Origin of the sequence: Bordetella sp. 15P40C-2 (assembly GCF_009763235.1) — a bacterium.
GTDB lineage: Bacteria > Pseudomonadota > Gammaproteobacteria > Burkholderiales > Burkholderiaceae_B > Bordetella_A.
In genome coordinates, this window is sequence record NZ_WSJA01000014.1 from 1 (window position 1) to 57,285 (window position 57,285).

At 60.7% G+C, this 57,285-nt stretch carries 51 protein-coding genes; 26 read left to right on the top strand and 25 right to left on the bottom strand.

Annotation, left to right across the window (positions count from 1 at the left end):
- Positions 1–161: 161 nt before the first annotated feature.
- The gene (locus GOQ25_RS05600) at positions 162–932 is read right to left on the bottom strand and encodes an SDR family oxidoreductase (RefSeq protein ID WP_160349473.1); all 771 of its coding nucleotides are present in this window, start codon (positions 930–932) and stop codon (positions 162–164) included.
- A 195-nt stretch (positions 933–1,127) separates the two neighbouring features.
- Between GOQ25_RS05600 and gmk the strand changes: the two genes are divergently transcribed.
- The 6 genes from gmk to GOQ25_RS05630 all read left to right on the top strand — a co-directional run bounded on the left by gmk (position 1,128) and on the right by GOQ25_RS05630 (position 5,806).
- Positions 1,128–1,760, top strand: a complete 633-nt coding sequence (gmk, locus tag GOQ25_RS05605) for a guanylate kinase (protein ID WP_160349474.1) — start codon at positions 1,128–1,130, stop codon at positions 1,758–1,760.
- Between the two features lie 36 nt (positions 1,761–1,796).
- Positions 1,797–2,000: a DNA-directed RNA polymerase subunit omega gene (gene rpoZ / locus GOQ25_RS05610; protein WP_160349475.1), complete on the top strand. Its 204-nt coding sequence runs from the start codon at positions 1,797–1,799 to the stop codon at positions 1,998–2,000.
- Positions 2,001–2,021: 21 nt separating this feature from the next.
- Positions 2,022–4,313, top strand: a complete 2,292-nt coding sequence (locus tag GOQ25_RS05615) for a bifunctional (p)ppGpp synthetase/guanosine-3',5'-bis(diphosphate) 3'-pyrophosphohydrolase (RefSeq protein WP_160349476.1) — start codon at positions 2,022–2,024, stop codon at positions 4,311–4,313.
- 284 nt (positions 4,314–4,597) lie between these two features.
- Entirely contained in the window at positions 4,598–4,909 is a 312-nt protein-coding gene (locus tag GOQ25_RS05620) for a hypothetical protein (RefSeq protein WP_160349477.1), read from the top strand.
- Between the two features lie 203 nt (positions 4,910–5,112).
- Positions 5,113–5,460, top strand: a complete 348-nt coding sequence (locus GOQ25_RS05625; RefSeq protein WP_160349478.1) for a hypothetical protein — start codon at positions 5,113–5,115, stop codon at positions 5,458–5,460.
- A gap of 22 nt (positions 5,461–5,482) precedes the next feature.
- Positions 5,483–5,806: a hypothetical protein gene (locus tag GOQ25_RS05630; RefSeq protein WP_160349479.1), complete on the top strand. Its 324-nt coding sequence runs from the start codon at positions 5,483–5,485 to the stop codon at positions 5,804–5,806.
- A 142-nt stretch (positions 5,807–5,948) separates the two neighbouring features.
- Here the strand turns inward: GOQ25_RS05630 and GOQ25_RS05635 are convergent, their stop codons facing one another.
- A complete protein-coding gene (locus tag GOQ25_RS05635; RefSeq protein WP_160349480.1) occupies positions 5,949–8,051 on the bottom strand; it encodes an autotransporter outer membrane beta-barrel domain-containing protein in 2,103 nt (700 codons plus the stop codon).
- A 239-nt stretch (positions 8,052–8,290) separates the two neighbouring features.
- Between GOQ25_RS05635 and GOQ25_RS05640 the strand changes: the two genes are divergently transcribed.
- Both GOQ25_RS05640 and GOQ25_RS05645 read left to right on the top strand, forming a co-directional pair.
- Positions 8,291–8,698, top strand: a complete 408-nt coding sequence (locus GOQ25_RS05640; RefSeq protein ID WP_160349481.1) for a hypothetical protein — start codon at positions 8,291–8,293, stop codon at positions 8,696–8,698.
- A gap of 48 nt (positions 8,699–8,746) precedes the next feature.
- Positions 8,747–9,079 carry a hypothetical protein gene (locus GOQ25_RS05645; protein ID WP_160349482.1) on the top strand — a complete coding sequence of 111 codons (333 nt, stop codon included), beginning with the start codon at positions 8,747–8,749 and terminating at the stop codon, positions 9,077–9,079.
- A 5-nt stretch (positions 9,080–9,084) separates the two neighbouring features.
- Here GOQ25_RS05645 and GOQ25_RS05650 read toward each other — a convergent pair whose 3' ends face one another.
- Entirely contained in the window at positions 9,085–10,485 is a 1,401-nt protein-coding gene (locus GOQ25_RS05650; RefSeq protein ID WP_160349483.1) for a 3-deoxy-D-arabino-heptulosonate 7-phosphate synthase, read from the bottom strand.
- 152 nt (positions 10,486–10,637) lie between these two features.
- Positions 10,638–11,273, bottom strand: coding sequence for an N-acetyltransferase family protein (locus GOQ25_RS05655; protein ID WP_370519893.1), 636 nt, complete (start codon positions 11,271–11,273; stop codon positions 10,638–10,640).
- A 186-nt stretch (positions 11,274–11,459) separates the two neighbouring features.
- Between GOQ25_RS05655 and GOQ25_RS05660 the strand changes: the two genes are divergently transcribed.
- From GOQ25_RS05660 to GOQ25_RS05670, 3 genes are read left to right on the top strand one after another with little or no spacing between them, the layout of a single operon-like run.
- On the top strand, positions 11,460–12,434 hold the full coding sequence (locus GOQ25_RS05660; protein WP_160349485.1) for a TRAP transporter substrate-binding protein: 975 nt from the start codon (positions 11,460–11,462) through the stop codon (positions 12,432–12,434).
- Between the two features lie 5 nt (positions 12,435–12,439).
- Positions 12,440–12,940, top strand: coding sequence for a TRAP transporter small permease (locus GOQ25_RS05665; protein WP_160349486.1), 501 nt, complete (start codon positions 12,440–12,442; stop codon positions 12,938–12,940).
- A complete protein-coding gene (locus GOQ25_RS05670) occupies positions 12,933–14,240 on the top strand; it encodes a TRAP transporter large permease (protein ID WP_160349487.1) in 1,308 nt (435 codons plus the stop codon). The genes GOQ25_RS05665 and GOQ25_RS05670 overlap by 8 nt, the downstream gene beginning before the upstream one ends.
- Before the next feature lie 86 nt (positions 14,241–14,326).
- On the opposite strand, the gene GOQ25_RS05675 is transcribed toward GOQ25_RS05670, so the two are convergent.
- Positions 14,327–16,591, bottom strand: coding sequence for an ATP-dependent DNA helicase (locus GOQ25_RS05675; RefSeq protein ID WP_160349488.1), 2,265 nt, complete (start codon positions 16,589–16,591; stop codon positions 14,327–14,329).
- Positions 16,576–18,225, bottom strand: a complete 1,650-nt coding sequence (locus tag GOQ25_RS05680) for a VRR-NUC domain-containing protein (protein WP_160349489.1) — start codon at positions 18,223–18,225, stop codon at positions 16,576–16,578. Before GOQ25_RS05680 ends, GOQ25_RS05675 begins: the two co-directional genes overlap by 16 nt.
- A 123-nt stretch (positions 18,226–18,348) precedes the next feature.
- Between GOQ25_RS05680 and GOQ25_RS05685 the strand changes: the two genes are divergently transcribed.
- Both GOQ25_RS05685 and GOQ25_RS05690 read left to right on the top strand, forming a co-directional pair.
- Positions 18,349–18,741 carry a phage holin family protein gene (locus tag GOQ25_RS05685; RefSeq protein WP_160349490.1) on the top strand — a complete coding sequence of 131 codons (393 nt, stop codon included), beginning with the start codon at positions 18,349–18,351 and terminating at the stop codon, positions 18,739–18,741.
- The gene (locus tag GOQ25_RS05690) at positions 18,716–19,603 is read left to right on the top strand and encodes a hypothetical protein (protein ID WP_160349491.1); all 888 of its coding nucleotides are present in this window, start codon (positions 18,716–18,718) and stop codon (positions 19,601–19,603) included. The genes GOQ25_RS05685 and GOQ25_RS05690 overlap by 26 nt, the downstream gene beginning before the upstream one ends.
- Here GOQ25_RS05690 and GOQ25_RS05695 read toward each other — a convergent pair.
- From GOQ25_RS05695 to GOQ25_RS05725, 7 genes are all read right to left on the bottom strand, one after another.
- Positions 19,566–20,363: a putative hydro-lyase gene (locus GOQ25_RS05695; protein WP_160349492.1), complete on the bottom strand. Its 798-nt coding sequence runs from the start codon at positions 20,361–20,363 to the stop codon at positions 19,566–19,568. The two genes, GOQ25_RS05690 and GOQ25_RS05695, sit on opposite strands and share 38 nt — an antisense overlap.
- 3 nt (positions 20,364–20,366) lie before the next feature.
- Positions 20,367–21,725 (bottom strand): amidase, encoded by a 1,359-nt coding sequence (locus tag GOQ25_RS05700; RefSeq protein ID WP_160349493.1) that lies wholly within the window; start codon positions 21,723–21,725, stop codon positions 20,367–20,369.
- Positions 21,726–21,818: 93 nt separating this feature from the next.
- On the bottom strand, positions 21,819–22,508 hold the full coding sequence (locus tag GOQ25_RS05705) for a DUF2848 domain-containing protein (protein ID WP_160349494.1): 690 nt from the start codon (positions 22,506–22,508) through the stop codon (positions 21,819–21,821).
- Between the two features lie 44 nt (positions 22,509–22,552).
- Entirely contained in the window at positions 22,553–23,836 is a 1,284-nt protein-coding gene (locus tag GOQ25_RS05710) for a TRAP transporter large permease (RefSeq protein WP_160349495.1), read from the bottom strand.
- The gene (locus GOQ25_RS05715; protein ID WP_160349496.1) at positions 23,833–24,453 is read right to left on the bottom strand and encodes a TRAP transporter small permease subunit; all 621 of its coding nucleotides are present in this window, start codon (positions 24,451–24,453) and stop codon (positions 23,833–23,835) included. The genes GOQ25_RS05710 and GOQ25_RS05715 overlap by 4 nt, the downstream gene beginning before the upstream one ends.
- Positions 24,454–24,617: 164 nt before the next feature.
- Positions 24,618–25,664: a TRAP transporter substrate-binding protein gene (locus tag GOQ25_RS05720; protein ID WP_160349497.1), complete on the bottom strand. Its 1,047-nt coding sequence runs from the start codon at positions 25,662–25,664 to the stop codon at positions 24,618–24,620.
- Positions 25,665–26,020: 356 nt separating this feature from the next.
- The gene (locus tag GOQ25_RS05725; protein WP_160349728.1) at positions 26,021–26,926 is read right to left on the bottom strand and encodes a LysR family transcriptional regulator; all 906 of its coding nucleotides are present in this window, start codon (positions 26,924–26,926) and stop codon (positions 26,021–26,023) included.
- 113 nt (positions 26,927–27,039) lie between these two features.
- Here GOQ25_RS05725 and GOQ25_RS05730 point away from each other — a divergent pair, with 113 nt between their 5' ends.
- Positions 27,040–28,017, top strand: a complete 978-nt coding sequence (locus GOQ25_RS05730) for a DMT family transporter (RefSeq protein ID WP_160349498.1) — start codon at positions 27,040–27,042, stop codon at positions 28,015–28,017.
- Positions 28,018–28,114: 97 nt separating this feature from the next.
- Here GOQ25_RS05730 and GOQ25_RS05735 read toward each other — a convergent pair whose 3' ends face one another.
- On the bottom strand, positions 28,115–28,786 hold the full coding sequence (locus tag GOQ25_RS05735) for an ABC transporter ATP-binding protein (RefSeq protein WP_160349499.1): 672 nt from the start codon (positions 28,784–28,786) through the stop codon (positions 28,115–28,117).
- On the opposite strand from GOQ25_RS05735, the gene GOQ25_RS05740 reads away from it, so the two are divergent.
- Positions 28,785–29,453 (top strand): arylesterase, encoded by a 669-nt coding sequence (locus GOQ25_RS05740; protein ID WP_160349500.1) that lies wholly within the window; start codon positions 28,785–28,787, stop codon positions 29,451–29,453. The two genes, GOQ25_RS05735 and GOQ25_RS05740, sit on opposite strands and share 2 nt — an antisense overlap.
- 15 nt (positions 29,454–29,468) lie before the next feature.
- Here GOQ25_RS05740 and GOQ25_RS05745 read toward each other — a convergent pair whose 3' ends face one another.
- Entirely contained in the window at positions 29,469–31,439 is a 1,971-nt protein-coding gene (locus tag GOQ25_RS05745) for a SurA N-terminal domain-containing protein (RefSeq protein ID WP_160349501.1), read from the bottom strand.
- A 333-nt stretch (positions 31,440–31,772) separates the two neighbouring features.
- Between GOQ25_RS05745 and ugpQ the strand changes: the two genes are divergently transcribed.
- Both ugpQ and GOQ25_RS05755 read left to right on the top strand, forming a co-directional pair.
- Complete coding sequence (gene ugpQ / locus GOQ25_RS05750) at positions 31,773–32,519, top strand: glycerophosphodiester phosphodiesterase (RefSeq protein WP_160349502.1); 747 nt, start codon at positions 31,773–31,775, stop codon at positions 32,517–32,519.
- 15 nt (positions 32,520–32,534) lie between these two features.
- Positions 32,535–33,392 (top strand): 23S rRNA (adenine(2030)-N(6))-methyltransferase RlmJ, encoded by an 858-nt coding sequence (locus tag GOQ25_RS05755; RefSeq protein WP_160349503.1) that lies wholly within the window; start codon positions 32,535–32,537, stop codon positions 33,390–33,392.
- 113 nt (positions 33,393–33,505) lie between these two features.
- Here GOQ25_RS05755 and GOQ25_RS05760 read toward each other — a convergent pair whose 3' ends face one another.
- The 5 genes from GOQ25_RS05760 to folC form a co-directional block, all read right to left on the bottom strand.
- Positions 33,506–33,973, bottom strand: coding sequence for a disulfide bond formation protein B (locus GOQ25_RS05760; RefSeq protein ID WP_160349504.1), 468 nt, complete (start codon positions 33,971–33,973; stop codon positions 33,506–33,508).
- A gap of 127 nt (positions 33,974–34,100) precedes the next feature.
- Complete coding sequence (gene purF / locus GOQ25_RS05765) at positions 34,101–35,624, bottom strand: amidophosphoribosyltransferase (RefSeq protein ID WP_160349505.1); 1,524 nt, start codon at positions 35,622–35,624, stop codon at positions 34,101–34,103.
- A 23-nt stretch (positions 35,625–35,647) separates the two neighbouring features.
- A complete protein-coding gene (locus GOQ25_RS05770; protein WP_160349506.1) occupies positions 35,648–36,136 on the bottom strand; it encodes a CvpA family protein in 489 nt (162 codons plus the stop codon).
- The gene (locus GOQ25_RS05775) at positions 36,133–36,960 is read right to left on the bottom strand and encodes an SPOR domain-containing protein (protein ID WP_160349507.1); all 828 of its coding nucleotides are present in this window, start codon (positions 36,958–36,960) and stop codon (positions 36,133–36,135) included. Before GOQ25_RS05775 ends, GOQ25_RS05770 begins: the two co-directional genes overlap by 4 nt.
- A 54-nt stretch (positions 36,961–37,014) precedes the next feature.
- Positions 37,015–38,322: a bifunctional tetrahydrofolate synthase/dihydrofolate synthase gene (folC, locus tag GOQ25_RS05780; RefSeq protein WP_160349508.1), complete on the bottom strand. Its 1,308-nt coding sequence runs from the start codon at positions 38,320–38,322 to the stop codon at positions 37,015–37,017.
- A 1,007-nt stretch (positions 38,323–39,329) separates the two neighbouring features.
- On the opposite strand from folC, the gene GOQ25_RS05785 reads away from it, so the two are divergent.
- The 4 genes from GOQ25_RS05785 to GOQ25_RS05800 all read left to right on the top strand — a co-directional run bounded on the left by GOQ25_RS05785 (position 39,330) and on the right by GOQ25_RS05800 (position 43,202).
- Positions 39,330–39,740 (top strand): cupin domain-containing protein, encoded by a 411-nt coding sequence (locus tag GOQ25_RS05785; protein WP_160349509.1) that lies wholly within the window; start codon positions 39,330–39,332, stop codon positions 39,738–39,740.
- Between the two features lie 89 nt (positions 39,741–39,829).
- The gene (locus GOQ25_RS05790) at positions 39,830–40,801 is read left to right on the top strand and encodes a tripartite tricarboxylate transporter substrate binding protein (protein ID WP_202109339.1); all 972 of its coding nucleotides are present in this window, start codon (positions 39,830–39,832) and stop codon (positions 40,799–40,801) included.
- Positions 40,798–42,036, top strand: coding sequence for a CaiB/BaiF CoA-transferase family protein (locus GOQ25_RS05795; protein ID WP_160349510.1), 1,239 nt, complete (start codon positions 40,798–40,800; stop codon positions 42,034–42,036). The genes GOQ25_RS05790 and GOQ25_RS05795 overlap by 4 nt, the downstream gene beginning before the upstream one ends.
- The gene (locus GOQ25_RS05800) at positions 42,036–43,202 is read left to right on the top strand and encodes an acyl-CoA dehydrogenase family protein (RefSeq protein ID WP_160349511.1); all 1,167 of its coding nucleotides are present in this window, start codon (positions 42,036–42,038) and stop codon (positions 43,200–43,202) included. Before GOQ25_RS05795 ends, GOQ25_RS05800 begins: the two co-directional genes overlap by 1 nt.
- A 29-nt stretch (positions 43,203–43,231) precedes the next feature.
- Here GOQ25_RS05800 and GOQ25_RS05805 read toward each other — a convergent pair whose 3' ends face one another.
- The 4 genes from GOQ25_RS05805 to aceE are packed head-to-tail and all read right to left on the bottom strand — an operon-like array spanning position 43,232 to position 50,286.
- Positions 43,232–43,966 (bottom strand): IclR family transcriptional regulator, encoded by a 735-nt coding sequence (locus tag GOQ25_RS05805; RefSeq protein ID WP_160349512.1) that lies wholly within the window; start codon positions 43,964–43,966, stop codon positions 43,232–43,234.
- Positions 43,967–43,992: 26 nt separating this feature from the next.
- The gene (lpdA, locus tag GOQ25_RS05810) at positions 43,993–45,834 is read right to left on the bottom strand and encodes a dihydrolipoyl dehydrogenase (RefSeq protein WP_160349513.1); all 1,842 of its coding nucleotides are present in this window, start codon (positions 45,832–45,834) and stop codon (positions 43,993–43,995) included.
- A 9-nt stretch (positions 45,835–45,843) separates the two neighbouring features.
- The gene (gene aceF, locus GOQ25_RS05815) at positions 45,844–47,568 is read right to left on the bottom strand and encodes a dihydrolipoyllysine-residue acetyltransferase (protein ID WP_160349514.1); all 1,725 of its coding nucleotides are present in this window, start codon (positions 47,566–47,568) and stop codon (positions 45,844–45,846) included.
- A gap of 12 nt (positions 47,569–47,580) precedes the next feature.
- Positions 47,581–50,286, bottom strand: a complete 2,706-nt coding sequence (aceE, locus tag GOQ25_RS05820; protein ID WP_160349515.1) for a pyruvate dehydrogenase (acetyl-transferring), homodimeric type — start codon at positions 50,284–50,286, stop codon at positions 47,581–47,583.
- A 309-nt stretch (positions 50,287–50,595) separates the two neighbouring features.
- Between aceE and GOQ25_RS05825 the strand changes: the two genes are divergently transcribed.
- The 5 genes from GOQ25_RS05825 (at position 50,596) to GOQ25_RS05845 (ending at position 56,728) form a co-directional block, all read left to right on the top strand.
- Complete coding sequence (locus GOQ25_RS05825) at positions 50,596–52,350, top strand: PAS domain S-box protein (protein ID WP_160349516.1); 1,755 nt, start codon at positions 50,596–50,598, stop codon at positions 52,348–52,350.
- A complete protein-coding gene (locus tag GOQ25_RS05830) occupies positions 52,347–52,973 on the top strand; it encodes a response regulator transcription factor (protein ID WP_160349517.1) in 627 nt (208 codons plus the stop codon). Before GOQ25_RS05825 ends, GOQ25_RS05830 begins: the two co-directional genes overlap by 4 nt.
- A complete protein-coding gene (gene folD, locus GOQ25_RS05835; protein ID WP_160349518.1) occupies positions 52,970–53,854 on the top strand; it encodes a bifunctional methylenetetrahydrofolate dehydrogenase/methenyltetrahydrofolate cyclohydrolase FolD in 885 nt (294 codons plus the stop codon). Before GOQ25_RS05830 ends, folD begins: the two co-directional genes overlap by 4 nt.
- Before the next feature lie 81 nt (positions 53,855–53,935).
- The gene (locus tag GOQ25_RS05840; protein WP_160349519.1) at positions 53,936–56,002 is read left to right on the top strand and encodes a M3 family metallopeptidase; all 2,067 of its coding nucleotides are present in this window, start codon (positions 53,936–53,938) and stop codon (positions 56,000–56,002) included.
- A gap of 111 nt (positions 56,003–56,113) precedes the next feature.
- Positions 56,114–56,728 carry an SCO family protein gene (locus GOQ25_RS05845; RefSeq protein WP_160349520.1) on the top strand — a complete coding sequence of 205 codons (615 nt, stop codon included), beginning with the start codon at positions 56,114–56,116 and terminating at the stop codon, positions 56,726–56,728.
- Here the strand turns inward: GOQ25_RS05845 and GOQ25_RS05850 are convergent.
- The gene (locus GOQ25_RS05850) at positions 56,725–57,207 is read right to left on the bottom strand and encodes an Lrp/AsnC family transcriptional regulator (RefSeq protein WP_160349521.1); all 483 of its coding nucleotides are present in this window, start codon (positions 57,205–57,207) and stop codon (positions 56,725–56,727) included. The genes GOQ25_RS05845 and GOQ25_RS05850 overlap by 4 nt on opposite strands.
- Positions 57,208–57,285: the final 78 nt, after the last annotated feature.

Here is a 57,285-nt window from a genome sequence, read left to right on the forward strand (position 1 = left end):
TGACCCATCTGGACTCCAATTTCCACACGCGGCGCCGCCGCGCCTGAGCGGTCCTTCAAAAACAAACCCCCGGCAAAAACCAGGGGTTTATCAACAGCCTGAGGGAGCGATCAGCTCCCTTTTTTATTCCGCATCCACGCGGCATCAACGATCCTGACGACTTAGCCTCGTCCGACGAAGGGCATGTTTGTCGCCATGATCGTCATGTTCTGCACATTGGCATCCAACGGCAGTTTCGCCATTGCCACCACGGCCTGCGCCACGTGAGCCACATCCATCCGCGGCTCGACGCGTCGTTCGCCATTGGCCTGCAGCACGCCGTTTTCCATGCGCTGAGTCATTTCCGTGGCGGCATTGCCGATGTCGATCTGGCCGCACGCGATGCGATACGCCCGGCAATCCAGCGAAATCGATTTCGTCAGGCCGGAAACCGCATGCTTGGTCGCCGTATAGGCCACCGACAGCGGACGCGGCGCATGGGCAGAGATGGAGCCGTTATTAATAATGCGACCGCCGCCAGGCTGCTGCGCCTTCATCAGGCGGATCGCAGCTTGCGCGCACAAGAACATACCCGTGAGGTTCACGTCCACGATCTCTCGCCACAAATCCACGGGCACATCCTCGATCGGCAACGCTGGCATATTCCGTCCGGCATTATTGAACAGGACATCCAAGCGCCCGAACGAGCGTTGCAACTCATCGAACAAGGCGCGTACGGACTGCTCGTCGCTGACATCCGTGGGCACGACGAGCGCCCGAATACCGTCCTCACCGGCTGCCGTGCGGGTTTGTTCTAGCGCCTCGCGTCTGCGACCAGCCAAGACTACCCGGTAGCCCTGCGCCAAAAACTCCAACGCCACCGCGCGTCCGATTCCACTGCCCGCCCCGGTAACCAACGCCACCGGCGAAACGATCGCCTCGTTATCGTGCATCTTTTTATATCTCCTTTAAGGGGGTAGCCCGGTAATCTCTTTGAATGGTTGTCGCGGATACCGCTACCGTTGCAACAACCCGCGCCGCACGCCGGGATCCCAACGGCGCTCTAGGATCCAAGAGCTCGCGGATACAACTCCTATAATAGTGTGAATTTGTTATGCTTCGCGTCTCTCGCACGCCACTCCCCTTTTATGTCTAAACGCTCCGGCAACGTGTTCATGGTGGTCGCTCCCAGCGGCGCCGGCAAATCCAGCCTTGTAAAAGCCCTGCTGGATCAAGACCGCTCACTGGTTTTGTCCATTTCCTGCACCACCCGCGAGCCACGCCCGGGCGAAGTGGATGGACGCGAATACCGGTTCATCAGCAAAGCAGAGTTCGAGACCCTGCGCGAAGAACAAGCCTTGTTGGAATGGGCGGAAGTTCATGGCAACTTTTACGGCACGCCGCGCGACCTGATTGACCGCGCCACGGCCGAAGGTCGCGACGTACTGCTCGAAATCGACTGGCAAGGCGCGCGTCAGGTGCGGCAACGCTTTCCCGATGCGATTGGCATATTCATCCTGCCACCCTCTATCGAGGAACTCGAGCATCGCTTAAAGGCGCGCGGCCAAGATGCGCCGCAGGTCATCGCGCGGCGCCTGCTGGCCGCCGGAGGCGAGATCGCCCATGCGCCGGAATGCGAATATGTTATTATTAATCAAGAATTTAGCGTAGCCTTGGCGGAGCTGATCCAAGTCATCAGCGCCGCCCGGCTACGTTTTTCGTCTCAGGCCGTACGCCACGCCGCACTATTTGCGCAGCTGGGCATTTCGGCCGATCATTGAGGCGTTCCCTTTCACAGCCCGTTCCAGGTGTAATTCATGGCTCGCATTACTGTCGAAGACTGTCTGAATCAAATCCCCAATCGCTTCAAGCTGACGCTGACGGCCACCTACCGCGCCCGTGAACTGGCCCAGGGCCATGCCCCGCGCGTTGACAGCAAAGACAAGCCCACGGTCACCGCGCTGCGCGAAATCGCCGCCGGCCATACCGGCCTGGAAATGCTCCGTAAAGTTCCGACCTGATCCGGATCAGGGGGCAGCAACATGGCTTTTCCCCGGCTGAAGTACGCGTCGTCCGGCCTGCTGGCAGCGTTGCGGGCAGGCTCGCGCCTGGGACGCCGGGACAAGAAAAACGCGCCAGTCCAGCTGTCCAAGACCACCAGCGATGTCAGTCTGGCGGATACCCCCGCCTCTCCCGTTGCATCGCTGGCGCCGCTGACAGAAATCATCGGTGGCTATCTCGATCAAAAAGACGTCGAACGCGTCCGGGAAGCCTACCGCTTCGCCGATCAAGCGCACCTGGGCCAATTCCGGGCTAGCGGCGCGCCTTATATCTCGCACCCTATCGCGGTCACGGAAATCTGCGCCGGCTGGAAGCTTGACGCGAATGCCCTGTCGGCCGCCCTGCTTCACGACGTTATCGAAGACCAAGGCGTCGCCAAGCACGAACTGGCCGAGAAATTTGGCACCCAGGTAGCCGAACTGGTCGACGGTTTGTCGAAGTTGGATCGCCTGGACTTCGCCACCAAGGCCGAACAACAAGCCGAGAGTTTCCGCAAAATGCTGCTGGCGATGGCGCGCGATGTGCGCGTCATCTTGATCAAGCTCGCCGATCGCCTGCACAACATGCGCACGCTGGATGCGGTCAGCTCCGAGAAGCGTCGTCGCGTCGCGCGTGAAACCCTGGAGATCTACGCCCCGATCGCGCACCGCCTGGGCCTGAATGTTCTCTTTCGCGAGCTGCAAGATCTGTGCTTTGCGGCGATGTATCCCAATCGCTACCAGGTCTTGTACAAGGCGGTGCTCGCCGCTCGCGGCAATCGTCGTGAAGTCATCGGCAAGATCAGCGATGCCGTGCGCGCCGCCCTACCGGCTGCCGGTATCGAGGCCGAGGTCTCTGGCCGCGAAAAAACCCTGTTCGGCATCTATACCAAGATGGTCGAACAGAAAAAATCCTTTTCCGAGGTGCTGGACATCTACGGATTTCGGGTGATTGTGCATACGCTGCCGGAGTGTTATCTGGCCCTCGGTACCCTGCATCAGCTTTATCGCCCGGTCCCTGGCAAATTCAAGGACTACATCGCGATTCCCAAGGTCAACGGCTATCAGTCGTTGCACACGACGCTGGTCGGCCCCTATGGCACGCCCGTGGAGTTTCAGCTGCGCACGCGCGACATGCATCACATCGCCGAAGAAGGCGTCGCGTCGCATTGGTTGTACAAGGGCACCGACGTCACCCTGAACGATTTGCAGAAGCGTACGCACCAGTGGCTGCAATCGCTATTGGATATTCAGAGCCAGACCGGCGATTCCGGCGAATTCCTGGAACACGTCAAGGTCGATCTGTTTCCCGATGCAGTGTACGTTTTCACGCCGCGCGGCAAGATCATTTCCCTGCCCCGTGGTGCCACGCCGGTGGATTTCGCCTATGCGATACACACGGACATTGGCAATCAGGCGGTCGCCTCCAAGGTCAATAGCGAGTTTGTGCCGCTGCGCACCGAGCTCAGTAGCGGTGACGTGGTCGAAATCATCACCTCGCCCGCCTCGCGCCCGAATGCACAGTGGCTGAATTACGTGCGTACCGGCCGCGCACGGTCAGAAATCCGACATTATTTGCGTACCGTCCGCTACGAAGAATCGGTCGCGTTCGGCGAGCGACTGCTCGCGCAGGCGCTGCAGGAATTACACCTTACTCTGCCCGCCTCGGATGATCCTATGTGGCAGAAACTCGCGCGTAGTACAGGCGCGAGTTCGCGTGACGAAATTCTCGCCGATATCGGCTTGGGCAAGCGCCTGGCGGCCGTGGTCGCACGGCGTTTCGCGCCAGAGCATCAGCTGGTGGCAACGACGGCCGCGGCCGTCGACGAAATCACGTCGGCCCGCAGCGCCCCGATTCTTATCCAGGGCAACGAAGGCGAAGCCGTTCAGCTTGCGTCCTGCTGCGGTCCGTTGCCGGGAGACCCCATCGTCGCCGGCATGCGCCTCGGTCAAGGGCTGGTGGTGCACACCGCTGACTGTCCGACCGCGACGCGGCTTCGTGCGCGCGAGCCCGAGCGTTGGGTCAACGTCGCCTGGGATGCACAAACGGCGAAGCACCTGTCGACGCGACTGGATGTCATCACGCGCAATGAACGCGGTGTATTAGGCCGTATTGCCGCGGAAGTCACCGCCGCGGATGCAAACATCGTACAGATCACCATGCACGACGATGCCATTTCAACGGTCTCGCTGCATTTGACGATCCAGGTAGACAGCCGCAAGCATCTGGCACAGGTCATTCGCGCGATTCGCCACGTGCCGCACATCCAGAAGATCGTGCGGGTCAAGAGCTAAATCCTCTATGCGTCATGGCTCGCGCAGGGCGCTTGTTCCTGTCATGGCGTAGATACGACGGCGCTGACACTACCAAACCGTAGCCCCGACGCCGCGTCCGATTTTCATCGACTGATCGCTCGTATCTCATCCACTGCAATCGGCTGCCCTATGCTGTACGAACACGGGCTAGGTAGCCCGTTTCGGCCCGCATCGTATGTGAGCAATTCGCAAAACGGAGCCTGCACGACTGGCCACCGCGGTGTCCGACATGTCAATGGACTGATTTCGATCGGGGGATAAGGATGCACGACCTAACTAAGTACCAAATTGGCCATATTGCTGGCGGCATTCCGGTCATGGCGACGATGGCGACCACGGATTTGGATACGGACGCACAACCGCCATTTGTTGGCAGCGTGAGCCGACAAACAGGCATTACTGGCAATTTTGTGACTCGCGCGCTCGGTGCGCTGTCAGAGGGTATCCATCTAACGCAACACCCTATGCTGGGAGCGGGTTTCGCTGCGCTCATATGCGCGGTGGAGTTCCTTTCCCACGAAGGGATGCCCAGCCTGCACCACCGACCACAATGGACCGTCGAAGAGGCACAGTAAGCTCGGGCGGGACCATTCAACATTCGGTGTCTTTACCGTTTGTCTGATTCTAAGGCGAAAACGCACCCCGCCTTTCGTCCGATTTTCCTCCTCGGCTACCCTCGTCGCCAGCCGTTCGAGCCCCGCGCAGATGGCGCAACTCGAGAAGACAACACCGTCTTCGGCTACGACATCCTGGCTTGTCGACTTAGATAAATGGAGCAATGATGCGCGAACTTTCTTTATATGGTTTGGACTCCGTTGGCGGTGGTCGAGACGACGCCCTGGCCGTGCAGGTGCTGGCCACCGCCGCGACGGTAGGTGTATGGTCCTCCTGGACCGACCGAACAAACACCGAGGCGCTTTTCACAGCGATCAAACGATCCTGGATCCCGACGGCCATCGTCGATGTTGTCTGCGCCAAGGCATTCCCTGACCCATCGATAGACGGCCCGCTAGGCCCGATCAACGCCAACTACAACCGGTGGGCTTGCGCCATACTCAGCGGCACCGTTCAAAGCTTCTTTCATTTCGGTGTGAACCCGTTGGCCGAGCTGGGCACTGCCAACTAACGTTTTGCATAAGGAGACACAAATGCGCGAACTCGCTCTGTCAACCATGCCAGCTGTTTCCGGCGGCCTGGATTCCACCACCGGCGCCGCCATGATTGCTGGCACCTTATCCCGAGCGCTTGCCTATACAGTAACTTCCAGTGTGACTGGCGGCTCCTGCACGCTCGAAGGGCTCAAGCCATCATGGACCAAAGGCTGGATTGTCCCAGGCATCGCCGACGTATTCTTCGATAGCGACACCTATGAATCACGGCTCCCCGTAGCGTTCTTGTACGGCACACTGGCGGGATTCACGGACGCCCTAGAGCAGCGGGCGCAGGCGGCAACAGTCGCCAAGCGCGATTGATTCAGGGACGCAGAGCAATTGCAGCAGGCTTCAGAAAACCGTAGTAGCTACAAGCAGTGAAGCACCGCTGCCGTTAAAAGACGGTGTATCGCGTACATGTCGAGTGCGGCTACAGGCGCCCTGCCGCACTCGACACGCCACCTTAATAACGGAACGTCGCGGTCAGGTTACCCCCGTTCTCCTTATATCCCGCCCGGCCCTGATTGTGAAACAGTGCCAGGTTCAGCAAAAGATTTTTGTCGATTTCGCCCTCGACACCCAGCTTGACTTGCGCCACATCGCGCGCGTGCGAGAGTGTCGTGGTGACACCATCATCGTGAGCCTTGTAGGCCTTGTTGGTGTGCAACCAGTTGAGTTCAACATGAGGCGTGAAGGTCGAGTTTGATGTGCCTGCAAAGTTGGCCGCGGCCCGGACTCCAAGCACTGTTTGCAATCTCGGGCTATTGCTTACAGACACGCGTCTTGCGTCCCCGCTGTCAAAGCCCCGTGCGCGAACATTCTGATAGATCAGTTGTGCGTGTGGCTGCAACTTGTACTTAACATTGCCGCGCTCCGCGAGCATCGCGTCATAGCCGACTTCCAGCCCAGCGGTCAGCCCTTTGGCTTTGTACTTGTCGGCCGCGAGTTGATCTGTCTTGATCCGGTTGTCGAAAACGTTCCAGAGTAACCAGCTATCGATGTAGGCGCCGCGATCTTGACGACGGCCGTTTTCATAGTAGGTCCCATAAGCACCGAAGCTATAGCCGTTCACCGTGCCTGAACTAGAAGGCTTGTTCCGGTTAGAAGTGGTTTTGCCGTGATAGTGACCATACCCGCCCATAATGCCCAAGACGATTTGATCGCCACGCCGACCCGCTTCGTTGAAAAGATCGACGCCAAGCATGACGGCATTTTTGTCGCCTTTGTGGTGCAGTTGACCGGAAGCGTCGTTAAAGCGACTGTGGGAACCGCTATAGCGGATCCATGCATTGCCATGCGTGTTCCCAGCGCTCATATCGCCAGGTTGATAGTTGGCCAGTCGCTCTTGCAGCGACAACTGGAACATGGTGTTGGCCGCCAACAGATTGCTCGCAAATGCGCCGGCCCTGGGCGAATGTATCGGCATGGTGGCGATTGACGGCGGAGCATGGACCGGCGTGGTCTCCGTCCCCGGCATCACGGCGGACGGGGATTCGGCAGCGGATTCAGGATTTGATTCTTGAGATGCTTCTTCGGGGTTATCCGGCGGAGTTTCTTCGACCGGCGGTTCCTGCGTTAACGGGTGGGTTTCCTTATTTGGGGCAGCCTTGGCATTGGGATTCATTTCTTTCTGAGACGATTGCTCCGCATCCTCCGCACCCTCTTCTGGCTCGCCTTGACCATTTGACTGCTTGGCGGACACTGCCGGCGACGCGTTTGAATCTTGATGCTGCCCAGGCGCGCTCGCTGTTCGCTTCTCAGTGCTTGCCTCTACCGTAGCCCGAGCGGCAGATTCGGCGTAATCGGTTAAATGAACAATCTCTTGTCCAGTTGTCTTCAACGTCGTTAGGGCATCCTTGATCTCGTCCCCAAGCGACGTTTCGCTAATCACGGCTACGACATATGATGCTTCGCTGGCAGCGAGTGGCTTGGCGGCGTCTTCGAGTGCGACTGACGTACGGTCTATAAGCTTGGCGGCTTCTCCTGCCACGCGTACCGCGTCTGCCAACTCTGGCCCTACCGGGGCTATGACCTTTATAAGGTCTTCACTCTCTCGTCCCGCAAAGGCCTTCACTTCCTCCTCGGATTGATCTGCCAGAGCAGTCAAGGCGACCCCGGTTTTCAGGGCGTCGGCCACCTCGGACACCAGACTGGTCGCAAGGAGCACCTCCGCAATATCTGATGTTTGTTGTTGCGCGAAGGCCTTCGCTGCGGTTTCCATCTCATCTGTTTGCCGCACGAGCCATCGCACCGTTCCATCACATACGCCCACTGCGTCTTGGAGCTCGGGCATGAGGGGTTTCAAGATAGTTTTGACAGCGGTCGGCAATTCCTCAACCGGTGACCAAGGAACGGGCGGTGAGCTGGATCGATCCGACTTGGGAGACATCGCATTCAACCCTGGTTTTTGTGGCTGCCGCTGCGATTCGCCCAACGCATGCGATACGCTAGGAACGGCCAGGGACGCCAGTAATACGCATGAAACCCACGACGGATTCCTACGGTGCCGCATGTGCTCGGTAGCCATCTGGTCACCCTGCGCACACCCAATAAACTTGGTCATCATCCTATCCTCACTTAGTACAACGGTGTAGATCAGTCATCGAGCGAAGTATTGGGCCACAGTCCGCAAACCCGCCGCGGAAGATTCCATGTCCTCGCGGAAAACAGGACCTATGCACATGTGAGGACGCTCGACGCCGCAGCCTCCGATAACACGCGATCTGCGTATCGGTGCCTGACTGAAGTCTTATTTTTGGGGAGAAGACTCGCTTTTATTCGTGCTGTTCACCACGGAGATTAGGCTTGGATCCGCTCGCCATCGTGTCTGGTGATGGCAGCGTTTCCGCATCCCTTGGATGCATTCAATCGATAAATGCTTTAAAGCACGGAGATATGATGCGTGAACTGACTTTGCACGATCTGACCGACATTGGCGGTGGGAACGTGGTGAATGGTGCGTTTGTAAATTCGGTGGCCGCTGTGATTCGAGGAGTTTTGGGAAGCGCGAGCACCGATCTGAGTTTAGGTAGCGCCATTGATTCCGCCCAGAGAGGGTGGGTCCTGACGACGGCGATCGATTATGGCTGCATGAATTTGGCTCAGGCGGGTGGAGGGGGAAATGAGCACTACATCCGCTTGACATGTGGCACTTTGTCCGCCCTATTACAGAGCTACGCCCGCTGGCCCATCGCAAATAGCGCTCAAGCGTAGACAAGCGCGCTGGTTGCCGAATTAATCGTAATAAAGCTGGAGAACTAAATGCGTGAAGTTTCAACAAATGAATTGTCGATGGTCGGCGGCGCGTTCACCGCTACGGAAGTGGGCTGCACACTCGCGGCGGGCATCGTGGGTCAAGGGGCAGGCTACCTCGTCGCTGAATTATGGGATAGCGGCTTCAAGAGGTTTCCCTCCAGCGAATCATTGCACTCCGCCCTGACAGGCTGGGTTGCCCCGCTGGCAGTAAGCCTTGCTTACTACCAAGAAGATATTTACCAATCTCGCGGCCCATTGAGTGTAGGCATCGGCTTCCTGGCTGGCATCGCACACCATCGGGCGAAGCATAAGGCTGTCGAGCCTCAGGCGACTGCATAACGCTACTAACTAGTGCCTTGCACCCGCGCGTCCCCCCACCGGCGCGCGGCCGCCAGCAGGTCATCAACATGCACCATCATCTCCCGCGCTCTGTACATAGATTGATATTGCTGCATGACCGGCTGCCAACGAGGCGCATACAATACCTGCTGCCAGACTGGCTGCAAGGCGTCGGCACATGGCTTCTCTCCATCTTGCAAGCGGGCCGCAAAGGTAAGGCTGTCCTCACACGAAAGAAGCTGCATACGGCTACCAGGGCTTAACAATCCAGCAAGGGGCTCGATCTGGGAATCAGAGCAATAAAGCACGCCGCACGACGCCTCGGCCTGACACGTAGGCCATCCGGCGAGCGATGCACCATGGATACTGACTTCGCCTTCGTTTGTCATGCACGCATAGTGGACGTCCCGGCCCGCACTAGCCAAAGCCTGTAACCCACGCATCAAACGCGGCAAGTCCCCCGTGGCTGCGTCCGCCGAGGCTTTCGCTTCGATCAACAGGCAAAGGTCATAAGGCGAAGCCTCACTCGCGGACGCCGAACGCCTGAGTAGCACGACGTCCCACTCGCCCTTGGCATGATCTGTCGCCATCGGCAATATCGCAGGGGAACGTAGCGAGGTGACAACGCGATAGACGTTATGGTGATCGCACAATGCTTCGAGACGCGCCGCCAGATACTTCAGAGCATGTGCAGCGCGCAGCTCTACGGCATCGCCTCGTTGACGCGCTTGAGCCCCTTGCTCTCGCGCGTACGCACTGCCCGCAAGCGGACCCTGACGCGCTCGCAATGCCCGATACTTCATTACGTCGGTATGATTTTGGAGGACCGACAGACGCTGCAACCGTGAAAGTGCGCCTGTACTCAGCAGCCGTTTCAAGGACGCCGTAAAAACAAGATCACCGCGGATCGGTTCCGGTTGCACTATCGCCTGCGCTTCGTCAGCGAGCTTGTCCCAAGCTTCTGCGGCATACTGCTGATACATCCGCTCGGCGACTTCACGGACCGGCCCAACGGGCATCCGTAGCACCTTCTGCGGATGCGCGATGGCGTTGATGTTCGCGGTAACCGCGCGCCGGTCGTCGTTCTGCCCAGCTGAAAGCAAGACATACTCATTTACCGCCGCGCATTGCCGTTGCAAGAGCAACGCCTGAAAGGCCGGATCACCATGAACAGGGTGCGCCGCCTTTTCGATGAGAAGCGCTAATGCCTCGCAGAATTCGACGCTTAAGTCTTCGGACGGGCTCTCCTGGGCTTCGATGGCTTCGCGCGCGCGCTCGATTGCAACAGCGATTCGATTGGCCGGCGTCGCGGGGACCGCGCCATTAGCTGAAACCTGCTCCTGTATGGCCGGGTGCGCCGCTGCAATTAAAGAGGGGCGCGCCGGTATGCGATAGCGCCGTTCCACGGTTCGCAGCACCTGCTCGAGAATCGGGCACTGTCCTGACATACCGAGTAACCCCTCACAACGCGCCCAAACATCTTGCGCACAAACGATTATTCAAACCTAAATGATCGTGCCCGCCTGAGATTGAGCCGATCAACTCAACGCAAAACGCATCATCCGTCCAGCGCCACCCCGAGATCCAAGCTCATCAATTTCTCGGCATACAAAGTGCCGTTAATCAGCAACGCATCCGGTTCCTCACCATACACCTGAAAGCCCAGCCGCTCATATAAGCGCAATGCGCGAGTGTTCGAACCCGTCAATGTCAGCGTAATGCGCTGGATGCCATCAAGCTTGCGCGTCTGCTCGATCGCCATGGTCAGCATAGTTTCCGCCGCGCCGCTGCCGCGCAAGTCCGGATCCATGTAGACGCCCCAGAACGTCACTTTATGCGCGGTTTTACGCGCGTGGTTGCGGAATGCGCCGACTGTCCCCATGAGCTCGCCATCGAGAAACGCGCCCACAATGAACGCGTCTTCGTCCGGCCCGATACGCGATGCCCATTGGGCATCCGACAGCGCCGCCTCGTCTGCCACGCTGGCATGGAAGCACTCGGGTGAGTTGGTCAGCATGACCTCGCGCAACCGGCGCATAGGGGTTATGTCCTCGCGGGTCAAAAGACGGAATTGAGGCTGGCGCTTAGTGATTTGGGGACCTGACGTCATGACAATAAAGTTTAGAAACAAGAAGTTCGGCCAACATACCAGATCTCGCAGCTCGCGGGCGCTCAGGGACGCAGATGTCAGCATCAGGAGCGTCTGAATTCGCACACTCTCGCTACTTAGGAATTACCCCTATGTGGCGCATTCCAGGGACTTGTAGGCGGTCCAGACCCGTAGAATTGCATCGCACAAGGCAAAAGCCTCGAATTTTCATGATGTTTCCGTGTTTCGTACCGGCCGCATCGTTACTCTAAGTCAAGAAGGATCGTTCTCATGAAAAAGACCCTCTCCCTGCTGGCCGCCAGCTTCGCGCTGGCCTTTAGCGCCAGCGCTACGGCACAGACCAAATGGGATCTGCCCACGGCATACCCCTCCAGCAATTTCCACGTGGAAAACCTGAACCAGTTTGCCAAGGACGTCGATACGCTGTCCAACGGCAAGCTCAAAATCGTCGTCCACAACAATGCCTCACTCTACAAGGCCCCGGAAATCAAGCGTGCCGTGCAGGGCAATCAAGCCCAGATCGGTGAAATCCTCCTGACCAACTTCGCCAACGAAGACCCGATCTACGCTTTGGATGGCCTGCCCTTCCTGGCCACGGGTTACGACGCTTCGTTCAAGCTCTACCAAGCCCAGAAATCGTTTTTGGAAAAGAAGCTGGCTTCGCAAGGCATGACGCTGCTGTATGCCGTGGCATGGCCCGCCCAAGGCATTTTCGCCAACCGCGACCTCAAGACCGTGGATGATCTGAAAGGCCTGAAGTGGCGCGCTTACAGCCCGGTGACGGCGAAGATCGCCGAACTGGTGGGCGCGCAACCGGTCACGGTGCAAGCGGCCGAATTGTCGCAGGCGATGGCTACTGGCGTGATCGATTCGTATATGTCCTCGGCCTCCACCGGCTACGACACCAAGACGTACGAGTACATCAAGAAGTGGTATGACAATCAAGCATGGCTGCCCAAGAACGCCGTGATTGTGAACAAGCGCGCCTTTGACGCCTTGGATCCGGCCACGCAGGAAGCCCTGAAAAAGGCGGGCGCTCAGGCCGAGGAACGCGGCTGGAAGCTGTCCCAGGAAAAAGGCGAGTGGTACAAGCAGGAGCTCACGAAGAACGGAATGGCCATCGTCAAGCCGACTGCTGCACTTCAAGAAGGCCTGAGCAAGGTTGGTCAGGTCATGATCGACGAATGGGTCAAGCGTGCCGGAGACGATGGCAAAGCCATCATCGATTCCTATCGCAAGATGTAATCCCAATGCGCCGTTTTCTTGATTCTTTGTACGGCGCAGCCGGCCTTCTGGCCGGCTTGTGCATGATAGGGGTACTGGCTTCAGTACTTATTTCCATTATTGGCCGTCAGATCGATTGGCACGTGGCGGGCGTCGATGCCTACGCGGGTTATTTCATGGCGGCTGCGGGCTTTTTGGCGCTGGCCAGCACGTTCAAGCACGGCGAACATATCCGGGTGACCCTGTTGTTGAATTCCCTCGCGGAACGCAGCAGCCGCCGTCTTGATATTTTCGCGCTGTGCATGGGCACGCTGTTGGCCGCGGCTTTTGCGTTTTTCAGCATCAAATTGACGCTGGATTCGCATATGTACAACGACGTTTCGACGTCCAACGATGCCACGCCACTGTGGATTCCACAGCTCAGCATGGCCATCGGTACCGTGTTGTTCCTGGTTTCGCTGGTCGATGAACTGTTCCGCCGCCTGCGCGGCCTGCCTGCTCCTACGTCTCAGCAAACCCATGAATGAAGTCCTCGTCATCACACTATTGGTCGTCTCGATTTTTGCGCTGCTGGGTTGCGGGGTCTGGGTTGGTTTGACCCTCGCCGGCACGGCGTGGATCGGAATGGAAATTTTCTCCAGTCGCCCGGCAGGCGATGCCATGGCGGTCACCATCTGGGGTGCGGCGTCGAGCTGGACGCTGACGGCGTTGCCCCTGTTTCTATGGATGGGAGAGATCCTTTTCCGCACGCGGCTGTCGCAAGACCTGTTCAAGGGACTCGCTCCCTGGCTGAACCGTTTGCCTGGTCGCCTCTTACATACCAATGTGATTGGTTGCGCGATATTCGCCGCAGTGTCTGGGTCCTCGGCCGCCACCTGCGCGACAGTGGGCAAGATGACCATCCCGGAACTGAAAAAACGCGGCTACCCGGAAAGCAAGGTACTCGGCACGTTGTCGGGCGCGGGCACGCTTGGCCTGTTGATTCCACCCTCGATCATCATGATCGTCTACGGTGTCGCGGCCGACGTGTCGATTGCACGCCTGTTTATTGCCGGAATCTTGCCCGGCATCTTGCTGGCCGTGCTATTCATGGGCTATATCGCGTGGTGGGCGATCCGTCATCCGGACGAAGTCCCCTCCTCCGACGAGAAAATGTCGTTGCGTGAGAAGCTCTATCACTCGCGTCATTTGATACCTGTGTTGATCCTAATCGCCGCCGTGTTGGGATCGATCTATACGGGTATCGCCACCGCGACGGAAGCGGCCGCCATCGGCGTGGTTGGGGCACTGATCCTGTCGGCCTCGCAAGGGTCGCTGAACCGAAAAAGCTTCATGCAGGCGCTCCTGGGCGCCACAAGGCTGTACTGCATGATTGCCTTGATCCTGGCCGGCGCGCAGTTCCTGACGCTGTCCATGGGGTACATCGGCCTGCCGCGCGCATTGGCCGAATGGATCGGTGGGCTTGGCCTGTCGCAGTTTGGGCTGATCATCGCGCTGATGGTGTTCTTTGTCGTGCTGGGATGCTTCTTGGACGGTATCTCGATCGTGGTACTGACGATGGGCGTGCTGCTGCCCACCGTGCAAGCCGCGGGCATCGATCTGATCTGGTTTGGGATCTTCGTCGTCTTCGTCGTGGAGATGGCGCAAATCACCCCGCCCGTGGGATTTAACCTGTTCGTGCTCTCGGGCATGACGGGCCGCGAATTACCCTATGTGGCGCGTGCGTCCATGCCCATGTTCATCCTCATGATCCTGGCGGTGCTGTTGTTGTATGTCGTGCCTGGCATCGCGACTTGGCTACCTCAGCACATGATGAGCCTGCAGTGATCTTGCGGGCACCCATCTAAGGTCAGTCCCGCGTCTTGATGCCACCTTGGTGTCATGATGCGGGGCTGCCTTAGCTGGCGAAAGCCTCATTGAATGCGCCACCAGCTTGGCAATAACGCGCGTACCTTGCCGCGCCGATACCGGTCATCGATTAAATACACCGAGCCGGTATCGTCTTCCCCCCGAATGACCCGACCCGCTGCCTGCACCACCTTTTGCAAACCAGGATAAAGATAGGTGTAGTCGTATCCCACGTTGGCGCCATACAACTTGTCCATCGCCACGCGCATTTGTTCGGTCACGGGATTGAACTGCGGCAAGCCAAGCGTTGCAATAAAGGCCCCGATCAGGCGTTTACCCGGCAGGTCCACCGCCTCGGAAAATGCACCGCCTAGCACCGCAAAGCCGACTCCACTACCCGTTTCCGTAAACCGTCCCAAGAATGCCGTACGGCCGGCTTCATCCATGCCGGGCACCTGTTTCCAAAGTGGGATATCCGGATAGCGCTGCGCTAACAGCGCGCAGACTTGCTCCAGGTAATCGAAACTGCTGAAAAAGCTCAGATAGTTGCCGGGCTGCCGGGCATACTGCGCGGCGATAAGCTCGACAATCGGCGTGAGGGACGCGCCACGATCTCGATAACGCGTCGAAACATTCCCCACCACGCGCACCGCGAGCTGATCCGATTTGAATGGCGCAGCGACCTCGATCCAGCCGGTGTTCGCTGGCAGGCCCAAGGTGTCGCGGTAGTACTGTTGAGGATTCAGTGTGGCTGAGAACAACACGGAGACATGAGCGCCCGCGTAACGCGCGGCCAGATAAGGCGCCGGTACCACGTTACGCACGCAAAGTGTCGAGCTCAGGGTATCGCGCCGCCCGGGCGGATCTTGGGTCACGTCGAACATCGCGTGACTGCCGAACTGTTCGGCCAGACGCATGAACTGCAACGCCTCAAAGTAAAACTGCAGCAAGGGATCGTTCTGCGGCAGCGGCGTCTGGCCCATATGGTCGCCTATCGTCGCGATGGCTTTTTGCAGCGCGGCCTGTACCCCAGCGGGCACGCTTTCATAGACCTGATAGTGCTCTGCTTGCTTGCGATTCAAGGTACTCCACGAACGCGCAAGACCGTCCAAGGAACGACGTAACGCCTTGGGCGCCGCTTGACGCGCCAGCTTCAACGCGCGTTGCGAGAGCTTGCCCGTGTACATCTGCCGCGCACGGTCAACGAGATTGTGCGCCTCGTCCACGAGTACCGCGACGCGCCATTGATTGGCTTGGGTATAAGCATGCAGCATCGCGTTCGCATCGTAGTAGTAGTTATAGTCGCCCACCACCACATCGGCCCAGCGCGCAAGCTCCTGCGACAGGTAATACGGGCAGACCCGATGTTCCAACGCCACCGCACGCAGCGCCTCGCTATCCATCCGTTGTGCGCTTAACGCCGCGGCCCGTGCCGCCGGCAAGCGATCGTAAAAGCCCTGCGCCAAAGGACACGATTCACCATGGCACGCGCGATCGGGATATTCGCAGACCTTTTCGCGGGCCTGTAAATCCAACACGCGCAAGCGCGGCGAGACCGGCGCGTCGTTGATTTGCGCCAGCGCGTGATGGGCCAATGCTTTACCCGCATTCTTGGCCGCTAAGAAGAAAACTTTATCGATACCGGTATCGGGCGCTGCCTTGAGTAAAGGGAACAACGTGCCTAGCGTCTTGCCAATGCCCGTCGATGCCTGAGCCAGCAGACAACGCCCCTCGCGCGCGCTGCGATAGACCGCGACCGCCAGCTCCCGCTGGCCGGCGCGAAACTGGCCCATGGGAAACTGCAGCTGCGCCAATGCGTCGTCACGCGCTTGTCGATGCGCCTGTTCTGACTCCGCCCAGGCCATAAAACACGCGCACTGCGTTTCGTAAAACGCTTGCAAGGTCGCAGCGTCGTAGTCCCGCGTGAGGACGGTCTCTTCCTCGGTCACGATGTTGAAATACACGAGCGCGATGCGTAGGTTGCTCAAGCCGCGAGCCTGACACATCAAATGCCCATATACGCAGGCTTGTGCCCAATGCAGCGCGCGGTGGTTTTCGCGCACGCTGCCGAGCTCGCCGCGATAGGTTTTGATTTCTTCAAGCTGATTCGCGGCGGCGTCATAGCCGTCAGCGCGCCCGCGCACGAGCAGGCTATCGTATTGGCCGAACAGGGCGATTTCGGATTCATAGTCCGGCCCGCGACGCGCGACGACTTTGCCGTGGCCGGCAACCCCTTCCGCGCCCGTCGGCGCGGGCGTAAAGCGTAGGTCCAGATCGCCTGCGCGTGCCGTGAACTCACACAACGTACGGACGGCTACTGAATACTGCATGTCTCACCTTCGTGCCACCGAACATAGCAGACATGCGCCGCGATGCCATGCTCCGCGCAATATTGCAGCCAGCGGGACTGATTGTCCTGCAGCTTATCCCCCGGCCCCTTGATTTCAATGAGCTCATAACGTCGTTCGGCCGGGTAAAACCGAATCAAGTCCGGTAGCCCTGTTCGATTGTTCTGCAGGTCTTGCAAGATCCGCGTGAAGAAGCGCCGCAGGTGATCCGCGGGAATACAGTCCAGCGCCAGGCGTATAAGCTCGTCCGACAAAGCCCCCCAAGCGACAAAAGCCGATAGCAGACCCCACTTCTCTTCGTAGTGCCGCCAAACGGTATCGCGGTAGGTGTCCGAATCAAGTTGTGCGAAGCACTCCTCCAACAACGCCGCTCGCCGGGTAGCGAAGTCCGGGGCGGTCAGGTCCGCCGGTCCGCGCTGAAACGGATGAAAGAACGCTCCGGGCAAGGGCGCGAATATCGCTTTCCAGAACAGCAGACCGAATAAAGCGTTAATCAGCGTGTTCTCGACGTAATAGACCGGGGCATCCTCCGTATGCAGGTGGTCACGCGCGACGATTTCCACACTCAGGGGATCACTCGGTTTGCTCAATACCAGATCCTGGCGGGCGATTGGCGGTCGCTGGAGGCGCTGGGGCCGTGGTTCACCGGCATGACGTTGTAGACGTGGCATCATCCGCGTGACCGCCTGCAGTTCCGCAGCGCTTTCCGGCTGGGTTTGCGCCTCTTGCGCCAATGCCAGGGCGTCTTGATGGCGTTCCAGCCGCTCGAACACACGGATGCGACGATGGCGCGCGCCAGGATAGGCGCATTGTTCATAAACCCGCAGTGCGGTGTGCCAGTCTTGTGCGCGCTCGCACGCCTGCCCTAGACGAAATAATATTTTCGCGCGCCGCTGCTCCAGCCACGCGTTGTCACTGACGCAGGTATGCACGACCGACAGCAAATCGGTTACGGGTGTTCCTGCCTCCAGCGCCTGCCGGCAGCTGTGCAAGGTCAGATATACATCGATGTCCTCGCGCGCACGAAACGCCCGGGCTTCGCCGTCGAACGCCACTGTCTCGTAACGAAACACGCCGAGATCCGCCAGCACGAATTCCGACCAATCTTGATGCAGATTGCCGAAAAACATGAGACGTAGACGGTCGCAATGATCGCCCAGTGAAAACCGCCAAGCCGGTTCCGCGCCGGCACACCACTGCGCATACGGACGAGGTGCGTCATCGACCGCGCGTAACGCCTCTAACCACTCGCCTTTGCGGCGAGCCGCGACAGCCGGAACCCCAAAGATTGCTCGCAATTCCGGCATCGTGCACACGTCGAACAATTCGTCGAGCGTCATGTCGGCGTGATCCTCCAGCCAGCCTAACGCGACCAATGCCTGGGCGGCCGCCGGGATGTCGGGAATTTCTTCATACACTAGCCGGCTCGCGCGGAACCACGGGCCACGGCGCATCGCCATGCGCACGAACAAGGCTTGTGCCGAGTGCGGCAAGCGGTCAAAATCCACAAAGAAAGCCTGCTCGCGCGCGTCCAGCAGATCGCAATAGCACCGCCGCACGACGTCCAGCGCACGCCTGAAATTCTGCAGGTAGTAATAACGGTGCGGGGGTACCATCGAGGATAAAGCTGGATATTTATCCAGCCATCATAACAAATCGCGGGAGTTTTACGCTTTAGACGCCCAAACGGAGACAGGTATGCCACTTGCTGCCCACGAGAATTCAGTCAAGGAGACGTCATGATTTCTGAACGCTTGAGACGGATACGACATATCGCGGAGTTCGTGGTCGAACGCAGCGGTGACTATGTAGAACTGGCCGGCATCGAACTTTCCTTGTTCCGCTCAGCGCTCGTGACCACGATGATTGGCGGCGTGGCCTTGCTGTTTTGCACATTGGGGACGCTCGCCTTCATCTCCGTGGGGGCCATTGTCACGTTTTGGGATACAGAGCACCGCACACTGGCGGCATGGGCCGTCGCCGGCGCTTGGCTGCTCATTACCCTGATCGCCCTCGTTGTTGTGACGCGCAACGCGCCCAAGTCCTCGCCTTTCGCTGAATTGAGCCGCCAGGTACGCCTGGATACCGCCACTGTCCGGAGCCAACATGACCAAGATCGACCATCAAGCTGAGAAGCAGACCCTGTTGGCCAAAATGGAGCTGGATCGGGCCCAACTGGCCGATGCGTTGGTGCACCCTACCCCCGAAACCAAGACCACCAAAGGTTGGGCGTCAACGGCCGCTCTGGCTGCTGGTGCGGCTGTAGGCTGGCCACGATTCCTTCGGAAGCCACTACGCGCGATGGCTTTGGTCGCTGTACGTCAGCGGGTAGCGGAAATTCTCAACCGACGTAATCAGGTTCGAGAAGTGCCTGACGACCCCGAGATGCAACGCGTGGCGCAACTGGCTGCTGATTTGCGGCACGCCATGGCACAGGCCGAGCGCCCGGAAGACGTGGAACGCGTACGCCGGGAGCTCGACGAACAGGTGCAGCGGGTGCGCGAGCTGCGGGCCAGAGAAGCCGAAGCGTTAGCGAAGGAAGCAGAAGCGCAAACTCGCGAAGCGCAAGCAACGAGGATGGCCGCCCAGACAGAGGCACTCCATGCGGAGCACTCGCGTGTACAGGCTAAAAAAGCGCGACTGCAAGCGGAGGCCGAGCGTGCCGAAGCGGTCCAAGAAGAGGCAGCCCGCGTAAAGGCGCAAGCCGCAGCGCAGGCCGAAGAAGCCGCGAAAATGCATAAGGCCGCAAAGGCCGAGGCGGCCGCACAAGCACAAGCCGAGCGCGCCCGCGCGCTGCAGCAAGCCGATGAAGCCGGACGCGTCGAAGCAGAAGTCCTGCGCGCGAGCCCGCCCGCTACGGGTACTGCCGTAACCCCCAACGCGCCGCCGCACGCCGACGTAGCCCCGCTGCGATCAGCTTCCTCGCGCACCGTGGACCCGATTAGCGGCGATCCGGCTAAAGAACCGCCATCCGACTATTCAGCAAATCGGTGATCAGCATGTGGCCCGGAGCATGCGTGATGCAAAACTCGGGCTGCACCGCCGCGACCACGGACTGTGGCGTTACGCCGCATGCCCAAAATACGGGGACCTCGCCAGGACGAATCTCGACGGGGTCACCGTAATCCGGGCGATTGATATCGGCGATGCCGATTTCGGCGGGATCGCCGAAATGCAACGGCGCCCCGTGCACCGAAGGGAATCGCGAGGTCACTTGGATCGCGCGTATCGCGTCGGCGGCTTTTAAGGGGCGCATCGACACCACCACCGGACCATGGAACGGGCCAGCCGGCAACGTGGGGATAGACGTGCGGTACATCGGCACGTTGCAGCCTTGTTCGATGTGGCGGACAGGCAAGCCATTTTCGAGCATGGCTTCTTCGAACGAGAACGAGCAGCCGATCAGGAACGACACCAGATCCTCGCGCCAGATGTCTCGCACGTCGGTCGGCTCTGCGACCAATTCGCCTTTGTGCCATACCCGGTAGCGCGGTATATCGCTGCGGATGTCGATGTCGTGGCCCAAATCCGGCAGCGCCGGATCGCCCGGCTCAGACATCGCCAACAAGGGGCATGGCTTGGGATTGCGCTGGCAAAAATGCAGGAAGTCTCCCGCCAGGCTAGCCGGCAGGATCGCCAAGTTAGCTTGGACGTATCCCGGAGCGATGTTCGCCGTGGGCCCCGTCAACCGACCGTCGCGAGCTTCCAACCGTGCCAGATAAGACGGGCTTTGTTCAACGTCAGACTGTTTCATCGTTTAACCACGCAGCAAATCTTCGACACCCATTCCGATGGACAGAATACGTGCATCCGCGCCGTTCGCTCCCGCGATCATGAGGCCTACGGGCGCGCTGCCCTCGGCATGGCAGGGTACGGAAAGTGCGCAACCATCCAGGAAATTGATGAATGTGGGATTACGCAGGATAAGGCCATTGGCGGCGTAGTAGGCTTCGTCGCTGGCCGTGACCTCGGCGATGGTGGGCGCCACGACGGGCACAGTAGGCATCAGCATGGCGTCGTAGCCGGCGATGCGATGATCGACGGCGGCCACCCAGGCTTCACGCGCTTGGAGCAGATCCAGATAGTCGGCGGCGGACATGGCCTCGCCGCGACGGATGCGCGAGCCCACGCGTGGGTCATAGCGATCGCCGGCGCGGGCGAGCAGGTCACGATGCCATGCCCAGGCTTCGGCCGCGGTAAAGCCGCCTTTGGCGTTGATCTGAGCCAGCTGTGCGAACTCGGGGATTTCGATTTCTTCGATCAGCGCGCCGGCTTGGGCGAGCTTGTCCAAGGTAGCCGAGAACGTGGCGGAAACGGTCTCGTCCATGCCGTCAAGCACCACCGTGGTCGGTACGGCGAACCGCAGTCCGCGCAGCGATGCCGCATGCCACACGGGCTCGGTCGCGCCAATTTCATCACCGGCCAAAATCGCGTCAAGCGTGGCGCAACAACGCACCGTCGCCGCGATGGGGCCGATCGAATCCAGGTTCGTGGACAAGGGCAACACACCCGCCATCGACACACGCCAGGCGCTTGGTTTGAAACCCGTCAGACCGCAAAGCGCGGCGGGAATGCGCACGGACCCCCCCGTGTCTGACCCAATCGCGCCCAGGGCCATGCCGTCGGTCACAGACACGCCAGCGCCGGAGGACGAGCCGCCGGGAATGCGCCCGGTTGTGCGGTCCCAAGGATTGCGCGGGGTGCCATAGTGCGGATTGATACCCAGGCCGGAATACGCGAACTCGACCATATTGGTGCGGCCAATAATGACCGCACCGGCGGCAAGTAAACGCTGCACCACGACCGCGTGTTCGTCGGCCGCGGGTTCGCCTTCGCGCGCGACGGACCCCGCCATGGTCGTCTCGCCTGCGACATCGAACAAGTCCTTGATCGAGATCGGCAGACCATCAATGGGCGAACGCGCCAGCCCGGCGGCGCGCAACGTATCGGAGGCGCGGGCGGCTGCCCGGGCCTGTTCGGCGTAAACGCGGGTGTAAACGCGAGCGCCCTCTCCTGCCGGGTCGGCAGCGCGCGCAAGTGCGGCTTCGGTTAACTCGGCCGAGGTGACGCGCCCTTGTTGCAAGGCGGCGGCGGTGTCATGCAAGGTAGGAAGCATAATGTCCTCATTCCGCCACGGCGGCGGAGACTTCGTGGTTTACACGGCGCGCGACAAACCCACGCGCACATGCAAACCAGCACGAATATTGACTTAAGCGACTTCGGGCAGAATCTCGACTTCGTAGCGGTGACGCAACGAGCGCTGACGACGCGGATCGTAGAGTTCCATGATAAACGTCGTGGACGCACGGATACCGCCAATCGCGCCAACCGTACCGCAAGTCATGCCCGTACCGTCGGGCAAGGCCGTGCCGTTGGTATAGCCCGCGATCAGTTCTTGCGGCGTGCGCAGCGAATCCAGCGTGCCTTCTTGGTACAAGACTTCCGCGCCGTTTTCGACGATGATCGAACGGATCACGAGTTCGTCCCAGTACTCGGCCACGTCCGCCAGACGCCAGGCGGTCGTACCGACGGGCTTGGCGCAAACCTGTTTGGACAAGGCCACGCTGTGCGCTTCGAGTTTGCGATCGGTATGGTCCGACGCGATGCCGACGTAGAGTTCACCATCCACGGCAAACACAAAGGTTTCGATCTCGCCCGACGAAGCATCGCCCACGACTTGGATACGATCGGCCTGCGTGAGCTGATTATCCGCGATACGGTAGTACAGCGGCACACTGCTCGGACGCGGCACGCCGATGGCGGCGAGTTCTTCGATATGGTGTTCGATAGCGGCCATGTCACGACCGGCCCAGCCGGCGACGACCAGATTGCGGATATCGACTTCGAGCTGTTGCAGTTCGCGCCCGTCGACGGGCTGGACTTGGAATACGGCTTTCATAATAGTTCCTGCTTAAATTTTTTACGATTCAACGAGTGGCGTGTTTAGCCAAATACGCGCGGCATCCACAGCGCGAGATCTGGGAAGAACGCCAGCAACGCCAACAATACGAACATCGCGGCGACGAACGGCAGACTGCCAAGGATGACTGCGGTCATGTTGCCGCTCTTGCGCAGGCTCTGTACGACAAACAGATTCAATCCGACGGGCGGCGTGATCAAGGCGGCCTCGACCAGCACAATGATGACGATGCCCAGCCAGATCGGGTCGTAGCCCATGGCAATCATGATGGGAGCCACGATGGGAATCGTCGTGATCATCATGGACAGCGTTTCCATAAAGCAGCCCAGGATCAAATAGAAGATCACGACGATCAGCAACATCCATCCGGGAGACAAGCCCAGACCCGTAATCGATTGGGTGAGCGCGTCGGTCAGCCCCGTTGCCGACATCACGAAGTTCAGAAAGCTCGCGGCGATCACGATTAACATGATCATGGCCGTGGACTTCATCGTGCCCTCGATGGACTCGCGCAACATGGTCCACGTCAAACGGCGGAAACATGCTGCCAGGACCAAGGCTCCCAGCACACCCAATGCGGCGGCTTCGGTGGGCGTGGCCAAGCCGGCGTAGATTGAGCCCACTACCAGGAAAAAGATCCCCATTGGCGGCGCCAGATGTACCAGGCTGACCAAACGCTGGCCCCAGGATGCCTGGATCTTGCGACCACCCCAGCTGGGCTTGATCATGCAGCCGATAATCACCGTCAACATGAACAGCAACGCGAGACCGAAGCCCGGGATGATGCCGGCCAGATACAGTTTCGGCACCGACGAGTTGGTCAATACCCCATAAATCACGAGATTGATGGATGGCGGAATCAAGATTCCCAACGTGCCCCCCGCGGCAAGGCTGCCGAGAAACAATGGCTCGTTATAGCCATACTTCTTGATTTGCGGGATCGCGACCGTGCCCACCGTTGCGGCCGTGGCCACGCTGGAGCCTGAGGTCGCGGAAAACAAGGTGGATGCGCCGATGTTGGCGTGCATCAGTCCGCCCGGCAGCCACGACAGCCACAGGCTCATGGCGCTATACATGCGTTCGGCCAGACCAGAGCGCAACAACACTTCGCCCAACATGATGAAGAGCGGAATGGCGACCATGAGGAATTCGTTGTTCGTGCTCCACGACACTTCCCCCATGGCGCGCGTGAGCGGCAACATGGAATAGAGGGGGTCAAGAATCAACCCCAGCAAACCCAACGCAGCGCCCACCGGGATTGAGATCCCGATGAGCACCAACAGCAGTATCAGAGCGGTGGCGATCATTCTGCACTCCCCTTAACCAAACGCTCGCCAGCGGCGGCTTCCTCTTCGGCTTCTTCTTGCGATGAACGCACGCCGCAGATGGCTTTAACCAATTGAAGATCTCCGGTGACCAGTGCCAGCGACGCGCGCACCAGCATCAGCGCGACGGTGACGCACATCCACACCAGACCGAGCCACCACAGGCCTTGCGGAATCCACAACGGCGTGGCTAAGGGAGTGTTGGCTGCGGAACTACTGTCCCAGGACATTTGGACCATTTCCATGGCGTAATAAGAGAGGTACACCATGAACACGCCAAGTGCGACCAATGCGATCCAGTCGAGCAAGGCCGATACGCGTACGGGGAAATATTGATAGAGCACATCCACGCGGACGTTGGCGCGTTGCAGCGTCGCGAACGCCAACGACCAGGCAGTGCTGATCGCAAACGCATAGCTGGACAATTCATCGGCACCACCCGTGGTGAAGCCAAAGAATTTACGCGCCAGCACATCGAAAGAAATCAGCAGTACGCTGGCGAGGATGAGCGCGCCGCCCGCCCATACGGCGGCACGCGAGAAGGACTCTGCGCAGCGCAATAGCTTGCCCAACGTCCGGAAGTTTTCATATGAGGTCATAGGGTGCCTCCGCGATGATGCGCTGGGTGGAGCGGAGCCGCCGAGCACAGCATCTGGACTGCGATGGAGAAACCAGCGTGGTTGCGGCCACGCTGTAGAAATGGCTTAAATGACGGACGCCGGGCCATTGCGGCCAGCGAGGTGGCGCCCGTCACGTCACACGTTTACTTCTTGGCGACGACGCCCAACTCTTTACCAATGGTGGCGTTGAAGTCTTCCACGCATTGCGCCGAGCAGCGCGCGGCCCATTTCGGCAACACGGCTTCATTCAGCACTTTCTTGAGCAACACGCGGTCCTCTGCGGTGGGCTCAACCAGAACCATCTTGCCCTTCACAGGGTACGGGCAAGCATCGGAACCCGTATTGCAGTCGTAGCCTTCCTGCGTTTGACGCGCGGCAGCGGCCCAGATGTCATCGACCATCTTGTCCACGTTCTCTTGCAGGAACTGCTGCACCTTCGGATCGAGCTTGTCCCATGCCTTTTGGTTCACAGCGTGAATCTGCTGGTTCCAGTTGATGGGCAAGGCGTACAGGTGCGTGGCAACCTCGTACCATTTGGCCGAATATCCCGACAGCGAACCGGTGATCGCGCAATCGACGACTTTGTTTTGCAGTGCCGGTACGACTTCGCCGAACGCCATGGTGACGCTGGAGCCGCCGAGCGCCTGCACGAATTCGGCCGTGGTGCGGCTGCTGGTGCGGATCTTTTTGCTCTTCAGGTCGGCCAGGCTCTTGATGTCAGCGTTGCAGAACAGCACTTGACCGGGATAGGTGGAAATGCCCAGCAGCTTGACGTTGGCGCCATCGCCATACACCTTGGCGTAGACGGGCTCGAACGCGTCGGTGACGGCGCGAGCGGTTTTCGCGTCCGGCGCAAGGCCGGCCAGGTCGATGGCTTCGTTAATGGGATTGTCGCTGGCGAAGTACGACAGCGTAGCGGTACCGAATTCGATCACGCCTTGCGACATCAGGCGCAGCAGTTCCGGACCCTTGAGCCCCATTTCGTTAAAGCCCTTGATGTCGGCCGTCACCTGCCCTTTGGAGAGCTCGGGGACTGTCTTGGTCCAGAACGGCTTTTCGTAGTCGTTGTAGGCGGTCAGGTTGCTCAGGCCACCGACGACTTTCAAATGGGTCTTCGGCAGATCCTGGGCGTGGACGGCGGTGCCCAACAGCGCGACAGCGCTGGTTGCGGTGATTAACAGCTTTTTCATGGAGCTCTCCTTGCAGGCGGGATTCGACGCGCGTCGGGCCCCGTTACCCGATTGACGCGCTGGGATAGACGATGTGGCTGGTGCAGAAACAGCGTTCTGCGATCAGTCCTGCCATGCTGCGCATTCCACCGTTTGGGCAAAACCTTGTCCAATCGTAAGTTGCGATGCACAGACATAAAGATTATTTATACCCCCTCGGCTCCGAAATCAGGATATCGGCAAAATCCAGTAACGACGCGGGTTTCCAGGCAGTGGTGCTGCCAATATCGGACCAATCTTAGGCCCTACACTTCATTTAGACTGAGGCGAATCCTAGGGAAACCCCTAGGTGACTACGAAAGGACAATCGCTTGTTTTTAGCTGTCTGCAGGGGCAAGCGTGCCCGCAGCCGCCTGTTGCGCCAACAAGGCGATGGTGCGCGCGATATGACTGTCCGGGCCTTGAATCCAGGTCGCGGTAAAGGCCAGGTCGGGTAAGGGATCCGCCTGCACGTTCAAAATCTGGAGCTGTCCGCTGGCCAATTCCTCGTCCAGGAACACCGGCGCGATGACACTGGTGCCGATGCAATCCATGGTCATGCGCACCACCATGGACAACGACGCGCTGCCATACATGCGGGGCGCGCGCACGCCGGCGCGGGTCAACATGTCGCGCACCATCTGATAGGGGCGGCTGCTGGAGGGATAGGTAATAACCGGCAAGGTGCCGATCTGTGTCAGTGTGAGCGGCTCGGGTCCCAACGACAAACGTGGGCTCGCGACCCAGGCCAAGGGATAGGAACACAGGGGCAGGTTTTCGAACCGTGGCTCCAAGATCGGCCCCATCAAAAAGGCCAGATCGATCTGCCGCGCGGTCAGATGGTTGCGCAGTACCGATGAGGTGTCGACCTCGATCTGCAGCACCAGGGCCGGATACGCGGCGTGTACGTGTTCGATCAACCTTGGGAGCCAAGTTTGAACAATGGTCTCCGCCACACCCAGACGCAAGGGCCCGCGCATGACGTTTTGCTCGCGCGCCGCGCGCAGCATGTCGCTGCGTAATTGCAGCATCCGCTCGGCATGCGAGACGAGCTCTTGGCCTTTGCCCGTCAGCGTGACCCCACGCGCGTCGCGCTCGAACAGCCGCACGCCGAGATCGCCCTCGAGCGAGGCAATGCGCTGCGAGATGGCAGGTTGTGTGGTGTTGAGCTTTTCGGCCGCCGCGCGAAAGCTGCCGAGCGTGGCTACCCAGAAAAACGTTTCTATGTTGCGCAGATCGAGCATAGTGAGCATCATAGCCCGCTGTCCCGCCAGAGAATAGGCGTATCATGTCGCGTTGATCGAGCCGGCCCCGCGCCGGCTTGGCTTTGCCGAGCGCCTGAACGGAGGAGTATTTCATGCATCGGGCCGTCGCCGGAGCTGTCCCGGCCGCTACGACATCCGCGCCGCGTCCGCCTGCGACGCGCCCTGTGATTGGCATCGCGCTGCTGATATTGTCGGCATGGACCTTGTCATGTCTGGACGCCAGCGGCAAATGGGTCATGGGCGCCGGAGTGCCGCTGTGGGTTTTATGCTGGGTGCGCTATCTGGTTCACCTGGTGCTGGTGCTGGGGCTGGTATTGCCCTCGCGCGGGGTCAAGATTTTGCGAGCCACGCGCCCCAAGGAACAGCTGGTTCGCGGCGGCGCGATGCTGTGTGCCACGGTGGTGTTTTTCAAGGCGCTCAGCTATATGCCGCAGGCCGAAGCGACCGCGATTAACTTTCTGGCGCCTTTACTGGTGCTGGCGCTGGCGCCATGGGTATTGAAGGAACCGCCTCGCATGTCGCGCTGGGTGGCCGCAGCGGTAGGCTTTGGCGGCGTGCTCATCATCATCCGCCCTGATAGTGGTCTGCCCTTCATGGGCGTGGTCTTCGGTCTGCTGACCGCATGCTGCTTTGCCGCGCAGTTCATCGCGACCCGGCGCGTGGCGGGCGACGATCCGTACACGTCGCTGATCTGGAGCGGCGCGGTCGGTGCGATCGCGCTGACATTGATGCTGCCTTTCATTTTGCCGCCCGCCCTGCCTGCACTGCGTGAGCTGAGCACGGCGAATTGGATTTTGCTGATATCCACCGGGTTTACCGGGGCGCTGGGTCATCTGTTGCAGATCGGCGCCTACCGAAATGCCCCGGCCTCGATGCTCGCGCCTTTTGTGTATCTGCAAATCGTCAGCGCGACGACGGTGGGCTGGCTGTTCTGGGGGCATTTCCCGGATGCCTTGACGTGGCTCGGTATCGCGATCATCTGCGCCAGCGGGATTGTGATCGGGCTGATCGAGTGGCGCCGCAGTCAGAAAACGACTGCTGCGTTGGCGCGCGAGGCCAAGAACGCCTGAGCACGCCCGTCAACGGCGGGCTTTAATGGGATGGAAACGCTGACAGCGCCGATGCGTTTTTTCAGCCCGTAGGCGCACGCCTCGGGCTCATTGCACCTCAATCGACCATGCGCCCGGCCGAAAGAATCAGCTGGCGGCCGCAGCGCGCCGCGAGTTGAGCATCATGGGTGACCAACACCAGCGTCGTGCCGTGCTCACGGTGCAAATCGAACATCAGGTCCACGACCGTCTCACCCGTTGCCGCGTCCAGGCTGCCCGTAGGCTCATCCGCGAACAAGAGATCCGGCTGCACGACAAAGGCGCGCGCCAGCGACACGCGTTGCTGCTCGCCGCCGGATAAGGTCCGCGGATAATGATGCAGGCGTTCGCTCAAGCCTACGCGCCGCAACATGGCCTCGGCGGCCGCGCGGGCGGATGACCCGGCGAGCTCCAATGGCAGCATGACGTTTTCGAGCGCGGTCAGATTCGGCAGCAGCTGGAAAGACTGGAACACAAAGCCCACATGGCGAGCTCGTAGCTGTGCGCGGCCGTCTTCGTCCAGGGAGAACAGATCCTGCCCGGCAATGCGCACCGTTCCTGTCGAGGGAACATCCAGCCCCGCCATGAGTCCCAGCAAGGTGGACTTGCCGGACCCCGAGCTGCCCGTAATGGCCAACGCACTTCCCGCTGCGACCGTAAAGTCGATATCCTGCAGGATAGAAAGCGTGCCGCCGGCATCCGACACCTGCTTGCCCAGCCCTGAAACCTCAATCGAGACTTTGTTATCCATGCGTGTGTATCCCAAACTGCTGTGCTTGTTCGTCAGTGCGTTCTGCTTTGCCACGGCCGCCTTCGCTCAGACACCCTCGGCGTCACCGAGTTCCGAGCCCCGCGCCATATTGGCGGTGGGCGACAGTTTGTCGGCCGAATACGGTTTGCAGCGCGGATCGGGCTGGGTGGCGTTGCTATCGCAGCGCATTGCCGAACAATACCCGAATTACCGTGTGGTGAATGCCAGCATCAGTGGCGATACCACCAGCGGTGGTCTGTCGCGGCTTCCAGCGCTGCTGGAACGCGAGCATCCCGCGGTTGTGATCATCGAGCTGGGTTCGAATGATGCGTTGCGCGGGCTGTCGCTACAGATGACCGAACAGAATCTGCGCGGGATGACGCAGCGCGCGCGCGAGGCCGGCGCGCAGGTGTTGCTCGTGGGCATGCAAATCCCGCCTAACTATGGGCGGGATTACACCCAGCGCTTTGCCGCGCTCTTTCCAACGATTGCCAAAGCGGAGGATGTGAGCTTGGCGCCGTTCCTGCTCGATGGCATCGCGACGGACCGCGAACAGTTCCAAGCGGATGGGATACACCCTAACGAGCAAGCCCAACCGGCGCTGCTAGAAAACGTATGGGCCGCATTGCGGCCCATACTGGAGACGACCCAAGCGTCAAAACGCTAGTCGTAGGTCTGTGAATTATCCTGCGTTCTCGGACGATTCCGCGCCCTGGATCGCCTGCTGCGCGGCCGGCAAGATCTGGACCTTGTACTGCTCGCGCAGCTGTTTGAGGACAGCGGCAGCCTCGGCCTCGCCCCAGGTGCTGCCTAGCTGACGGGCCAGCAGCTCGTTGGCGGAAGCGTCGGTCTTGCCCGGCTCGACCTTGTCCAGACGAATCACGACGAAGTCGTTGCCTTCTTCCACGCCGGCATAGGCCGGCAGCTTCTGGGCGGGCAAGCGCATGGCGGTCTGCAGCACCGAAGGAGGCAGCTGGGAAGCCTGCTGGCGCGACACCACAATGCTTTCGCCAAAGCCCTCGGGCAGGCTAGCCGCGTCGGCGGACCAAGTCTTGAGGGCGTCCTCGCCTGCCTTGCGAGCTGCCTCGGCGGCACGTTCCTCGATCAGGCGTTCACGGATGGTGGCCTCGGCCTTTTCCAGGGGCGCGACGTGCTGGGGCTCAACGTTCTCGACGCGTACCACCAACAACTTGTCGGACGACAGCTCGATCACGCCAGAGTTGAGTTTTTCGCGCAGGGATTCGGGGCTGAACAGGGCTTCACGTACGCGAGGATTGTCCAGCAGCGCGGCATCTTCGCCAGCGGAGGCCGGGCTCTCGCCGGTGGTGTCGTCAGCAGACAGCAGACCCTTGCGGGTGATGCCGCTGGCGGTGCGCGTCTTCAGACCCAAGGCATCGGCGGCGGGCTGCAGGCTATCGCGCTGGTCGTAAACGATCTCGGTCAGCTTGGTCGCCATTTCGGCAAAGCGATTGGCAGCGATCTGTTTACGGATTTCCGCGACGATCTGGTCACGCACTTCGGCCAGTGGCTTGGTGGCGGCCGGCTGAATCTCGGTGACCTTGAACACGTGATAGCCCGAGGGGCTTTCGATCACGCCGGAGATTTGATCCTTATTCAGGCTGAATACCGCCTCGCCCAGCGAGCCGGTCAGCATGCCGGCGCCCAGCCAACCCAAGTCGCCGCCCTTTTGAGCGGAGCCAGCGTCTTGCGAGTTTTCTTTCGCGAGCTTGTCGAACTCGGCCGGATTGGCGGCAGCTTGTTGGGCCAAGGATTCGGCCTTGGCGCGCGCGGCCTGACGATCGCTGTCACTCGCGTTGGCGGGGACTTGAATCAGGATGTGGCTGGCGCGACGGCGCTCGGGCTGACCAAAGCGCGATTTGTTCTGCTCGTAATAGCCCGCGATATCGGCATCGCTGACTTGCACGTCTTTCGAGGCCGCGGGCTCGTCCAGCACCAGGTACTGCGCAGTCACCTGTTCAGGGATGGTCAGTTCTTGTTGATGCGAGTCGTACCAGGCCTTGATTTCCTCGGGCGTGACCGACACTTGAGCACGATAGTCGGCCGCCGGGAACCGGCGCAGCTGGATCGTACGCTCTTGCGTCAGCGCCGACTCGAGCGAGGCCACGACTTCGGCGGGCGCCAAGCCGGATTGAATGACGGGCTGCAGAACAAGGTTGATCGCCAGATCACCACGCAGGCCTGCCTCGAACTGCGCGGGCGTCATGCCTTGTGCAGCGAGCACCTGGCGGTAGCGCTCGGCGGAAAAACGGCCATTGTCCTGCACGGCCGGGATGGACGCGATCGTATCGCGCAGCGTGGTGTCCGAAACCGAAAAGCGCTCGGCTTGCGCGACCTGGGCCAGCAGACGACGGTCGATCAAATCGTTGAGCAGCTGCTCGCGCATCGCGGGCGTGTCCAGCATCGCGGGGTCATAGCGCGAGCCCAAAGTCTGACGATATTGCTCGAGCTGATTGCGTAGCGCGATGTCGAACTCGCCCTGCGTGATGGGCTGATCGCCAACGCTGGCCAGCTCGGGCTCACTGCTCATGAAGCTGTCATAGCCCTGTATGCCGACCAGGAAAAACGACGGCACGATCAGAATCAGCAGGATGACCTGCATCCAACGACGGTGACTGCGTATTAGTTCGAACATGGAATCCTTGTTGCCCCACGCGGCGCCTCGGACAGACGAACGCCACGGTAAAAAAAGGCGAACCGATTCGCCTTTGCCACGACTAAACCGCGCTGGTTTAGCCGCCGGAGTTTACCATTGTCGGCCTGAAATTCATCACTGGGGCGCGCGGCTCCCCCAAGGGCCCCATCGCATAACGCTGGCTGGATCGCACACTGGCGGCCCGAAAGCTAACGCGCCGGGGTTGGAAAAGCAGACACAGTTAATTTGCCGGAAAGCCGGTCCGATAAACAATGAAGGGTTATGCTTTTACCCTCGACCGTGATTTGGTCTTGTTTTCGTATCGTTACTGTTATGTCCACCTCCCAAAACTGGCCCTATCCTACTCATATCGCGCACCGCGGCGGCGGCCGTCTGGCGCCGGAAAACACATTGGCCGCCATGCGCGTTGGCCGCGATCATGGATTCCGCATGGTCGAATTCGACGTGAAGCTCAGCCGTGACGACATCGCGTTTCTGCTGCACGATGACGATCTGGATCGCACCACGGACGGCAAGGGTCTGGCCGGCGATCGCAGCTTTACCGAGCTGGCGCTCTTGGATGCTGGCGGCTGGCATTCACCCGCCTATGTCGGCGAGCCGGTGGCGAGTTTTCAGGCGGTGGCGCGTTACGCGATCGCCAATCAGATCGCCTGCAACGTCGAGATCAAGCCCACCACGGGCCGCGAGGCTGAAACGGGTACCGCCATCGCCCTGGCGGCGCGCAATCTCTGGCAAGGCGCTGTCGTGCCCCCCCTGCTTTCGTCGTTTTCCGAGGAATCGCTTGCTGCCGCACAGGCCGCCGCGCCCGAATTGCCGCGCGCGTTGCTAGTCGAGGAAGTCCCGGCGGATTGGCGCGAAAAACTCGCCAAGTACGAGTGCGTGGCGCTCAACATCAATCAACGCGATGCCACGCAAGCGCTGATCAACGATGTGCACGCCGCGGGTTACCGGATCGCCGCCTGGACGGTGAATGACCCCGAGCGCGCTGCCCTGCTGCTATCCTGGGGCATGGACGCGATCTTCACCGACGAACTCGCCCGTATTTCCCCTACTGCGTGACCTTAGGATTCCATTTTGTTTAGTTATCGACACGCCTTCCATGCCGGTAACCACGCCGACGTGCTCAAACACGCCGTGCTGGTCCAGATGCTGGATTACTTCAACCGCAAGGACGCACCTTACTGGGTGATCGATACCCATGCGGGCGCCGGCCTTTACGCGCTGGACGGCGAATGGGCCAGCAAGAACGCCGAATTCGAGGATGGTATTGGCCGCCTGTGGGGCCGCGAGGACCTGCCGGCGCTGCTGGCCGACTATGTGCGAGAGATCGAACGGTACAACCCGAACGGCCGTCTTCGTCACTACCCTGGATCGCCATGGCTGACGCTCGATGCGCTGCGCGATCGAGATCGCCTGCGCTTGTTCGAGATGCACCCGACGGAATCGGGCATCTTGGCGGGCAATCTCGATAAGCTCGATCGCGTGAATCTGCGCCAGACGACGATCTATGCGACCGACGGTTTCGAGGGGATGAAGGCACTGCTGCCGCCGCCGACACGGCGTGGCATGGTGTTGATCGATCCCTCGTACGAAGACAAACAGGATTACCGGCGTACGCTCACCGCGGTGAAGGAAGGCATCAAGCGGTTTGCCACGGGGACCTACGCGGTTTGGTATCCGTTGGTGCAGCGACGGGAAGCCACCGATATGGTGCGCGGTCTGGAAAACCTGCAGATCAAGAACTGGCTGAACGTCTCATTGACGGTGAAAAAGCCGGCTTCCGAAGGTTTCGGTCTGCACGGCAGCGGCATGTTCATCGTCAATCCGCCCTGGACCTTGCACGCGGCGTTGAAAGAAGCCATGCCTTTTCTGACGAAGCTACTTGCTCAGGACGAGCGCGCGGCCTTCACGTTGAAGCAACGCGCCGACTAAGGTCGCGGGCAACCGGTTTCGCGCCGCGCGCAAGAGCAACGCTCACGCGCGCGAAGCCGACCTCGATCAACGTCAGGGGTGGCGTGCAATATGCACGCCCACGGCCGCCCGATTTAATCGCGCCGCAACATCGCGATCAAATTCATCGCGAGTAAAATGGCGAACAACGCCAGGCTCCACAGGGCATATTCCACGCCCAGGATCTCGACCATGGCATCCATGCAGCTGGCATAAATACCGAATAGCCAGGGTGCAGCCCCATCCAGACCCGATGCGCTCATGAATTGATCGGCGAAGGTCATATCGCACGAAAACATGTGCGCGGCCACGTCATACTGATACCAAGCCGCCGCGATCCCGCCCGCACTCAACAGCAGCCCTAGGGTCGCGCACAGCCGCGTGAGCGCGCGGATATTTGCCCCTAAGAGTGCCAGCACGCCGATTACCAGATACAGCAGCCGTTGGAACACACACCATGCGCACGGCGGCATATCGAAGACATGCTGCGACACCAAGGCAGCGCCCACGGCGCCAAAGCACAGTAATGCGATCAACCATAAGAGGCGGCGGGATTGTTCCATGTAGCTTAACCTGATCAAACCGTTAAAAAATAGCCGGACTACATTGCAGCCCGGCCAGTTTACAAACCACATTAAGCTACCACATGTTCACCCGGTACGAGACCAGCCGGACATGTGCCGCGCAAGATCAACCGTCGTTTGCTACATATCCCATATTGAACTGCAAACCACCGGTGGACTCCTCGTCGCTGGAGCCGCCACGCGACTGCCCCAGACGTTCGAGGTATTCCGCGGTAATGTCGCCCGTGACGTATTGGCCATCAAAGCACGATGACTCGAAACGCGTCAACGCCGGATTGATGTCGGTCACAGCCTGTTCCATATCGCGCAGATCCTGATAGACCAAGCCATCGGCGCCGATGGTGCGCGCGATTTCCTCGTCGGAACGGCCGGTTGCGATCAGCTCGCTCTGCGTGGGCATATCGATGCCGTAGACGTTGGGGAAACGCACGGGAGGCGCGGCCGAGGCGAAGAACACCTTATTGGCCCCAGCGGCGCGCGCCATGTCGACGATTTCGCGGCTGGTGGTGCCACGGACGATGGAGTCATCGACCAGCAGCACGTTTTTGCCCTTGAATTCGCTGCCGATGGCGTTGAGCTTCTGGCGCACCGATTTCCGGCGCACGGCTTGCCCCGGCATGATGAACGTGCGACCCACGTAGCGGTTCTTGATCAGACCTTCGCGATAGTCCAGGTTCAGGCGCGCAGCCAGCTGCATCGCGGCCGGACGCGAGGAATCCGGGATAGGCATGACCACGTCGATGTCACCCAGGCGCATATTGCGCGCGACTTTATCGGCCAAGTATTCGCCCATGCGCAAGCGAGCGTCGTACACCGACACACCGTTGATCATGGAATCGGGACGCGCGAAATACACGTATTCGAAAATACACGGCACCAGTTGCGGGTTGTCGGCACACTGACGGCTGATCATGCGCCCGTCCAGATCGACGAACACGGCCTCGCCCGGCTCGACATCGCGCACAAACGCGAAGCCGCTGCCTTCGAGCGCCACGGATTCCGAGGCGACCATCCATTCCGGACCCTGCTCGGTATCCTGACGGCCGATACAAAGCGGACGAATGCCATTCGGATCGCGGAACGCGAGCATCCCGTAGCCGGCGATCTGCGCGACGACCGCGTACGCACCGCGCACGCGCTTATGCACGGCGGCAACCGCCTTGAACATCGTGTCATCGTCGAGCGACACCCCATTGGCTGCCGATTGCAACTCGTGCGCCAGCACATTCAACAGAACTTCGGAATCCGAATTCGTGTTGATGTGACGGCGATCGACGCGATAGAGCGACTCGCGCAGTTCGCGCCAGTTGGTCAGGTTGCCGTTATGGGCAAAGGTGATGCCGAAAGGCGCATTCACGTAGAACGGCTGGGATTCTTCTTCGCTGACGCTGGAACCCGCCGTGGGGTAGCGCACGTGCCCGATACCGCTGTTACCCGGCAGCGACCGCATGTTGCGCGTGCGGAATACGTCACGCACCAGGCCATGGGCCTTGAACATGTTGAAGTGTCTGCCTTGGGACGAGGTGGCGATCCCCGCCGCGTCCTGGCCACGATGCTGCAGCAGCAACAAACCGTCATAGAGCAGCTGGTTGACCGGCCCGCGCCCAATGACCCCGATGATTCCACACATGGTGATTTCCCGTTAAACGAAACTTAGTAGGGCACCCACGTCGCCAACGACGGGGGCAGCCACAACTTGATATGCCTGACGGCCTCGGTGGCCGAATGCGAAAACATGGCGTTTTGCCACCAGGGCTCTTGCGGCAGCGGCGTATAGCCGCCCAACGCCACCAATACCAATACAAATAACAACCCGCGCGCCAGGCCAAATACCGCACCCAGGCCGTGATCTGCGGGCGTTAATCCCGTGGTACGAATCAGAGCGGCCAGGGTCATATTGACCAAGCCCACGCCGAGCAGCACCAAAATAAATACCGCCGCATACGCTATGCCCATGCGCAGCATGGCGGTTTCGACGTAGGCCTCGAGCCATCCATACACCGTGGGCCCCCACCAGATGGCGGCGACAAAGGCCAGCAGAAACGCCATCAGAGAGAGGACTTCCTTGAGCAGGCCGCGCACTAACCCCAGCAGCCCGGAGACTGCCAGGATGGCCAAGACGACGAAATCGAAACCGGTCACTGGCTAGCAATAAAGCCGTTGTCATAACCCAGGGTGCGTAAACGAGCCTGGGCAGCCTGTGCGGCCTCGCGCGACGGGAATGGCCCCACGCGCAGACGATATTGCTGTTTCCCCCCGATGGTCGCGGGCTCGACAAAGGCGTTGGTCACGCCGGCTTGATGAAGCTTGGAACGACGCGACTGCGCGTCTGCCTGGGCCCCATACGATGCGATCTGCAGGACAAAGTTGCCTTTCGCGGCGGGCTTGGGTGCGGGTTGCGACGGCACGTCGGTAGGCGCACGGCCCTCAAGCAACGCCAGCGCGCGGGCGCCGTCGTCATCGCGCGCCGTGGGCTTGCTCGGCGCCGGCGGCGCGGATGGCTTGGCCGGTGGCGGAGCGGGCGGTTTCGCGGGCGGCTGCGGCTGCTGGGCCGGTGGCGTGGGCGCAGCGGGCGGTATCGTTACCGCGGGCGGTTCCGGCGGCTGCTGTTGGGCGGTGACTTCGCCCGGCGTGGTGGCGCCGGGTTGGCTGCCGGTGGCACCGGGGGTCGCGCCTACGACACCGCTGCCTGCATCCGCGACGGAGGTGGGCGCGGAGATCTGCGGTTGGTACGGCGTATTGCGCTCGGGCATGCGGATCGGGATATCAGCCGCCACCGGTACGGGCTCGGAGTCCAGGACCATGGGCAGCACGATGACGGCGGCCAGCACGAGCACGACGGCGCCAGCCAGCCGGCGACGCGCACGCCCACGGAGTTCCGCCGCCTGGGCCTCGCTGGAGACCGATGGACGCGGTCTGGCACGCGATGCCTCAGAGGCGGAATCTTTGCGAGTGAACAATCCCATGGGCAGGAATTCCTTGCGACCTGTTCGAGGACACCGCCTCGACTGCCGTAAACCTTAAACTTTGCGACCCAATGCCTGCAAAACCGCGGCAACGGTGAGAAACGAGCCAAACACCACGATTCTATCACCCTCGCCCGCCCGCTCGCGGGCTGCGGCGAACGCGGCGGCCGGGTCGGGGTAGGCTTGGACCGACGGCGCCTCGGCGCCAGCAGGGCCGTCTTCGAGCGCGGTGGTGACGTGACGAGCGAAATCTTCGCCGGAGCTACCGCGTGGGCCGGGCAAACCTGCGCAGTACCAGTGATCGATGCGGCCACGCAGCTTGGCAAGCACTCCGTCTACATCCTTGTCATTAAGCATCCCTACGACGGCATGTGTGTAGGGGTGAAAGCCCATATTGTCGAGGTTTTGGGCCAGGACGGCTGCGGCGTGGGGGTTATGTGCGACGTCAAGGATGATGACCGGCTGGCCAGGCAGAATCTGGAACCGACCCGGCACGGAGGCTTGCAAGAGCCCAACGCGCACGGCTTGTTGCGGGACGGACAATTTGTCTCGCACGGCTTCCAATGCGGCCAGCGCAGCCGACGCATTCAGTAGCTGATTCGCGCCACGTAATGCGGGATAGGCCAGCGCGTTGCGCCGTTGTGCGCGGCCACCGTAAGCCCATTGCTGCCGGTCGCCGGAATAGTTGAAGTCTTTACCGAATTGCCACAGCTCGGCACCGATCTCGTTTGCGTAGTCGATCAAGGTTTGCGGGGGCTGCGGATCGCTGCAGATCGCCGGACGGCCGCTGCGGAAAATGTGGGCCTTTTCCCAGCCGATTTTCTCGCGGGTATCGCCCAGATAATCCGTGTGATCCAGGTCCACGCTGGTGATGATGGCGCAATCGGCATCGATGATGTTGACGGCGTCCAGGCGGCCGCCCAGGCCGACCTCCAGAACCACTGCATCGAGAGACGATTGCGAAAAGAGTCGCAAAATCGCCAACGTGGTGAATTCGAAATAGGTCAGCGTGGTGTCGCCGCGTGCGGCTTCGATCGCGGCGAACTGCTCGGTCAGCGCGGCATCGGAGGCAATTTCGCCATTGATGCGTGCGCGTTCGTTGAAGTCGATGAGATGCGGCGAGGTGTAGAGGCCTACGCGATAGCCGGCGGCTAGCAGGATGGCCTCTAGCATGGCACAGGTCGAACCCTTGCCATTGGTGCCGCCGACGATGAATTTGACGGCGTCGATTTTCAGATCCAGCCGGTCAGCGACCTGCTTGACCCGATCCAATCCCAGGTCGATCGTTTTGCTATGGATGGACTCGAGGTACTGCAGCCACTCTGGCAACGGTGTGGCGGCGTCGGGATGGGGGGCTGACATGACGGGGTATCTGAAATTTGCTTAGACGTGGGAGTTTAGCAGTCTGCGGAGGTTGTACGAGGGATAACCCCTAGGGTTGTGGAGGGTTATCGGTGTATTTGCGTAGGTTGTTCGCGTTGTTCTTCTGTTCGTCGGAGCGGGGTGTGCGGGCCGTGGGGGCTTCACGAGGTCGGTCCGGCGCGCGGGCGCCGGACACCGCGTCGCTCGTCTCGTCCGCGCCTTCGCGCTCCCTTCGACTTCCGCTCGCTCGACCTCGAGGCGCCCCCACGGCCCGCACACCCCGCTCCGACTGGCGGTTTAGAAAGCCGGAACGTCTTGGGGGAGAGAGGGGTTCTTGGCGTTTTGGCGTGACGCTGGCGACCGTTGGAAGATTTTGCGGGGCTGCGTAAATCGGGTGCCCTGCACACCCGATTTACGCTATCGGAGATGCCAGCGCGGGATGGGCGACATCAGTAACGGTGTCAGCCTCCGTACCGATAGGGGTACCGGTATCCGTATCGGCATTGGCATCGCATCGGCATCTGCATCGGTATGTGAATCGATAGCTATTCGGAGCACGAATGCGAGTAGCGGGCGCGCTGGGCGCCCGCTACTCGCGGCCCTGCAAGACCTTCCTCCCAACTCTTTCCGTGCCACGAAGCCTAAGCAAGACGCCCGTCCCAGCGACCGCGCAATTCGAGACGCTGCGAGTCGATGGGGGGCAGTGACGGCGTCGGGGCGCCTCGTGGTCGAGCGAGCGGACGTCGAAGGGAGCGCGAAGGCGCGGACGAGACGAGCGATGCGGTGTCCGGCGCCCGCGCGCCGGACCGACCACGTGAAGCCCCGACGCCGTCACTGCCCCCCATCGACGCCACAAGCATCGACGCCAGCCCCAAAGATCGACGCCTCCCAAGCATCAACACCCGCCTCGTACAAGAACAACAACCCCGCACACACCCAGCCCCCCTTGCGCCATCTTTCATATCCATGAAATACTTTTCATACACATAAATTCAGGAACCCCCAGGATGACCCAACCACCCCGCTGGCTAATCCGCCAGCAAGATGTCCCCGGCTACCACCCGGCGAATCACACAGGCACCCTGAACCGACGCCTAATCGGCCCCGCAAACGTCGGCGCGAAGAACGTGGAAGTCCTGTTAGGCGTCATCGAGAAAGGCCAAGGCGCCCTGCCCCACGCCCATCCCGGTATCGAACAAGTCTGTTATCTGCTTGAGGGCACCGCGCGTGCGCAAGTCGGCGATGAGGTCGCCGACATGGTCGCTGGCGACTGTTGCTATTTCCCCCCTGACATTCCACACGTCTTTACCGTCACCAGCGACACCCCCGCGCGCCTGCTGGTGATCTATTCGCCCCCCTACGAAGAATCCCCAGAAAGAGTCATCCGCGAATTTCCCGGTCGCGCACCACCACCGTAAGCGTGCGCGGCCACCCCGAGAGCAGCCCCTGTCCGTTGACACGATTTCCAAACGGCCACGCCAGAGCCGTCCCGCAAAAGGAGACAACCATGCTTTTACGCACCCTACGCGCCGCGATGCTTTGCAGTGCCGCCATCGTCTCATTAGCCGCCCCGCCGGTTCAGGCGGCTTATCCCGATAAACCCGTCAGCCTCATCGTGCCCTTCCCCGCAGGGTCCGGCACCGATGCAGTGGGACGCATCTTCGCCGCCGAACTGGGCAACATCCTGGGGCAACAGGTCGTAGTCGAGAACAAGCCCGGCGCCAACGCCACCATCGCTGCGCAGTATGTGGCGCGTGCCAAGCCCGACGGGTACACCTTGTTTGTGACGACCAACACCTCGCATTCGGCAGCGCCTTTCCTCATGAAGAGCGTGTCCTACGACCCCGTCAAGGATTTCACGCCCATCGCGCGTGGCGGCAACTTGCCTTTCATCCTCGTCACCAATCCCAAGCAGCCCTATAAGAGTGTTGAAGAGCTGATCGAGTATGCCCGCAAGAATCCGGGCAAGGTCTCGTATGCCAGTGGCAACAGCACCGGGATCGTTGCTGGAGCAACCTTGGCGCGACGCGCTGACATCGACTTGTTGCATGTGCCCTACAAAGGCACGCCTCAGGCCCTGACAGACTTGGTCGGCGGGCAGGTGGACATGATGTTTACCGACCTGGCGTCGGGCTTGCCCTTTGTGCAGTCGGGTCAGTTGCGGGCGTTGGCAGTATCGACCGCGCAACGCAGCGATATTGTTCCTGATTTGCCGTCGATGAAAGAAGCCGGCGTGGAGAATTTCGACCTTAATTCCTGGAACGGCTACTTTGGACCGGCGGGCCTGCCGCCTGAGGTCGTGAGCAAGCTGAACGCGGCGATCAATCAGATCGTCGCAAATCCGGAGACGAAAAAACGCCTGGCCCAGCTAGGGTTTGACGCCTTTAGCGGGACCCCGGAGAGCTTTGCGGAGTTCGTCAGTGAACAACGCGACTTGTGGGGCAATTTGATTAAAGACGCAGGCATACAGGCACAATGACTCAACTCGCTTCTACCGGCCACGGACCCCTGGCCGGCATACGCATACTGGACCTGAGTTCCGTCGTGATGGGCCCGTATGCCACGCAGGTGTTGGGGGATCTGGGTGCTGACATCATCAAGGTCGAGTCCCCCGATGGCGACAATATGCGGGCCGTCGGCCCCATGCGGCATCCCGGCATGGGGCATCTGTATCTACACTTGAATCGCAACAAGCGATCCATCGTGCTGGATCTAAAAAACGAGGCGGGGCGTGAGGCTTGTTTGCGCTTGGCGCAGAGCTGCGATGTGCTGCTCTACAACATCAGGCCTCAGGCCATGGCGCGCTTGGGATTGTCCTATGAGGCGGTCCGCGCGCGCAACCCGCGCCTGGTGTATGTCGGCGCGTACGGATTCAGCGAGGCCGGCCCCTACGCCGGGCGGCCCGCGTATGACGACCTGATTCAAGGGCAAACCGGGATTGCGCATCTGATCCAGCAGCAAAGCGGAGATGTACCGCGCTATGCGCCCTTGACGCTGGCCGATCGTGCCGTCGGCCTGCATGTGGCCATCGCGATGGTGTCAGCGGTGCTGCATGCGCGGCAACGCGGCGAGGGACAGTCCGTCGAGATACCCATGTTCGAGGGCATGGCGCATCTGGTCTTGGGCGATCATCTGGGCGGCGCGACGTTTGAGCCGCCGCTGGGCAGCACTGGCTATGCCCGGCTGCTGGCGGCGCATCGACGACCGTATGCGACGTCGGACGGCTATATCTGCCTGTTGATCTACAACGACAAACATTGGCGCAGTTTCTTCAAGCTGATTGGCCGTCCCGAGCTGGCGCAAGATCCCCGCTTTTGCAATCACACCGCCCGGGCGCAGCACATCGATGAAGCCTATGCCTTTGTGGCCGAGGTCATGCGAACCCGTTCCAGCGCCGAATGGCTGGCGGATTTAGCACAAGCCGATATCCCCTCTGCGCGGCTGTATTCCGTGGATGACCTTATCGAGGATCCGCACCTGCGCGCGACCGGGTTTATCTGCGAACAGCAGCATCCGAGTGAGGGGCACCTACGCACGCCCGCACCGCTGGGGCGATATACCGGAACGCCCACCTCTATTCGTCGCCCGGCTCCCCGCCTGGGAGAACACAGCAGAGAGATTCTGCGCGAGGCCGGCTGCACGGACGCGGAGATCGATGCATTGATCGCGGCACGCGCCACCGCCGATATCTCGCTCAACAAAGGAAGCATTTGATGGACTTCGAGTTTTCGACTGATCAGCTCGCCTTGCGTGATGCCATTGAACGTATCTGTGCCCGTTATCCCGACGACTATTGGCGGGAACGCGATCGAGATGGAGGCTTCCCGCATGAGCTGCACGCCGATTTAGCGCGTGATGGTTGGCTGGGCATAGCCATGCCGGAGGAACTTGGCGGCGCGGGGCTGGGAATGACGGAGGCGGCGCTGATGATGCAGACGATCGCCGCTTCGGGAGCGGGATTTTCCGGGGCCTCGGCGGTACACATGAATATCTTCGGGCTTAACCCCGTCGTGGTGTTTGGCTCGGACGAGCAGCGGCATCGGTGGCTCAAGCCGTTGATCGCCGGACAAGAGAAAGCCTGCTTTGCTGTCACTGAACCCGACGCGGGATTGGACACCACCAAGCTATCGACCCGCGCGCAACGTCAAGGTGACGAGTACATCGTGCACGGCCGCAAAATCTGGATTTCGACGGCGCAGGTGGCGCAAAAGATGCTGTTGCTCGCGCGAACGACGCCCCTGTCCGAGGTGTCCAAGCCCACGCAAGGGCTATCGCTGTTCTACACCGATCTGGACCGCGAGCGCATTGAAGTGCGCGAGATCGAGAAGATGGGGCGCCACGCGGTCGACTCGAACATGCTGTTTATTGATGGCTTGCGTATCCCTGTGGCCGATCGCATCGGCGAGGAAGGGCGGGGCTTTGAGTACATCCTGCATGGTATGAACCCCGAACGGATCCTGATCGCGGCGGAGGCGGTGGGCATCGGACGCGCGGCGCTGGATCGGGCGGTCAAATATGCGGGCGAACGCACGGTGTTCGGCCGGCCCATTGGTCAGAACCAAGGCATACAACATCCGCTGGCGCAGGCCTGGATGCAACTCGAGGCCGCGAATCTGATGGTATTCAAAGCGGCCAGCCTGTATGACGCTGGCTTGCCTTGCGGGCCATTTGCCAATACGGCAAAGTACCTGGCGGCCGAGGCTGGGCATAACGCCTGCCAGACGGCGATTCTGACCTTAGGCGGCATGGGTTATGCCAAGGAATACCAAGTCGAAAGATTGCTGCGGGAAAGCTATATCGCCCGTATCGCACCGGTCAGCCCACAGTTGATCATGTGCTTTATCGCGGAGAAAGTGCTGGGCTTGCCAAAGTCGTATTAGCGGGCCACGCCTCGGGGAACCCACTGCCCTCAGACTTGTTCAAGGGCAGTGCATGCCGCCCTGAGCACGCTGGCGCACTCTTCCTGACGGGGTTCCAAGCGATACACCGGTCCCCCCACGGAAATCGCATACGTCTCGCCCGATAAGGTCAGCGGCCACGCCAGCGCACATACATCGGGGATCGATTCGCCCAGGTTCATAAACCAACCACGCTCGCGCGACGCGGTCAGATCCGCGTCAATCGCTTTGATGGTGGTCAACGTGCGTTCGTTATAACGTGTCAGCGGATAGCTCTTGAGCAACGCGTGCCTTGCTGTGGGGTCCATGACGGACAACAAGGCTTTGCCTAATGAATTCGCGTGCGCCTCACGAAATTCGCCAGCCACAGGCGCGTAGCGGATCGTGTGGGGGGAGTCGAGCACTTCCAGGTAGACCACCTTGCCTTCCGTGCTGAGCTTGGCAAACACAATGGTTTCGCGCGTGGCCTCGCGCAGCTCCAGCAATGTGGGATACACACGGTCTAGCACCGGGTCGGCCGCGGCAATGCGTTGCGCCATCGCCAGCAGCCGGCCGGTCGGGTAATAGCCTTGACGCCGGCCGGTCTCGTAGAGATAGCCTAAGTCCACCAGCGTACGTATCAACGCCAGACAGCTGGACACCGGCACGCCCAACAGGCGCGCCAGTTCCGATAAAGGCAATGCGCGTCGCTCGCGAGCATAAGTTTCTATGATCTCGATGACGCGCAGTGCGGTCTTGACGCTCATGGCACGGCAGACGGACTACGCCCGCCTTACTTCTTGCGCACGGGTGGCAAGTCGGTGCACACGCCCTCGGCGACTTCCGCGGCCATGCCCACCGATTCGCCCAGCGTGGGATGCGGATGGATGGTCTTGGCGATATCCACCATATCCGCGCCCATCTCGATCGCCAACGCAATCTCGCTGATCAGATCGCCGGCATGCGTGCCCACGATGCCACCGCCCAGGATGCGATGCGTTTCGGCGTCGAACAAGAGCTTGGTAAAGCCCTCGTCGCGACCGTTGGCAATCGCACGACCTGAAGCGGCCCACGGGAACAGGCCCTTCTCGACCTTGATGCCCTGCTTCTTGGCTTCGTCTTCCGTCAGACCCACCCAGGCCACTTCCGGATCGGTATAGGCCACCGACGGAATGACACGGGCGTCGAAGAATGACTTCTGGCCAGCGGCGGCTTCGGCAGCGACGTGACCTTCGTGTACGGCCTTGTGCGCCAGCATAGGCTGACCCACGATGTCGCCAATCGCAAAGATATGCTCGACGTTCGTGCGCATCTGGCGGTCGACTTCGATAAAGCCGCGATCGGTCACCGCGATGCCCGCCTTGTCAGCGGCGATCTTCTTGCCGTTGGGGCTGCGGCCAACCGCTTGCAGAACCAGGTCATAGCGCTGCGGCTCTTTCGGCGCGCCCTCGCCTTCGAACGTGACGTAGATGCCGTCCTTCTTGGCCTCGGCGCCCACGGTCTTGGTCTTGAGCATGATGTTGTCAAAGCGATGGGCATTCATCTTCTGCCACACTTTGACGAGGTCGCGATCGGCGCCCTGCATCAAGCCGTCTTGCATTTCCACCACGTCCAGGCGTGCGCCCAGCGTGGAATACACAGTGCCCATTTCCAGGCCGATAATCCCGCCGCCGATGATCAGCATTTTTTTCGGGACTTCGCGCAATTGCAGTGCGCCAGTGGAGTCCACGATACGCGCATCGTCGGGCAAGAACGGCAGCTTCACCGACTGGCTGCCAGCGGCGATGATGGCGTTCTTGAAACGGATCGTCTGAGTCTTGCCATCGGCGCTCTTGACCGACAGATGATGCGGATCGGCGAACTCGCCTACGCCGGTCACGACCTTGACCTTGCGGGCCTTGGCCATGCCGGCCAAACCACCAGTCAGCTTGGCGACCACGCTGTCTTTGTAGCCACGCAGCTTGTCCAGATCGATCTTGGGTTCGCCGAAACTGATGCCATGCGCAGCCAGGGCGCGAGCCTCGTCAATCACAGCGGCGTTGTGCAACAGCGCCTTGGACGGAATGCAGCCTACATTCAGGCACACGCCGCCCAGCGTGTCGTAGCGTTCGACCAGCACAACGGACAAGCCGAGGTCGGCCGCACGGAACGCAGCGGAGTATCCGCCAGGGCCCGCGCCCAGGACCAGCACATCGCATTCTTGATCGGCCGAGCCGGAATACGAGGCAGCGGCGGGAGCCGCGGTGGCTTTCTCGCCCGATGGCTGGCTGGCGGATGCTTTGCCGCCATCAGCCTTTTTATCGCCTTCGGCGGCCTTGGCCTTCTCCGCCGACTTGTCCGATTCGGCATTCTTACCAGCGGCAGCGCTCTTGTCGTCCGACTTGCCAGCCGAAGCCTCGGCCTCGACTTGCAGAATCACCGCACCTTCACCGACCTTGTCGCCGACCTTGACCTTGACCGACTTGACCACGCCGCCGGCGGAGGCAGGGATCTCCATCGAGGCCTTGTCGGATTCAACCGTGATCAGGCTTTGTTCAGCCTCGATCGTATCGCCTTCGGCGACGAGCACTTCAATGACTTCCACTTCCTTGAAGTCACCGATATCCGGCACCTTGATATCCACTAGATTGCTCATGAAGCCCCCTTACAGCACGATGCGGCGGAAATCCGCCAGCAATTGGCCCAGGTACGCGTTAAAGCGCGCGGCAGCAGCGCCATCGATCACGCGGTGATCGTAAGACAGCGACAGCGGCACGATCAGACGCGGGATGAACTGCTTGCCGTCCCAAACGGGCTTGTGCGCGGAACGCGACACGCCCAGGATGGCGACTTCCGGAGCATTGATGATGGGCGTGAAGTGCGTGCCGCCAATTCCACCAAGCGACGAGATCGAGAAGCAGCCGCCTTGCATTTCTGCGGGCGAAATCTTGCCGTCGCGGGCTTTCTTGGACAGCTCGCCCATTTCCTTGGCGATTTCCAGGATGCCTTTTTTGTCGGCGTCACGGATCACCGGCACCACCAGGCCATTAGGCGTATCGGCGGCGAAACCGATGTGGTAGTACTGCTTGTAGATCAGCTGATCGCCATCGAGCGAAGCGTTGAACTCGGGGAATTTCTTCAGCGCGGCAACCACGGCCTTGATCAGGAAGGCAAGCATGGTGACCTTGACGCCGGCCTTCTCGTTTTCCTTGTTCAGGGTCACGCGGAAGGCTTCCAGGTCGGTGATGTCCGCTTCGTCGTTGTTGGTGACGTGCGGGATCATGACCCAGTTGCGATGCAGGTTCGCGCCCGAGATCTTCTTGATACGCGACAGCGGCTTGGCCTCGACCGGGCCAAACTTGGTGAAGTCGATCTGCGGCCACGGCAAGAGACCGAGCGCAGCGCCACTATCGCCGCCCGCCGGTGCGGCAGCGGCGGCGGGGGCCGACAACGCCTGTTTGACGAAAGCGCGTACGTCATCAGCCGTGATACGTTCCTTCGGACCGGAACCCTTGACCTTGCTCAGATTGACGCCCAGTTCGCGCGCGAATTTGCGCACGGAAGGCGATGCGTGCGGCAACTGACCCGGCTTCAAGCCTGGGTCTTCCAAGGATGCAGTGGGCGATGCCTTCGTAGCAGGCGCGGACGTGGAGGCCGAAGCGGACTTGGCCGACTCGGCTTTGGCAGCCTGGGCAGCCGGCTTGTCCTCGTCAGAGGACTTGGCAGCCGGCTCGGCCTTGGCAGGCGCCTCTTGCGCACCGCCCTCGCCTTCGACCAGCACGATGACCGAGCCCTTGTTGACCTTGTCGCCAACCTTGACCTTGACTTCCTTGACCACACCGCCCGCAGACGAGGGGATCTCCATGGAAGCCTTGTCGGATTCGACCGTCATCAGGCTTTGATCGGCTTCGATGGTGTCGCCAACGTTGACCAGAACCTCGATGACCTCGACTTCCTTGAAGTCGCCGATATCCGGCACCGTGACCTCGACTACGCCGCCAGACTTGGCTTTCTTGCTGTCAGCGGCGGGAGCGTCGGCCTTGGCTTCCTTTTCCTCCGCTTTGGCAGCGGGTTTATCCTCGGCTTTCTCGGCAGCGGCGGCTTTATCGTCGCCGCCCTTATCGGCAGGAGCTGCCTCGGCCTTTTCGCCCGCAGCCTCCACTTCCAGAATCACCGAGCCTTCGCCGATCTTGTCGCCCACCTTTACCTTGACGGACTTCACCACGCCGCCAGCGGAGGCCGGGATTTCCATCGAGGCTTTGTCGGACTCAACCGTAATCAGGCTCTGATCGGCCTCGATCGTGTCGCCAGCCGACACCAGGACCTCGATGACTTCGACTTCTTTGAAATCACCGATGTCGGGTACCTTAATTTCCACGAGTGTGCTCATGTCTGTTTACCTTCAAGCGTGGTGCGGGTTGGCTTTTTCCGGATTGATGCCGTATTTCTTGATCGCTTCGGAAAGCTTGGCAGCCGGGATCTTGCCTTCATCGGCCAGGGCGCGCAAGGCGGCCAGTACGACGAAATGGCGGTTGACCTCGAAGTGCTCGCGCAGCTTGGAGCGGAAATCCGAACGGCCATAGCCATCGGTACCCAGCACGCGATAGGTGCGATCCTTGGGCACGAACGGGCGGATCTGGTCGGCGAACAACTTCATGTAGTCGGTCGACGCGATGATCGGGCCTTCGCTCTTTTCGAGCTGCTGCGTGACGTACGGCACTTGCGGCTTGGCTTCCGGGTGCAGCAGGTTGTGGCGATCCACATCCAGACCGTCGCGACGCAACTCGGTAAAGCTCGTCACGCTCCATACATCGGAGGCCACGCCCCAATCCGATTCCAGCAGCTCTTGCGCGGCCATGACTTCGCGCAAGATGGTGCCAGAGCCCATCAGCTGTACGCGCAGCTTGCTCTTGCCGTGCGACTTCAGCTTGTACATGCCCTTGATGATGCCTTCCTCGTCGCCGGCGGTCAGGCCCGGCTGCGGGTAGTTTTCGTTCATCACCGTCAGGTAGTAGTACACGTTCTCCTGGTCTTCGACCATGCGCTTCAAACCGTGCTGGATGATCACAGCCAATTCGTGCGCGAACGTCGGGTCGTAGGACACGCAGTTCGGGATGGTCGAGGCCAGGATGTGGCTGTGACCGTCTTCGTGCTGCAGACCTTCGCCGTTCAAGGTCGTACGACCAGCCGTGCCGCCCAGCAGGAAGCCACGCGCCTGCATATCACCCGCGGCCCAGGCCAGATCGCCAATGCGCTGGAACCCGAACATCGAGTAATAAATAAAGAACGGGATCATGATGCGGTTATTCGTCGAGTACGACGTCGCCGCCGCGATCCACGAGCTCATGGCACCGGCTTCGTTGATGCCTTCCTGCAGCAATTGACCGTTGGCCGCTTCCTTGTAGTACATGACCTGATCTTTATCGACCGGGATGTACTTCTGGCCTTCGGGCGCGTAAATCCCGATCTGGCGGAACAGGCCTTCCATACCGAAGGTACGCGATTCATCGGCCAGGATAGGCACGACGCGAGGACCGACTTCCTTGTCGCGCAGGATCTGGTTCAGCACGCGCACGAAGGCTTGCGTAGTCGAGATCTCGCGGCCTTCGGAGGTGGGCTCGAGCACGGACTTGAACGCTTCCAGCGCGGGGGCCTTGAGCTGTTCGTCGGCCTTCACGCGGCGCTTGGGCAGGTAGCCGCCCAGCGCTTTGCGACGCTCGTGCATGTACTGCATTTCGGGCGCGTCTTCAGCCGGCTTGTAGTACGGTAGTTTTTCCAGCTGATCGTCCGGGATCGGGATCGCGAAACGGTCGCGGAATTCGCGGATCGATTCCAGCTCGAGTTTCTTTTGCTGGTGGGTGGGGTTCTTGGCCTGACCCACCTGACCCATGCCGTAGCCCTTGATGGTCTTGGCCAGGATGACGGTCGGCTGACCTTCATGCGTGGTCGCTGCCTTGAAGGCCGCGTAGACCTTGTGCGGATCGTGGCCGCCACGGTTCAAGCGCCAGATGTCCTCGTCGCTCATGCGAGAGACGGCTTCCAGCAGTTTCGGGTGCTTGCCAAAGAAGTGTTCGCGCACGAACTTGCCGTCGTTGGCCTTGTACGCCTGGTACTCGCCGTCGACGGTTTCTTCCATGATCTTGCGCAGGATGCCTTCTTTGTCCGTCGCAAGAAGCGGATCCCAGTAACCACCCCAGATCAGCTTGATCACGTTCCAGCCCGAACCGCGGAAATCGCCTTCGAGTTCCTGGATGATCTTGCCGTTACCACGCACCGGGCCGTCCAGGCGCTGCAGGTTGCAATTGATGACGAAGATCAGGTTGTCGAGCTTTTCGCGCGCGGCCAGCGAGATCGCGCCCAGGGATTCGGGCTCGTCCATTTCGCCGTCGCCGCAGAATACCCAGACCTTGCGCTTGCTGGTGTCAGCGATGCCGCGAGCGTGCAGGTATTTCAGGAAACGCGCCTGATAAATCGCCATCAGCGGGCCCAAGCCCATCGACACGGTCGGGAATTGCCAGAATTCCGGCATCAGCTTCGGGTGCGGATACGAGGGCAGACCCTTGCCATCGACTTCCTGACGGAAATAGTCGAGCTGTTCGGCGGTCAGACGGCCTTCGAGGTACGCACGCGCGTACATACCGGGCGAGGTGTGGCCCTGGAAGTAAACCAGGTCGCCACCGTGCTCGGCGTCATCCGCGTGCCAGAAATGGTTCTGACCCGTTTCGATCATCGTCGCCAACGAGGCGAACGAGGCGATGTGGCCGCCGAGGTCGCCGCCATCGGGCGGATTATGTTTGTTCGCCTTGACGACCGTCGCCATGGCGTTCCAGCGCACGTACGAACGGATCCGGTTTTCCAGTTCCAGATTGCCCGGATGCGCGGGCTCCAGGCCCGGCGGGATGGTGTTCACATACGCGGTGTTGGGCGAAAACGGGATGTGCGCCCCGGAGCGGCGAGCCTCGTCAATCAGGCGTTCCAGCAAGTAATGCGCACGCTGGGGGCCTTCGCGATCGAGAACGGCAGCCAGGGCCTCAAGCCACTCTTGGGTTTCCAGAGCGTCGTCGTCGTTGGCGGCAGATAGCGCGCTAGCCTGGTTGTTAGAGGACATCGTGGTCTCCTTTGGGAGTCTGAGCAGGCCCGATCCATGATTCAGCTGGGTCGGGCAATCCAATAATCCGGCTCCTGGCCGGGCGTCTTGCGCCTAAACGGTCAATGCTATCGCGTAAGGCTTTAATACGAAAACGCGAAGATTAACCCGTTCGGAGGAAAATTTCATGTTGCGGTACGGAATTTCATAATGTGAAAAACACCTGTATTTCGGTTTAGAATATGCGTGCGGTGTAACCCGAGCCGCCTGCACTGGCCCCACAGAGCCGTAACACGCTCTAAAATGCCCGCTCCACACGTCGCTTCCGTCATGTCCAGCCCCGTCAAATCGAGCATCCCGAACTCCTTTCACGACCATGCGCGCAGTCGCCGCCGTGGCGTGTACTGGATCACGCCGGCCGTCGTACTGATTCTGTACCTGTGCGTGATGGGCGCCTTTTTCTGGCTGCAACGCATGCATGGCGACAGCGTCATGTTCGTCACCATCGACCAGGAAGTGCGCCAGCAGCGCCTGACGTGGCTGGTGATCGCGCTGTCTTGCGTCATCATCATCAGCTTGCTGATGCTGTGGCGCTATACCCGGTTCCGTTCGACCGCCGAAGCGGCACTGATCGCCGAGACGGGTTTTCGCCGCGCCATGGAAAACTCCATGTCCACCGGGATGCGCGTACTCGACATGGAAGGCCGCATCGCCTATGTGAACCCGGCGTTTTGCCGCATGATAGGCTGGAACGAGGCCGACCTGATCGGCCGCAGCCCGCCCTTCCCTTACTGGGTGCCGGGTCGCCACGAACAACACCAGCATACGCTAGACCTGCTGACTTCCGGCAAAACCCCCAGCAGCGGCCTGGAAATCGAGGCGCAGCGGCGCGACGGCTCGCGATTCACGGCGCGCATGTATGTATCGCCCCTGTTGGACCCGAACGGCACGCAGATCGGCTGGATGACCTCCATGACCGATATTACGGAGCCCAAACGCATCCGCGAAGCCCTCACCGCCGCGCACGAACGCTTCATGACCGTGCTCGAGGGGCTGGACGATGCGATCTCGGTGACGGCCGACACCGCCGATGGCCTGGAGCTGCTATTCGCCAATCGCACCTATCGGCGCGTATTCGGCGCGCAAACAGGTGGCCACGAAGAGCTGCTCGCGCAGCGCCGGGGTCGATTCACCGACGAAGCCGTCGAAATCTTCGCCCCCTCGGTGCAACGTTGGTTCGAGGTCCACCACCGCATGCTGGCCTGGACCGATGGCCGCCGCGTGCGCATGCAGGTCGCCCGTGACATCACCGAACGCCGCGTTCACGAGGAAGCCTCGCGCGTGCAACAAGAGAAAATCCAGCTGACCAGCCGTCTCACCACCATGGGTGAAATGGCTTCGTCGCTCGCGCACGAGCTGAATCAACCGCTGACCGCCATTGCTAACTACAGTATGGGCGCTGTGGCGTTAGTCAAGGCCGGTCACACCAGCCCGACCATGCTGCTGCCCGCCCTGGAAAAAGCCGCCGCGCAGGCCGAACGAGCGGGCAAAATCATCAGCCGCATCCGCGAATTCGTCAAACGCAGCGAGCCGCGCCGTCAGCGCGTGGCGGTTGGCCGCATCGTCGATAACGCCATCGGTTTTGCCGAGATCGACGCGCGTAAACGCCGCATCCGCATCGAGTCCTTTGTTCCGTCCAACGCACCGGCCGTGCTCGCCGACCCGATTTTGATCGAACAGGTCTTGCTGAATCTGTTAAAAAACGGCCTGGAAGCGATGGAGAACAGCGAGTCAGACGAGTTGAAAGTCGCCGTCATTCCCCACGATCAGCATATCGAGGTGGCCGTTGTCGATCGGGGCCACGGGTTGACCGACCCCGAGCGACTGTTCGAACCGTTCTTCAGCACCAAATCCCAGGGTTTGGGGATGGGGCTCAATATCTGCCGTACGATTATCGAGTCGCATCATGGCCGCCTCTGGGCGGATCCGAATCCCGCCGGCGGTACTATTTTCCGCTTTACCTTGCCCTGCGCCGCGCCCGAGCCGGCCGCGCAGAGTGATCAGTCCGAGGAGTTGCACGCATGAACACCCCCCTACAGTCGAGCACGGTATTCATAGTTGATGACGACGAAGCGGTACGCGATTCGCTGCGCTGGCTGCTCGAAGCCAACGGCTACCGTGTGCGCGCGTTTGCCAGCGGCGAATCGTTCCTGGATGAATATGACGCGTCGCAGGTTGGCGTGCTGATTGCCGACGTGCGCATGCCCGGCATGAGCGGTCTCGAATTGCAAGAGCAACTGATCGCCCGCAAGGCGCCCCTGCCCATCGTGTTCATCACCGGCCACGGCGACGTGCCGATGGCGGTGTCCACAATGAAGAAAGGCGCGGTGGATTTTCTGGAAAAGCCGTTCAACGAATCGGATCTGCGCGAAATCGTCGCCCGCATGTTGGAGCAGGCCACGCAGCGCGTCAGCCAGTTCCAAGCCCAAAAGGACCACGAGGCCATGCTCGCCCGCCTGACCGCGCGCGAACAGCAGGTGCTCGAACGCATCGTGGCGGGGCGCCTGAATAAACAAATCGCCGACGATCTCGGCATCAGCATCAAAACGGTGGAGGCGCACCGCGCCAACATCATGGAAAAACTTGAAGTCACTACAGTTGCCGACCTCATGAAGGTCGCACTGGCAAAACCCGAGGCACACGCATGACCCAGCAGGACCCCAACACGTCCGCCCAATCGGGCGCACGCATCATCGACGGCACCGCGCTGTCGCAACGCATACGCGAAGACGTCGCACAACGCGTGCAAGCCCTCGCCGCCCGGGGCGTGCGTCCCGGCCTGGCGGTCGTGCTGGTGGGCGAAGACCCGGCCTCGCAAGTCTATGTGCGCAATAAAGTCGCCGCTTGCGAAAAAGCCGGCCTGCATTCGGTGAAAGAGCAATATCCGGCCGATATGACCGAGGCCGAGCTGCTGTCGCGCATCGACGCCTTGAACCGCGACCCGGCGATCCACGGCATTCTGGTGCAGCTGCCGCTGCCGCCGCATATGAACAGCCACAAGGTCATCGAAGCGATCTCCGCCGAGAAAGACGTGGACGGCTTTCACATCAGCAACGCCGGTCTGCTCATGACGGGCCAGCCGCTGTTCCGTCCGTGCACGCCCTACGGCGTCATGAAGATGCTGGAATCCGAGGGCGTGGCCCTGCGCGGTGCGGAAGCCGTCATCGTGGGCGCGAGCAACATCGTCGGCAAGCCCATGGCGATGCTGCTGCTGCAAGCCGGCGCCACCATCACCATCTGTAACTCCAAAACCCGCGATCTGGCCGCCCAAACGCGCCGCGCCGATGTGCTGGTGGTTGCCACCGGCAAACCTGGCATGATCGATGGCAGCATGATCAAGCCGGGCGCGGTGGTCATTGACGTGGGGATCAATCGCGGCGCCGATGGCAAGCTCTGTGGCGACGTGGATTTCGCCTCCGCGCGTCAAGTTGCTGGCGCCATTACGCCCGTACCGGGCGGCGTGGGCCCGATGACCATCGCGATGCTGTTGGTGAATACTGTCGAAGCCGCGGAACGCGTCGCTGGCTGATTGCCCGCGGCGACAAGCACTTGCCTTTTGGGCAAGTGCCCCCATCCTAGAGATATCTCGTCTCTTTCGCTGCGTCCTCCCATGACCCAAAATCCCCTGCTTGCTCCCGTCTCAGATCTGATCGACTACGCTGCCGTGCAGCCCGCGCACATCGTGCCGGCGATCGAAACCTTGCTGGAGGGCGCACGCGAGGCGGTCGACGCCGCAGCCGACGAGAGCCTGCCGGCGACGTGGGAGGCCGTTGTACAACCTCTGGACACCGCCTCTGAACGCCTGTGGCGCGCCTGGTCGGTGGCCGGCCATCTGAATGCGGTCGTCAATACGCCGGAACTGCGCGAGGCCTATAATGCTGCGCTCCCCTTGGTGACGGAGTTCTCGACCTGGGTGGGTCTACACGAAGGCCTCTACAAGCAATATCAACGTCTGCATGCCGCTGCCGATTTTGCGCAATGGGATTCCGTGCGCCGTCGCGTGATCGAGCTGGCGTTGCGCGATTTCCGCTTGAGCGGCGTGGAGCTGCAAGGCGAGGCGCGTGAACGCTATGCCGTGATCTCCGACCGTGAAGCGCAGGTTTCGCAGAAGTTCTCCGAAAACGTGCTCGACGCGATTGATGCGTGGTCGCTTTACATCGAAGACGAATCGCGTCTGGCGGGTCTGCCTGCCGACGTGCTTCGCGCCACCCGCCAGGCCGCCGAAGAAGACGACCGCAGCGGCTGGAAGCTCACGCTCAAGATGCCTTGCTATCTGCCCGTCATGCAGTACGCGAAAGACCGCGACCTGCGCGCGCAAATGTATCGCGCCTACGGCACGGTGGCTTCCGAGCAAGGTGAAACGCGCTTTGATAACTCGCCTCTGATCGAGGAGCTGTTGTCGCTGCGCGCCGAGGAATCTAGGCTATTGGGCTATGGCACCTTCGCCGCCTTGCGCCTGCAGACGCGTATGGCGCGCGACGCGGATGAAGTGACCACATTCCTGCGCGATCTGGCTTCGCGCGCGCGGTCCTACGCGGAACGCGATCTCGCTGAGCTTAAGGCCTTCGCCGCCAGCGAGCTGGGCCTGGAATCGCTGGAACCCTGGGACGTCCCCTACGCGGCGGAACGCCTGCGTGAATCGCGTTACGCGTATTCCGAAGACGAGATCAAACAGTACTTCACCGAGCCGCGCGTGCTGCAAGGCCTGTTCGACGTGGCCGAGTCGCTGTTCAACGTGCGCCTGCGTCCAACCGACGTGTCCTGCTGGCATGCCGATGCGCGTGGCGTGCGCGTCGAAACCCCGGATGGCGCGCTGATCGGTCATCTTTATCTGGACTTGTACGCCCGTTCCGGCAAGCAAAGCGGCGCATGGGTCGATAGCGAACGCAGCCGTCGTCGCGTCGGTGATCGGGTGCAAACGCCCGTGGTGTATCTAACGTGCAACTTCGCACGCCCAGGCGACGGCAAACCCGCGCTGCTCACGCACGACGACGTGATCACGCTATTTCACGAATCCGGCCACGCGTTGCACGCGTTGTTGTCGGAAGTCGATGAACCGGGTGCCTCGGCCTTCTCCGCTGTCGAGTGGGACGCGATCGAGCTGCCTTCCCAGTTCATGGAGAATTTCTGCTGGGAATGGCCCGTCGTCCAACGCTTGTCCGCGCATGTAGAAACCGGCGAACCGTTGCCACGTACGCTCTATGACAAGCTGGTTGCCGCGCGCAATTTCCAAAGCGGCATGCAGACGGTGCGTCAGATCGAGTTCGCGCTCTTCGATATGCTGCTGCATAGCCGCGCGAACGGCGCCAGCATTCAGGAAACGCTGGCATTGCTCGAGGAAGTGCGCAAAGAAGTCGCCGTGCTGTTCCCGCCCGCGTGGCATCGGTTCCCCCACGCTTTCTCGCATTTGTTCGCGGGCGGCTATGGCGCGGGTTACTACAGCTACAAATGGGCCGAGGTATTGTCAGCCGATGCCTACGAGGCCTTCGAAGAAGCCGCTGCCGCGGCTGGCGCGGACAACGCGATTGGCACCTTGGACGCCGCCACGGGCGCCCGTTTCCGCAAGGAGATCCTGGCGGTAGGCGGCGCGCGTCCCGCGGCGGAATCGTTCGAGGCTTTCCGTGGCCGTGCGCCGCGCATCGACGCGCTGCTGCGTCATAGCGGCATGGCCGGCTAATTCGGTAGCGAAGTCTCCAACGCGGGTGCGAACGGTAGCCTCTTGGCCCACCCGCGTTAGAATCCCAGGCATTACCGTGACCTCCGACGCCTGTCGCGTCCCGAATCCAAGATGCCTGCATCGTTCACTGCCCGTTTCTGGCGCACTCTCCTCTTCGTGACTTGCACGTTGCTCGCCGCTTGCGGCGACCGTGCGGTTAACTGGACGCTGTACGACATCAAGGGGCATCTGCCAGACCTGAAATTCTCCTTGTCTGGCGCGGGCGGAAAGACCGTCACCAGCGATCAGCTCAAGGGCAAAACCGTATTGCTCTTTTTCGGCTACGCCAGCTGTCCCGACATCTGTCCCACCACCATGGCACAGCTGAGCTCGGTAATCGAACAGCTGGGCGACGACGCCCGCGATGTCCGCATCGTATTTGTCAGCGTGGATCCGCACCGCGATACGCCCGACAAGCTACAGGCCTACGTCGATGCCTTCAACCGCCAGGCCATCGGCGTCACCGGCACCGAAAAACAAGTCGCTGATCTGGCACGCCGATATCGGGTCGCCTACCAGATCGAAAAGCCCCGCCCTGGCGACTCGGCCGAGAGCTACGACGTTACGCATAGCCGGGGGGTCTACATCTTCGACAATAAAGGCCGTGCCCGACTGCTGGCCTCGGATACCGACAGCACGGAGGCGATCGTCAAAGACGTTCGTCAGTTGGTCGATATCACGCGCTAAGCTGCCGTGTCGTCCAGCAGGCGCAGATCTGGCGGGCGGTTATCGATAATGGCCTCCATGCTGAAGAAACCCGTCACCGCGGTCAATTCGAATCCGGTGATCAAGCGCTGATAAAAGCGGTCATACCCCGCCATGCCGCGGCAGGCGACCTTGATCAGATAATCCCAGTCGCCTCCGATGCGATAGAACCCGGTCACCTCCGGCAAGCGCTCGACATGCTGTCGAAATTCGTCGGCCCATTCCTTCGCATGCCGGCTGGTACGTATCATCACGAACACCGTCAGATCGAAGCCCAACTCCACCAGATTGACCTGCGCGCGGGTGCCTTGAATGATGCCGCAGCTGTTCAAACGCTGCAGGCGGCGCCAGCACGCGTTCTGCGACAGCCCGACCCGCTCGGCCAGCTCGCGCTGCGACAACGCCCCGTCGTTTTGCAGCGCAGAAATAATAGCCATATCAAGCTTATCGATTTTTTCCATATCTTCGATCGTATGACCCGTTTTTGTGGGCTTTACGAAAAAAATAGGTGATGTTTCAAATTTTCTTCCATCGTATGA

Excerpts from the sequence above, each read along its gene's own strand:
- GOQ25_RS05600 (WP_160349473.1), bottom strand. The coding sequence starts at position 932 with ATGCACGATAACGAGGCGATCGTTTCGCCGGTGGCGTTGGTTACCGGG.
- gmk (WP_160349474.1), top strand. The coding sequence starts at position 1,128 with ATGTCTAAACGCTCCGGCAACGTGTTCATGGTGGTCGCTCCCAGCGGC.
- rpoZ (WP_160349475.1), top strand. The coding sequence starts at position 1,797 with ATGGCTCGCATTACTGTCGAAGACTGTCTGAATCAAATCCCCAATCGC.
- GOQ25_RS05615 (WP_160349476.1), top strand. The coding sequence starts at position 2,022 with ATGGCTTTTCCCCGGCTGAAGTACGCGTCGTCCGGCCTGCTGGCAGCG.
- GOQ25_RS05620 (WP_160349477.1), top strand. The coding sequence starts at position 4,598 with ATGCACGACCTAACTAAGTACCAAATTGGCCATATTGCTGGCGGCATT.
- GOQ25_RS05625 (WP_160349478.1), top strand. The coding sequence starts at position 5,113 with ATGATGCGCGAACTTTCTTTATATGGTTTGGACTCCGTTGGCGGTGGT.
- GOQ25_RS05630 (WP_160349479.1), top strand. The coding sequence starts at position 5,483 with ATGCGCGAACTCGCTCTGTCAACCATGCCAGCTGTTTCCGGCGGCCTG.
- GOQ25_RS05635 (WP_160349480.1), bottom strand. The coding sequence starts at position 8,051 with ATGATGACCAAGTTTATTGGGTGTGCGCAGGGTGACCAGATGGCTACC.
- GOQ25_RS05645 (WP_160349482.1), top strand. The coding sequence starts at position 8,747 with ATGCGTGAAGTTTCAACAAATGAATTGTCGATGGTCGGCGGCGCGTTC.
- GOQ25_RS05655 (WP_370519893.1), bottom strand. The coding sequence starts at position 11,273 with ATGCTGACATCTGCGTCCCTGAGCGCCCGCGAGCTGCGAGATCTGGTA.
- GOQ25_RS05660 (WP_160349485.1), top strand. The coding sequence starts at position 11,460 with ATGAAAAAGACCCTCTCCCTGCTGGCCGCCAGCTTCGCGCTGGCCTTT.
- GOQ25_RS05665 (WP_160349486.1), top strand. The coding sequence starts at position 12,440 with ATGCGCCGTTTTCTTGATTCTTTGTACGGCGCAGCCGGCCTTCTGGCC.
- GOQ25_RS05670 (WP_160349487.1), top strand. The coding sequence starts at position 12,933 with ATGAATGAAGTCCTCGTCATCACACTATTGGTCGTCTCGATTTTTGCG.
- GOQ25_RS05675 (WP_160349488.1), bottom strand. The coding sequence starts at position 16,591 with ATGCAGTATTCAGTAGCCGTCCGTACGTTGTGTGAGTTCACGGCACGC.
- GOQ25_RS05680 (WP_160349489.1), bottom strand. The coding sequence starts at position 18,225 with ATGGTACCCCCGCACCGTTATTACTACCTGCAGAATTTCAGGCGTGCG.
- GOQ25_RS05685 (WP_160349490.1), top strand. The coding sequence starts at position 18,349 with ATGATTTCTGAACGCTTGAGACGGATACGACATATCGCGGAGTTCGTG.
- GOQ25_RS05690 (WP_160349491.1), top strand. The coding sequence starts at position 18,716 with ATGACCAAGATCGACCATCAAGCTGAGAAGCAGACCCTGTTGGCCAAA.
- GOQ25_RS05695 (WP_160349492.1), bottom strand. The coding sequence starts at position 20,363 with ATGAAACAGTCTGACGTTGAACAAAGCCCGTCTTATCTGGCACGGTTG.
- GOQ25_RS05700 (WP_160349493.1), bottom strand. The coding sequence starts at position 21,725 with ATGCTTCCTACCTTGCATGACACCGCCGCCGCCTTGCAACAAGGGCGC.
- GOQ25_RS05705 (WP_160349494.1), bottom strand. The coding sequence starts at position 22,508 with ATGAAAGCCGTATTCCAAGTCCAGCCCGTCGACGGGCGCGAACTGCAA.
- GOQ25_RS05710 (WP_160349495.1), bottom strand. The coding sequence starts at position 23,836 with ATGATCGCCACCGCTCTGATACTGCTGTTGGTGCTCATCGGGATCTCA.
- GOQ25_RS05715 (WP_160349496.1), bottom strand. The coding sequence starts at position 24,453 with ATGACCTCATATGAAAACTTCCGGACGTTGGGCAAGCTATTGCGCTGC.
- GOQ25_RS05720 (WP_160349497.1), bottom strand. The coding sequence starts at position 25,664 with ATGAAAAAGCTGTTAATCACCGCAACCAGCGCTGTCGCGCTGTTGGGC.
- GOQ25_RS05725 (WP_160349728.1), bottom strand. The coding sequence starts at position 26,926 with ATGCTCGATCTGCGCAACATAGAAACGTTTTTCTGGGTAGCCACGCTC.
- GOQ25_RS05730 (WP_160349498.1), top strand. The coding sequence starts at position 27,040 with ATGCATCGGGCCGTCGCCGGAGCTGTCCCGGCCGCTACGACATCCGCG.
- GOQ25_RS05740 (WP_160349500.1), top strand. The coding sequence starts at position 28,785 with ATGCGTGTGTATCCCAAACTGCTGTGCTTGTTCGTCAGTGCGTTCTGC.
- GOQ25_RS05735 (WP_160349499.1), bottom strand. The coding sequence starts at position 28,786 with ATGGATAACAAAGTCTCGATTGAGGTTTCAGGGCTGGGCAAGCAGGTG.
- GOQ25_RS05745 (WP_160349501.1), bottom strand. The coding sequence starts at position 31,439 with ATGTTCGAACTAATACGCAGTCACCGTCGTTGGATGCAGGTCATCCTG.
- ugpQ (WP_160349502.1), top strand. The coding sequence starts at position 31,773 with ATGTCCACCTCCCAAAACTGGCCCTATCCTACTCATATCGCGCACCGC.
- GOQ25_RS05760 (WP_160349504.1), bottom strand. The coding sequence starts at position 33,973 with ATGGAACAATCCCGCCGCCTCTTATGGTTGATCGCATTACTGTGCTTT.
- purF (WP_160349505.1), bottom strand. The coding sequence starts at position 35,624 with ATGTGTGGAATCATCGGGGTCATTGGGCGCGGGCCGGTCAACCAGCTG.
- GOQ25_RS05775 (WP_160349507.1), bottom strand. The coding sequence starts at position 36,960 with ATGGGATTGTTCACTCGCAAAGATTCCGCCTCTGAGGCATCGCGTGCC.
- folC (WP_160349508.1), bottom strand. The coding sequence starts at position 38,322 with ATGTCAGCCCCCCATCCCGACGCCGCCACACCGTTGCCAGAGTGGCTG.
- GOQ25_RS05785 (WP_160349509.1), top strand. The coding sequence starts at position 39,330 with ATGACCCAACCACCCCGCTGGCTAATCCGCCAGCAAGATGTCCCCGGC.
- GOQ25_RS05790 (WP_202109339.1), top strand. The coding sequence starts at position 39,830 with ATGCTTTTACGCACCCTACGCGCCGCGATGCTTTGCAGTGCCGCCATC.
- GOQ25_RS05795 (WP_160349510.1), top strand. The coding sequence starts at position 40,798 with ATGACTCAACTCGCTTCTACCGGCCACGGACCCCTGGCCGGCATACGC.
- GOQ25_RS05800 (WP_160349511.1), top strand. The coding sequence starts at position 42,036 with ATGGACTTCGAGTTTTCGACTGATCAGCTCGCCTTGCGTGATGCCATT.
- GOQ25_RS05805 (WP_160349512.1), bottom strand. The coding sequence starts at position 43,966 with ATGAGCGTCAAGACCGCACTGCGCGTCATCGAGATCATAGAAACTTAT.
- lpdA (WP_160349513.1), bottom strand. The coding sequence starts at position 45,834 with ATGAGCAATCTAGTGGATATCAAGGTGCCGGATATCGGTGACTTCAAG.
- aceF (WP_160349514.1), bottom strand. The coding sequence starts at position 47,568 with ATGAGCACACTCGTGGAAATTAAGGTACCCGACATCGGTGATTTCAAA.
- aceE (WP_160349515.1), bottom strand. The coding sequence starts at position 50,286 with ATGTCCTCTAACAACCAGGCTAGCGCGCTATCTGCCGCCAACGACGAC.
- GOQ25_RS05825 (WP_160349516.1), top strand. The coding sequence starts at position 50,596 with ATGTCCAGCCCCGTCAAATCGAGCATCCCGAACTCCTTTCACGACCAT.
- GOQ25_RS05830 (WP_160349517.1), top strand. The coding sequence starts at position 52,347 with ATGAACACCCCCCTACAGTCGAGCACGGTATTCATAGTTGATGACGAC.
- folD (WP_160349518.1), top strand. The coding sequence starts at position 52,970 with ATGACCCAGCAGGACCCCAACACGTCCGCCCAATCGGGCGCACGCATC.
- GOQ25_RS05840 (WP_160349519.1), top strand. The coding sequence starts at position 53,936 with ATGACCCAAAATCCCCTGCTTGCTCCCGTCTCAGATCTGATCGACTAC.
- GOQ25_RS05845 (WP_160349520.1), top strand. The coding sequence starts at position 56,114 with ATGCCTGCATCGTTCACTGCCCGTTTCTGGCGCACTCTCCTCTTCGTG.
- GOQ25_RS05850 (WP_160349521.1), bottom strand. The coding sequence starts at position 57,207 with ATGGAAAAAATCGATAAGCTTGATATGGCTATTATTTCTGCGCTGCAA.